This is a genomic window from Spirillospora sp. NPDC048824 (assembly GCF_043198455.1).
GTDB lineage: Bacteria > Actinomycetota > Actinomycetes > Streptosporangiales > Streptosporangiaceae > Spirillospora.
Genome location: NZ_JBICUS010000001.1, coordinates 57,672 through 114,488, shown reverse-complemented (window position 1 = coordinate 114,488; position 56,817 = coordinate 57,672). Strand labels below are relative to the sequence as shown.

The window sequence follows — 56,817 nt, the reverse complement described above, 5'->3', positions numbered from 1 at the left end:
GTGTCGTCCGGTGCGTGCAGCGACCCGACATGGACGTGGTTGAGGCCGCGCTTGCCACGGACGAACACCTCATAGAGCGGCCACTCGCGTCTGTTCTCGTTCATCTGGCACCTCCTTCTGCGGAGCCCTGCCGGTTCGCGAACGCCGACGCGGCCTCGCGTACCCAGGCGCCGTCGTCGTGGGCGGCGCGGCGGTGCGCCAGACGCTGGGTGTTGCACGGCCCGTTGCCGCCGACGACGGCGGCGAACTCCTCCCAGTCGGGTTCGCCGAAGTCGTGGTGGCCGCGTTCCTCGTTCCAGCGCAGGTTCGGATCGGGCAGCGTCACCCCGAGCGCCTCGGCCTGCGGGACGGTCATGTCGACGAACTTCTGCCGCAGTTCGTCGTTGGAGTTGCGTTTGACGCCCCACGCCATCGACCGCGCGCTGTTGGGGGACTCGGCGTCCGGCGGGCCGAACATCATGAGCGACGGCCACCAGAACCGGTCGACCGACTCCTGGACCATGGCGCGCTGGGCGTCGGTGCCGCGCATCATCGTCATCAGCAGCTCGAAGCCCTGCCGCTGGTGGAAGGACTCCTCCTTGCAGATGCGGATCATGGCGCGGCCGTACGGGCCGTAGGAGGTGCGGCAGAGCGGCACCTGGTTGACGATGGCGGCGCCGTCGACGAGCCAGCCGATCGTGCCGACGTCGGCGTACGACAGCGTCGGATAGTTGAAGATCGACGAGTACTTCTGCTTGCCGGACAGCAGCATGCCGGTCAGCTCGGCGCGGGAGACGCCGAGGGTCTCGCACGCCGAGTAGAGGTAGAGGCCGTGGCCGGCCTCGTCCTGCACCTTGGCCAGCAGGATCGCCTTGCGGCGCAGGGACGGGGCGCGGCCGATCCAGTTGCCCTCGGGCTGCATGCCGATGATCTCCGAGTGCGCGTGCTGGGCGATCTGCCGCACGAGCGTCCTGCGGTAGGCGTCCGGCATCCAGTCCCTGGGCTCGATGCGGTCGTGGCGCGCGATGGTCGCGTCGAAGGCCGCCTGGAGGCGCTCCTCCAGTTCCGGTTCCACCGGAGTCGTCGTCATCGTCCCCTCCGAGACAATTACTTATCGCTCGGTCAGTAATAAGGTCGCACGGACGCCCGATTCGCGCAACAAGTCCAGGTCAACGGGCACGTCAACTCTTCCGAGATCCCCACTCGGCACCCCGGCCGCGGGCCTCGTCGAACACCAGCCACGTGCGGGTGGCGCGGACACCGGGGATGTCCTGGATGCGCTCCAGCACCACATGCCTCAGCGCCTCGTTGTCCGGAGCCCTGACCAGGACCAGGACGTCGTAGTCACCGCCGACCATCGCGAAATGCTCGACATAGGGGATCTCCCGGAGCCTCGCCGACATCGCGCGCCAGGCGTTCTGCTCGATGGTGACCGACACATAGGCGCTGGTGCCCAGGCCCGCCCGCTGCGGCGCCAGCTCGGCCGTGAAACCGGTGATCACCCCGTCGTCCATCAGCCGGGTGAGCCGGGCGTAGGCGTTGGCGCGGGAGATGTGGACGCGCTCGGCGAGGGCCCGCACCGAGATCCGCCCGTCGCGCAGCAGCTCGCCGATGATCGCGCGGTCGACCGCGTCCAGCCGTGCGGCAGAACGTCCGAGCCAGCCGCCCTCAGCACCCTCTTCGGTCGACATTTGGTCTTCTCCAAGCCTCTCTGTGAACCACTTGTCGCCCATCATGGCCGGTGTCTTGAACAGATGGCCAGCGAGGCGGACGCTTTGCCTGTCAAGCGTCCAGAGAAAGTGGGCCTCGCCGTGAGGACACATCCCCAGGCGGTCGACGACCTGCTCCCCTCGCCCGTCCCGGTGCGCTTCGTCGCCGAGGACGGCACGGCCGTCGAACCGCCCGCCGGTTACCCGATGCCGGCGGACGAGGAGCTGGTGGAGGCGTACCGCCGGATGGTCCTCGGCCGCCGCTTCGACGGCCAGGCGACCGCGCTGACCAGGCAGGGCCGGCTCGCCGTCTACCCGTCCAGCCGCGGGCAGGAGGCCTGCCAGATCGCGGGCGTCCTCGCGCTGCGGGAGGAGGACTGGCTGTTCCCGACGTACCGGGACACGGTGGCCCTGATCTCCCGCGGCATCGACCCCGTCGAGGCGCTCACCCTGCTGCGGGGCGGATGGCACTGCGGATATGATCCGGCGGCGACACGCGTCGCACCCCAGTGCACACCGCTCGCCACCCAGACCGTCCACGCCGTGGGCATGGCGGACGCGCTCCGCCGCAAGGGCGAGGACGGCGTCGTGATGGCCTTCGTCGGCGACGGCGGCACCAGCGAGGGCGACTTCCACGAAGCGCTCAACTACGCGGCCGTCCTCCACGCACCCGTCGTGTTCTTCGTGCAGAACAACAAGTACGCGATCTCGGTGCCGCTGGCCAAGCAGACCGCCGCGCCCGCCCTCGCCTACAAGGGGATCGGCTACGGCGTCCGGTCCGAGCAGGTGGACGGCAACGACCTCGTCGCGGTGCTGTCCGTCCTGACGGCCGCCGTGGACCACGCGCGGACCGGACGCGGCCCGTTCCTGGTGGAGGCGCACACCTACCGGATGGACGCCCACACCAACGCCGACGACCCCACCCGGTACCGGGAGGCGGAGGAGGTCGAGCAGTGGGAGGCGGCCGACCCCCTCGCCCGCCTGGAGACCCATCTGCGCGACCGGGGCCTGCTCGGCGCGGAGGACATCGACTGGGCGCACAAGACCGCCGAGGAGTTCGCCGCCCGCGTCCGCGACGAGATGAACACCGATCCCGAGACGGACTCCTTCGAGCTGTTCGACCACGTCTTCGCCGAACCCACGCCCCAGCTGCGCGAGCAGCGGGCGCTGCTGGCGTCCGAGCTGACCGCCCCGGAGGACTGACATGACCGCGCAGACCGGGCAGACGGCGCTGACCATGGCGCAGGCAATGCCGACGGCCCCCGGAGAACCGACATGACCGCGCAGACCGCGCAGACCGCGCTGACCATGGCACAGGCGCTGAACACGGCGCTGCGGGACGCGTTGCGCGACGACGAGCGCGTACTCGTCTTCGGCGAGGACGTCGGCCCGCTCGGCGGCGTCTTCCGCGTCACCGACGGGCTGACCGCCGAGTTCGGCGAGGACCGGTGCTTCGACACCCCGCTGGCCGAGGCGGGCATCGTGGGCCTCGCCGTCGGCATGGCCATGGGCGGCTTCCGCCCGGTCGTCGAGATGCAGTTCGACGCGTTCGCCTACCCGGCCTTCGAGCAGATCGCCTCGCACGTGGCGAAGTTCCGCAACCGGACCCGCGGCCGGATGTCCCTGCCGATGGTGATCCGCATCCCCTACGCGGGCGGCATCGGCGGCGTCGAGCACCACTGCGACTCCAGCGAGGCCTACTACGCGCACACTCCGGGATTGAAGGTCGTCACGCCCGCGACCCCCGACGACGCGTACTGGCTGCTGCGCGACGCCGTCACCGACCCCGACCCGGTGATCTTCATGGAGCCCAAGCGGCTGTACTGGTCCAAGGACGAGGTCACGCCCGCCGGCCGGCGGGCGGCCGGGTTCGGGCAGGCCGCGATACGGCGTGAGGGCCGGGACGCCACGCTCGTCGCCTACGGGCCGGCCGTCCCGGTGGCGCTCCAGGCGGCCGAGGCCGCAGCACAGGACGGCATCGCCCTGGAGGTCGTCGACCTGCGGACGATCGTCCCGTTCGACGACGAGACCGTCGTGTCCTCGGTGCGCAAGACGGGCCGCTGCGTGGTCGTCCAGGAGGCACAGGGGTTCGCCGGGGTCGGCGCGGAGATCGCGGCGCGCGTGCAGGAACGCTGCTTCCACTCGCTGGCCGCCCCGGTGCTGCGCGTCACCGGGTTCGACATCCCCTACCCGCCCCCGAAACTGGAGCACTCACACCTTCCGGACGCCGACCGGATCCTCGACGCGGTCGACCGGCTCCAGTTCGACGACGAGCCCGACGTCCTCCACCTGGCGCGGGAGCGATCATGACGGCCGCCGTCTCGCGGCAGGTGTTCCGGCTGCCCGACCTCGGCGAGGGCCTGACCGAGGCCGAGATCGTCGAATGGAAGGTCGCCGCCGGCGACACGGTCGGGATCGACCAGATCGTGGTCGAGGTCGAGACCGCCAAAGCGGCCGTGGAGGTACCCGTCCCTTATGCCGGGACGGTGCTGACCCTGCACGCGGAGCCCGGCACCGTCCTCGCGGTCGGCGAGCCCCTCATCGACGTCGGCCCCGCGGACGAGCCCCCCGCGGACGAGCCCCCCGCGGACGAGCCCCCCGCGGACGAGCCCCCCGCGGACGAGCCCCCCGCGGACGAGCCCCCCGCGGGCGAGCCCCCAGCGGACGAGCCCGCGGCGGCCCGCTACCGCGAAGAGGAACGGGCGGGCTCCGGCAACGTCCTGATCGGCTACGGCACCGGCCACACGCCCACCCGGCGGAGGCGGCACCACGACCGCAAGCCGCGGGCACCCCGCGTGATCTCCCCGCTCGTCCGCAGGCTCGCCCGCGAGAACGGCCTGGACCTCACCGCCGTCACCCCCACCGGACCGCACGGCGTGATCCTCCGCCGCGACGTCGAACAGGCCGTCGCCGTTAAGGCGGCACCCGAGAAGACCCCACCGGCAGACGAGCATCAACCGGCCGAGAAGACCCCGCCCGCCGAAACGACCCCACCCGCCGGAACGACGGAGCGCATCCCGTTGCGCGGCCTGCGCCGGGCGGTGGCCGACAAGCTGACCCGGAGCCGCACCGAGATCCCCGACGCGACGACCTGGGTGGACGTCGACGCGACCGGCCTGCTCGCGATGAAGGACGAACTGCGGCAGGCCCGCCCGGACCTCGGCATCGGGCTCCTCGCCCTCCTGGCCCGCATCTGCGTGTCCGGCCTGCGGCGGTTCCCCGAACTGAACTCCTCGGTCGACACCGGCCGGGCCGAGATCGTCCGGTACGGGCACGTCAACCTGGGCTTCGCCGCGCAGACCGACCGCGGCCTCGTCGTCCCGGTCGTCCGGGACGCGCACCGGATGACGACCGCGCAGCTGGCGGCGGAACTGACCCGGCTCACGGGCCTCGCACGCGCGGGCAACCTGCCTCCCGAGGCGTTGACCGGCGGCACGTTCACGCTCAACAACTACGGGGTCTTCGGCGTGGACGGGTCCACCCCGATCATCAACCATCCCGAAGCGGCGCTCCTCGGCGTGGGCCGCGTCATCGACCGGCCCTGGGTCGTCGGCGGCGCCGTCACACCCCGCAAGGTCGCCCAGCTCTCCCTCGCCTTCGACCACAGGGTCTGCGACGGCGGCACCGCCGGCGGCTTCCTCCGCCACGTGGCCGACTGCGTCGAGAACCCGGCGGTCCTCCTCGCCCACGTCTGAGCCCACCCGGCCCGGAAGCTTGCTGTGCGTGAGTGCGGTTCCGGCCGGGGATCCCCTCATCGTCGCATGGCGGATCCTTCAGTGGGTGATGCGATCGGGGCGTTCGGCCTGGTCGGCGTGCTTCGCGTCGCGTGCGCGCCGGTACAGGACGCCGGGCCACCACAGGATCGGGCCCGCGTCGCGGACGAGGGCGGGCACCAGGAGCGACCGCACGAGAAGGGTGTCCAGCAGGACCCCGAACGCCACGATGAAGGCGATCTGGAGCAGGAACGCGAGCGGGATGACGACGAGGGCGGCGAAGGTGGCCGCGAGCACCACGCCGGCCGAGGTGATGACGCCGCCGGTCACGGTGAGCCCCCGCAGGACGCCGCTGCGCGCACCGTGCCGAAGCGACTCCTCGCGCACACGGGTCATCAGGAAGATGTTGTAGTCGACGCCGAGCGCGACCAGGAAGATGAACCCGTACAGGACCACCGAGGGATCGATGGCGGTGAAGCCGAGGATGTTCTGGAAGACGATCGCGGCGACGCCGAGGGTCGCCAGGTAGCTGAGCGCGACGGTCGCGACGAGGATCACCGGCATCAGCAGCGAGCGGAGCAGAACGATCAGGATCGCCAGGATGATCACGAGGACGACCGGGATGATGACGTTGCGGTCGCGCTCGGCGGACGCCTGAGTGTCGACCTGCTGAGCGGTGAAGCCGCCGACGAGCGCGCCGGCGCCGGAGACGCCGTGGACGTTCTCGCGGAGTTCCTCGACGGCCGTCCGGGCCGCGTCGCTGTCGGCGGGTGCGGACAGCGTGACCTCCGCCAGGGCCCGGCCGTCGACGACGAGGGGCCGTCCACCCTCCGCGGTGCGGGGGCGGACACTGGAGACGCCGTCGGTGTTCCGCGCGGCGGAGACCACCTGCTGCAGCGCCGACGCGTCGGTGATCACGATGGCCGGGTTTCCCGAGCCGCCCGGGAAATGCTCGTCGAGGACTTCCTGCGCCCTCACCGAGGACGTCTCGCCGACGAACGTCTCACTCAGGGGAACCCCTCCGGTGCGCAGCTGGGGCATGAACGCGGCACCAGCGACCAGCACGATCAGGCAGCTCGCCCAGACCCGGCGCGCGCGGCGGTCCAGCAGGCCCGCGACACGGTCCCAGACCCCGTGCCCGGACGAGCCCGGCCGGGCGGGCCAGTAGGCCGCGCGTCCGAGCAGGCCCAGGACGGCGGGCAGGAAGGTGAGCGCGCTCAGCAGGGAGCAGCCGATGCCGATCGCGCCGACCGGTCCCAGCGCGCGGTTGCTGGACAGCTCGCTGAGCAGCAGCGCGAGGAGGCCGAGGCCCACGGTGGAGCCGCTGGCGACGATGGCGCTGGCCGACCGCCGCCACGCGGTCCACACGGCGGGCAGCGAGTCCTGCCGCCCGGCGAGCTCCTCCCGGAACCGGGCCGACAGCAACAGGCCGTAGTCGGTGCTCGCACCGATGACCAGGATGAACAGGATGCCCTGCACCTGGCCGCTCACCGTCACGATGTCGGCCTCGGCCAGGGCGTAGGTGACCGCGGTGGCGAGCGCGAGCGCGAACACCGAGCCGAGGATGATCGCCAGAGGCAGCAGGACGCTGCGGTAGACGAGCAGCAGGATCAGCAGCACCACGCTGACGGCGACGAGCAGCAGCAAGGTGTCGATGCCGGCGAAGGTCTCGGAGAAGTCGGCCTGGATGGCGACGGGCCCGCCCACGTAGACGCCCGCCCCGGGGACCTGCCCCGCCGCCTCGCGGATGCGGTCCACGACGTCCGGGGCCCGCTCACCGACGTCGGCGCCGACCTGCACGACGCCGCTCATCGCCGCCCCGTCCTGCGACGGAATGATCGGGGACGGGGCGCCCGCGATGTACGGTGCGCCCTGGAGGGACGAGAGCGCACGCTGCGCCGCCGCGCGCTGATCAGGCGAGATGCCGCCGTCGCGGGCCTCCCACACGACGATGGCCGGGACCGTGGGCTGCCGCTGGAACGCCGCCTGCTGCTCCAGCACCCGCGTCGACTCGGCGCTGCTGGGCAGGAACGTGGACTGCTCGTTGGTGGCGACCTCGCCCAGCTTGCCCGCGTACGGGCCGAACGCGCCGCCGATGGCCAGCCAGGCCAGGACGAGGGCGACCGGAATGATCCAGCGGACGGCTCGTGGTGCGGACATCCACCGTTCCTAGCGACGTCGGGTTCAGCGGGCATGCCCTCAGGGATCTTCCCGCCGCCGGACGACCAAACATCACCGGCCCGTAAGCCTCAGATCAGTAACCTCTCACCCCCTTGATCGTGGCCAGGGCTTGATCGAGGGACAGGACGTCGGCGTACTTGGCCTCCAGGTCGAGCAGGTTGGCCTCGTGCAGGCGGCGGTCACGGTCTCCGCACGCCTCGTCCACCACCAGGGGCCGGAACCCGTGCTGGAGGGCGTCGGTCGCGGTGGCCCGGATGCATCCGCTGGTGGTCAGGCCGCAGATCAGCAGGGTGTCGATGCCGGACGCGGTCAGCGTGGCCGCGAGCGACGTGCCGTGGAACGCGCTCGCGTACTGCTTGGTGACGACCGTCTCGCCCGGCGCGGGGGCGGCCCCCTCGGCGAAATCGCCGAGGGGGCTGCCTTCTTCGAAGACGCGCAGCGCGGGGACCTTGCGGCGGAACAGCCCGCCGTCGGCGGCCCCGGGCCGGTAGCTCACCCGGGTGAACAGCACCGGCAGCCCGGCCGTCCGCGCCGCCCCGATCAGCGTGATGGACGCGGCCACCGCGTCCTCGACCGGGGCGCGCAGCGGCGACCCGTCCACCAGGTAGGCGCGGGCCAGGTCGACGACCAGCACCGCGGGTGAGGTGCCGCAGCCGAGGCTCGCGCCGAAGCCGGAGCCGCGGTAGTCCTCGGCGAGGTCGCGGTCCCCCGCCGGCCCGCCGCCGCTCATCGCCGGGCGCGCAGGGCGGCGGCGGAACGGACGTCGACCGGCGGGCTGGGCGCCGGCAGGCCGGTCTCCTCCTCGCAGCGGGCGAGGATCTCCTCCAGCGGCGGGCCCATGTCGAACACGGGGATCTCCGTCCGCGCGGCGGTCATCTCCGCGCGGAGGCGTTCGGTGGCCTGCTCGTCGAGCACGCCCTCGGCGGTGCAGACGACGCCGTAGTCGCGGGCGCCGTCGGCGGTCACCAGCCCGCGCCGCACCTCCAGCGCGACGCCGTCGGCGGGACGCGCCAGGGGGTCGCCCCATCCGCCGCCGCCCCACGTGACGAAGTGCAGGACGTCGCCGGGGCCGACCGGAACGTCATGGATCTTGCTGGGCAGCACCTCGCGGGTGCCGTCGGCCCGGTCGATCCACTTGCGGCCCCGCTCCCCCGGGCGTCCGCCGTTCACGCCCCACGGGTAGGTGAGCCAGCGGTCGTCGTGGATCGCGATCGTGCCCGGCTCCTCGAAGCAGTAGGCGACGTCGACGCCGTTGCCGCCGCGGTGCAGCCCGGCGCCGCCGGAGTCGGCGATCGTCTCCCACCGCTCGATGCGCAGCGGGTAGTACGACTCCAGGTACTCGCACGGGATGTTGACGAACGACGGCCACAGCGAATGCCCGTCGGGGCCGTCCCCGACCGGGCGCCCCGGTACGCCGCCGAACCCGATCGAGTACAGCTGGAACCACTCGCCCTCACGCGGCCCGGACGTGTAGTGCCCGGAGTACATGAAGTGCGGCGACGACGAGAACCCGGCGGCGTTGAGGATCTCCGGGTTGGTCTGGCCGAGCAGCCCGCCGAACAGGTCGAACACCCGGCCGATGCCGTGGTTGCGGGCGTTCAGCGCGGCGGGATGGCGGGGCTTCCAGAACGAGTCCTCGGGGATCGTCACGTCGATCAGCGGGTAGAAGCCGTCGTTCCACAGGATCTGCGGGTCCGCGACCGTGATCACGTAGATCCCGAAGAACATCCGGACGAGGTTCTCGTTGATGAAGTAGTTGATCGGGCCCACCGCCTGCGGGGCGGCGTGCGAGAAGTCCAGATGGATCTTCTCGCCGGTCCGGGTCAGCGAGATCTTCAGCTCGTAGGGGCCGTACCCGCAGCCGTCGTCGCAGATGTAGTCGGCGAACTCCAGCGTCTGGCCGTCGTCGAACAGCGTCGCCAGCAGCACCTTCATGGCCTGGTAGTTGCGGTCCAGCAGGTTGTCCAGCGCGGACAGGTACGTCTCGACGCCGAACCGGTCGCACAGCTCGGTCACCCGGCGCGCGGCCGTGGTGCAGGCGGCGGTCAGCCCGTTCAGGTCCGCCCGGTTCCAGTCCGGCATGCGCACCTGGTTGAGGATGATGTTCAGCGCGGCCTCGTTGAGCTTGCCGGCCTCGTACAGCTTGAAGGGCGGGACGATCACGCCCTCCTCGTAGATGGTGCGGGCGTCGGCGGGCATCGAACTGGGCGTCTTGCCGCCCACGTCCGACATGTGCCCGAACATCGACGACCAGCCCACCAGCCGGCCCTCGTGGAAGATCGGCACCACCAGCAGCCAGTCGTTGGCGTGGCTGATCGCCGCGCCGCACGCGTACGGGTCGGACGTCATCAGGATGTCGCCCTCGCCGATCGTCCCGTCGAAGTTGTCGAGGAAGTCGGGGACCGACAGCCCGAACTGGCCGACGACCATCTTGCCGTCCGGGTTCGCGATCAGCGGGAACTCGTCGTGCTGCTCGCGGATGCCCGGCGACAGCGCGGTGCGGAAGAGGACCTCGTCCATCTCGTAGCGCGCGTTGCGCAGCGCGTTCTCGATGATGTCCAGGGTGACCGGGTCGACGTCGACGCGGCCGGCCGGCTCCGTGTTGGTCTGGATGATCTCGGCCATCAGATCTCCTCGTTCAGCGGACGGATCAGGAGGCTGCCGCTGGGGTGCACGGTCGCGGCGTGCCCGGGCAGCACGAGGGTGGTGGAGTCCATCTCGACCACCACGGCCGGGCCGGTCACGACGTCCCCGGCGAGCAGTTTGGAACGGTCGAAGACGCGGGCGGACGCGGTCGCGCCGCCCATCCACACCTCGGTCTCGCGGACCAGCGCCGCGGACGGGTCGCCGGTCCCCTCCGGAAGGGTGCGCCAGGCGACCTCCGGGCGCGGGCCGCTCACCGTGACCCGCAGGTTGATCACCTCGCGCTCGTTGTCGAGCAGGAAGGAGAACAGCCGCTTGTGCTCGGCGTCGAACGCGGCGCCCAGCTCGGCCAGCAGATCGCCGTCGACGACGTCGCGTTCCAGCTCGACGGGGATCTCGAAGCCCTGCCCGTGGTAGCGCAGGTCGATCTGGTAGCTCTGGGTCTGGGTGTCGCGCGGCACGCCCTCCGCCTCCAGCCGCGCGGCGGCGGTGTCGGCCAGTTCGAGGAGCGCGGTGCGCAGTTCGGCGTCGCCGAGGGTGGAGAACCGGCGCACCATCGTGCGGGCGGCCTCGTCGCGGGCGCAGGTCGTCGCGTCCCCGTAGGCGCACAGGACGCCCGGCGACGGCGGGACGATCACCGGCCAGGAGCCGGTCAGCCGGCCGAGCGCGTTGGCGTGCAGGGGCCCGGCGCCGCCGAACGACACGAGCGCGAAGTCGCGCGGGTCGAAGCCCTGCTGGACGCTGATCAGCCGGAGCGCGCCGAGCATGTTCTCGTTGACGATGTCGACGATGCCCGCCGCCGCGGCCTCCACGCTGGGCAGCCCCATCGCGTCGGCGACGCCGCGTACGGCCTTGCGGGCGGCCTCGACGTCCAGCGAGATCTCGCCGCCCGCGAGGTCCTGCGGCAGGTGGCCGAGGACGACGTTGGCGTCGGTGACGGTGGGTTCGGTGCCGCCCGCCCCGTACGCGGCCGGGCCCGGGTCGGCGCCCGCGGACTGGGGGCCGACCCGCAGCGCCTTGGTCAGCTCGGGGACGTGCGCGATCGAGCCGCCACCGGCGCCGACCGAGCGGACGTCGACGCTGGTGGCGCGGACGGTCAGGTCGCCGACGCTGGTCTCCCGCCCGATCCGCGGCTTCCCGCCGAGAACGAGCGCCACGTCGGTGGAGGTGCCGCCCATGTCGAAGGTGAGGAAGTCGGGGTGGCCGGCCTGCTCGGCGAACCAGGCCGCCCCCGTCACACCGCCGGCGGGGCCGGACAGCAGCAGCGCCACCGGGTCCTCCGCGGCCTTCGCGGCCTTGGTCAGCCCGCCGTCGCTGCGCAGCACCGACAGCGGCGCGGTGATCCCGCTGCCGGTCAGGGAACGGTCCAGATTGCTGACGTAGCGGGACACCTCCGGCTGGACGTAGCTGTTGGCCACGGTCGTGACGGTGCGCTCGTACTCGCGCATCTCCGGCAGGACGTGGCTGGACAGCGACACCGGGACGCCCGGCAGCTCCTCGGCCGCCAGCTCCGCCACCCGCCGCTCGTGCTCGTCGCTCGCATACGAGTTGATCAGCGCGATGGTCAGCGCCTCGATCCCCGCCCCGGCGAGCCTGCGCAGCTCGGCGCGGGCGCGCTCCTCGTCCAGCGGGGTGACGACGGAGCCGTCGGCGGCGATCCGGCCGGGGATCTCCACCGTGTGCTCCAGCTTGGCCAGCGGCTCCGGCTTCGGCCAGATGATCCAGCCGGCCAGGCCGCCCGGCACGTACGACCGGGCGATTTGCAGGACCTGGCGGAACCCCTGGGTCGTGACCAGCCCGACCCGCGCCCCCTTGCCCTGCAGGATCGCGTTGGTCGCGACCGTCGTTCCGTGCAGGACGTGCGCGACCTCGGTCAGGTCGATCCCGGCGTCCCGGCACACCTTCCGGATGCCGTTGAGGACGCCCTGGGACTGGTCGGCCGGGGTGGACGCCGTCTTCGCCCGGTGGCTGACGCCGGTCCCCTCGTCCACGAGCAGCACGTCGGTGAACGTGCCTCCTACATCAACGCCTAGGCGATATCCCATCGTGGCCTCCCGGTGCCGTGGGTCAGACGATCCCGCGCTCCGACAGCGCGGCGATCTCGTCCTTGTGAAGGTCCAGGAGGCCCCCGTACACCTCCTGGTTGTGCTCGCCGAGCCCCGGGCCGGGGTGCCGGACCGACCCGGGGGACTCGCTGAGCTTGGGAAACGCGTTGTGCATCGGCAGTTCGCCGAAGTCGGGGTGCGCCAGCCGCACGATCGCGTCGCGGGCGGCGAAGTGCGGGTCCTCGAACATGTCCCGGGCGGTGTAGATCCGGCCCGCCGGGACGCCGTTCGCGTGGAGGGTCTCCAGGAGCTCGCCCGTCTCGATGCCCGCCGACCAGGCGGAGATCAGCTCGTCCAGCTCGGCCATGTTCTGACCGCGGGCGGCGTGCCCGGCGTAGCGCGGGTCGTCGCTCAGCTCCGCGCGGCCCATCGTCTTCGCGAGCCGCGCGAAGACGGTGTCCTGGTTGGCGGCGATCAGGATCATCTCGCCGGACGCGGTCGGGTAGACGTTGCTGGGCGACACGTTCGGCAGCACGGACCCGGTGCGTTCGCGCTGGTAGCCGGCGACGGCCCACTCGGGCAGCAGCGACTCCATCATCGCCAGCACCGCCTCGTAGATGGCCGAGTCGACGATCTGCCCCCGCCCGGTGCGGGTGCGGTGATGCACCGCGACGAGGGTGCCGATCGTGGCGAACACCGCGGCGAGCGAGTCGCCGAGCGAGATCCCGGCGCGGGACGGGGCCTTGTCCGCGTCGCCGGTCACGTACCTGATGCCGCCCATCGCCTCGCCGATGGACCCGTATCCGGCGCGCGGGGCGTACGGGCCGCTCTGCCCGAAGCCCGACACGCGCACCAGCACGAGCCCCGGGTTGGTCTCCCGGAGCCGGTCGAAGTCCAGGCCCCAGCGCTCCAGCGTCCCGGGACGGAAGTTCTCCACCACGATGTCGGCCCGCTCGATGATCCGCCGTGCGAGGTCCTGCCCCTCGGGGGTGCGCAGGTTGCACGTCACCGACTTCTTGTTGCGCGCGACCACCGGCCACCACAGGGACTTGCCGTGCGGCTTCTCCCGTCCCCACTGGCGCATCGGGTCACCGGCGCCCGGCGACTCCAGTTTGATCACCTCCGCGCCGAAGTCGCCGAGGAGCTGCCCGCAGAACGGGCCGGCGAGCAGCTGGCCCATCTCCACGACGCGCAGGTCGGAGAGCGGGCCTCGGGCGTCCGGTGCGGCGCCGTCTTGGATGGACATCTGGCGGGTCCTCTTTCGTGTGCCTTCGTGTGTTCGGTCGGCTCGCGGGTTGTTCAGTCGGCTCGCGTGTTGTTCGGTCGGGCCCGGGGAGCCCGGTTCGGTTCGGGGAGCCCGGTTCAGGCTTCGGCGGCGCGGAGCAGCACCGCCTTCGCGGCGAGGACGTGGGCGCGCGTCACCGACTCGGCCCAGGTGCCGTCGCCGGCGCGGAGGGCGGCGACGAGTTCGCGGTGGTGCGCGAAGCTGCGGGCGAGGTCGTCCGGCGAGTAGCGGTGGAAGGTGCGCATCACCAGCGGAAGCTGCGTGACGGCGCTGAGCATGGACGTCAGCCGGCCGCTGGCGGCGGCGGCGCGGACGATGCCGTGGAACTCGGCGTTCAGCTCGGCGACCCGGTCGAGGTCCTGCCCGTCGCCCGGTTCGGCGGCCCGCTCGATGAGGTCGCACAGCTCCGCCATCCGGCCGGTGTCCCCGGGCTCGATCCGGGTGGCGGCCCGCCGGGCGGCGGCGCCCTCCAGCAGCATCCGCAGGTCGTAGATCTCCTCCAGGTCGTCCGGCGTCCAGTCCGGGACCCGCGCGCCGCGGTGCGGCAGGATCTCGACCAGCCCCTCGGCCTCCAGCTTGCGCAGCGCCTCCCGGACCGGCGTCCGGCTGGAGCCGGTGGCCTCGGCCAGTTCGGCTTCGCCGAGGCGCGTGCCGGGCGGGTGGACGCCGTCCAGGATGTCGGCGCGCAGCCGAGTGTGGACACGGTCCACGGCTCGGACCATCCGAACCTCCTCGGAGTCGATTGCATGCAACATACGCATTCATGGAGGCTTGACACAAGCTGTGACCTGAGTAAATTCGACATACCACCCGCAGATTGCATACAAGGGGAGCTTTATGGCGGATGTCGAAGTGATCGAGGTGGGGCCCCGGGACGGGCTGCAGAACGAGGCCGCGATCCTCCCGGCCGCCGACAAGGTCCGGCTCATCGAGCGCAGCGTCGCCGCCGGGCTGCGCCGGATCGAGGCCGTCAGCTTCGTCAACCCCAAGCGGGTCCCGCAGATGGCCGACGCGGAGGCGGTGATGGAGCGGCTCCCCCGCGTGGACGGCGTCAGCTACGCCGGGCTCGTCCTCAACCGGCGCGGCCTCGACCGGGCGATCGCGGCCGGCGTCGACGAGGTCAACGTCGTGGTGGTGTCCACCGACGAGTTCAGCCGGCGCAACCAGGGCTGCTCGGTCGAGGAGGGCGTCGCCAACTGGACCGCCATCGCCGAGAAGGCCCGCGAGGCGGGCCTCTACCGCACGGTCACCCTCGCCGCCGCGTTCGGCTGCCCGTTCGAGGGAGAGGTGCCGGCCGACAAGGTCCTCGACCTCGTCCGGCGGGTCGCCGAGAGCGAACCCGACGAGATCGCCATCGCCGACACGATCGGCGTCGGCGTCCCCGCGCAGGTCCGCACGCTGCTGACGGGCGCCGCGCAGATCGCGCCGGACGTCCCGCTGCGCTGCCACTTCCACAACACCCGCAACACCGGGTACGCCAACGCCCTCACCGCGCTCGACCACGGGGTGAGCGCGCTGGACGCCAGCACCGGCGGATTCGGCGGCTGCCCGTTCGCGCCCGCCGCCACCGGCAACATCGCGACCGAGGACCTGGTGTACGCGCTGGACCGCACGGGCGTCGCCACCGGCGTCGAGATGAGCACGGTCACCGAGACGGCGGCCTGGCTCGCCGAACGTCTCGACAGCCCGGTGCAGGCGCTGCTCGGCCGCGCCGGCCCCTTCCCCGCCGCGAACTGACACGACGTCGGCGGACCGCACCGACCGGTCGTTCGGGTGGTCGCCGCCCCGGCCCGGGACACCCGCGTCCACCGCGGATACGGTGGCCCCGACCCGGAGGGAGCGATCATGACGCGGTCGTGGTGGGGATGGGGCAACACCGAGGACGCGGTGCGCGGCAAGGAGCTGGACGCACTGCTCTCCCGGGTCCGCGCGCTGACGCCCGGTGAGCTGACCGGCCACGAACCGCCGGACGTCGACTCGCTCGACCTGCCCGCCCCCCGGGTCAGCGCCCCGGACGCGCTCGCCGGCCTGTGCTCCGCCGGCCCCGCCGACCGTGCCGCGCACGCGCACGGCAAGGCGTTCCGGGACGTCGTGCGCAACCTGCACGGGGATCTGCGGCATGTGCCCGACCTCGTCGCCCGACCCCGCGACGAACGCGACCTGATCGACCTGCTCGACTGGTGCGGCCGCGACGGCATCGCCGTCATCCCCTACGGCGGCGGCAGCTCGGTGGTCGGCGGCATCGAGCCGCGGTTCGACGACCGCCCGGTGGTCACCGTCGATCTGGAGCGGCTGGACCGCGTCCTGGAGATCGACCCGGTGAGCCGGGCCGCCCGCGTCCAGGCCGGCGTGTTCGGCCCGCACCTGGAGGAGCAGCTCCGGCCGCACGGGCTGACGCTGCGGCATTTCCCGCAGTCGTTCGAGTTCTCCACGCTGGGCGGCTGGCTGGCCACACGCGCCGGCGGCCACTACGCGACCCTGTACACGCACATCGACGACATGGTCGAGTCGATGCGCGTCGTCACGCCGAGCGGAGTCTCCGAATCACGGCGGCTGCCGGGCTCCGGCGCCGGGCCGTCACCCGACCGGATGTTCCTCGGCAGCGAAGGCGCCCTGGGAATCATCACCGAGGCGTGGATGCGGGTGCAGGAACGTCCGCGCTGGCGGGCCAAGGCGTCGGTGCGCTTCGCCGACTACACCGAGGCGGTGGCGGCCACCCGCGCGATCGCGCAGAGCGGGCTGCACCCGGCGAACTGCCGCCTCCTCGACGCCGCCGAAGCGCTGGTCAACACGGGTGTCGCCGTGGACGGCGGCGTGCTGCTGATCGCGTTCGAGTCCGCCGACCATCCGGTGCAGGCGTCGCTGGAGCGGGCGCTGGAACTGTGCCGCGACCACGGTGGCGAGGCGCCGGACGAGCCCCGCGGGGAGAGCGCCGGCGACACCTGGCGGTCGTCGTTCCTGCGGATGCCCTATCAGCGGGACGCCCTGGCCAGGCATTCGCTGATCGTCGAGACGTTCGAGACCGCGTGCACCTGGGACCGGTTCGAGGACCTGCACGCCGCCGTCACCGAGGCGGCCCGGCGGGCGGTCCACGAGATCGCGGGCGGCGGCGTGGTGACCTGCCGGTTCACCCACGTCTACCCGGACGGCCCGGCACCGTACTTCGGCGTCTACGCGCCCGGCCGCTGGGGCGCCACCGTCACCCAGTGGGACGAGATCAAGGCCGCCGTCTCCGAGGCGATCGCGGCGAACGGCGGCACGATCACCCACCACCACGCGGTCGGCCGCGACCACCGCCCCTGGTACGACCGCCAGCGCCCGGACCCGTTCGCCGCCGCGCTGACCGCCGCGAAGTCCGCCCTGGACCCGGCGGGCATCCTCAACCCGGGCGTCCTCGTCCCCTCGCCCCTCCGCTGACGTTCACCCGCCGTCCCGTTCCCGGCGATCGTCAGGCCGGCTTTCCTTCGATGACGTCGAGGATGTACTCGGCTATGGCCATGGACGAGGTCGCGGCCGGTGACGGCGCGTTGCGGACGGCGGTGACCCGGCCGAGCCGGTGGACGCGGAAGTCGTCCACCAGGGCGCCGTCGCGGTCGAGGGCCTGGGCGCGCACCCCCGCCCCCGCCCGGACGACGTCGCCGGCGGCGATCTCCGGCACGTACCGCCGTGCCGCCTTCATGTAGGCGCGCTTCGACAGTGACCCGTGCACCTCCCGGACGCCGGTGCGCCAGTGCCGCCGCGCCATGCGCCAGGAGCCGCGCCAGCCGGCGATGCCGGACAGGTCCCGCAGCGACACGTCCGAGCGGCGGTACCCCTCGCGGGCGAGGGCGAGGACGGCGTTCGGGCCGACCTCGACGCCGCCCGACACGCGCCGGGTGAAGTGCACGCCGAGGAACGGGTAGCGCGGGTCGGGCACCGGGTAGATCAGGCCGCGGACCATGTGCGTCTTCGCCGGGGCGATGGCCATGTACTCGCCCCGGAACGGGACGATCCGCGGCCCGGGGTCGTCGCCCGCGAGGCCGGACACGACGTCGGTGTGGATGCCCGCGCAGATGATCAGGTTCCCGACCCGCACGGTCTCGTCACCGGACGCGACCTCCAGCCCGTCTCCGGCGGCCTTGATGCCGGTGACGGGGAAGGAGAACCGGACCTCACCGCCCGCGCCGATGATGTCGTCGGCGAACGACCGGGCGATCCGCGTGTAGTCGGTGATGGCGGTGTGCGGGGAGTGCAGCGCGGCCAGGCCCGTGGCGTACGGCTCGATCTCGCGGATGCCGGCCGCGTCCAGCCGCCGCATGCCGGGGACGGCGTTCACGCCCGCCCTGGCCTCCAGGTCGCCCAGGCGGGCCACGTCCTCCTCGTCGACGGCGACGACGAGCTTGCCGCACTCGTCGTAGGGGATCTCCCGTTCGGCGCAGTATTCGCGCAGCATGGACTTGCCGCGCGTGCACAGTTCCGCCTTGAGGCTGCCGGGCTTGTAGTAAATGCCCGCGTGCACGACGCCGGAATTGTGCCCCGTCTGGTGAACGGCGACGCGGTCTTCCTTCTCCAGCACGACGACCCGGGTCCCCGGACGCCGCCGGGTGATCTCCCGGCCGACCGCGAGCCCGATGATGCCCGCCCCGACGATGCCGGTGACCTCGTCAGCCATACGCGTTTCCGTTCGTTCGTCCTGCCCTGCGGAATGCGCCGCGAAGGGCCCGGACATTCATACCCGAAGTCCATCGCGTACGTCAGGCCCGCCTCAGCGTTCCCGGACTGGTCGCATCGCCCGGCGGAGGATGTCCTTGGCTGCGACGCGTCCGATCCCGCGGGTCGCGCCCGTCATCACGATGGTTCTCTGCATGGGTGGCTCCTTGTCACGCCCGCCGCTGAGGTTCGGCCGGCCCGCTGGACCGCGCGACACCACGATGACGATCTCCGACGACGTGGTGGAGCAGGCCGCTCAGTGCCTACGCAACATCGAAGCCGCGTTGGCCGAGGCGAACTGCACTTTCGCCGACGTCGTACGGGTGCGGTACCTGCTGCCCGACCGCGCAGACTTCGAGCCCTGCTGGCCGGTGTTGCGCGGCGCCTTCGGTGAAGTACGGCCCGCCGCCACGATGCTGACGTGTGGACTCGCCGACCCCCGCATGAAGATCGAGATCGAGGTGTACGCGCGGCGCACCACCGCGTAACGGCCCGGCGTGATCAGCCAGTCGGGGAACGAGGGCGAGATACCGCCCCGCGAGATACGTCCGGCGCCGGTGAGCACAGCGGGAGAACCCTCTACTGCCGGTCGGGGCGGATGATGTACCAGGCGCCGGACGGGGTGGTCCAGATCAGCAAGCCGGGCCAGATGTGGTGGAGTGTCCAGCCCGGGGTTTGTTTGAGCCGGTGATGTCGTCGGCAGAGTGGCGCCAGGTTGCAGCGGCAGGTGATTCCGGGTCGCCAGGGCACCGTGTGGTCGAGGTCGCAGCGGTGTGATGGCTGGTTGCAGGTGGGGTACACGCAGGTGGCGTGGCGTTCTTGGATTTCTCGCCTGAGGTTGTCGGGTGGCCGGTGGCCGGGTCTTCCGTGCCGCGCGGCGTCTGCTTGGCAGAGGGTGTCGCGTTGGGGTGCGAGCCGGTCGTTGAGCTGCTGTACCGCCCGGTTGACGGCGGCGGGCATGTCCGCCGGGCGGGTGCGGTCGCGCAGGTGGGTGAGCCGCCGGTTGACCGTTGCCGCCAGTCCCGCAATGACCGGGTCCGCCGCGCCCGCATCCGGGACGTGGCTATCGACAGTGCTGGTCAGCGGATCAGAGGAGGCGGCGAGGGTCGTCTCGTGCCCGGTTTGGTCGGGCGGTTCGCCGATGGCGGCGAGCGCTTCGAGTGCGGGGCTGAAGTCGCGAGCATGGACGAGCCGCCGGTCGATCATCGCGCCCGGTTCCGGGGCGGTTGGGACTGTGCGTGCCGATGCGCCCGCCACGCCGGTCGGTGCAGGTGTGCTCAGTGGGCTCGGTCCGGTGAACGCGGCGCATCCGGCCGCCGTCCCGGCGGTGGCCGTCCCGGCATCCTGGTGCTGGGTTGCCTGGGTGAGGAGGGTGCGGGTGGCGGCGGGGAGGTCGGTGCCGTGCAGGAGTTGGGTGGCCAGGTCGGCGCGGATGAGGTGCAGGGGCCGGGTGTCGCCGTCTTTTTTGAGGCCGTGTGCGGCGGCGGTGATCTTGTTGAAGATGCCGTGGGCGTCTTCGGGTGCCAGGTCGCAGAGCGCCAGGTCGGTGGTGCCGGTTGCGGTGTCCCACAACTCCAGGCGGCGCTGCCGGACGGCTTCTTGTTTGCGTTCCTCGGCCGCCTCGGGGGCCAGGCGGTGCACGATCCGCTTGATGCGGCGGCGGAGTTGCCCGGTGGTCTGGGTGGGCGCCTTGTCCAGCGCGGCGGTTTGGACGTGTTGGGTGATCTGGTCGGGTAGGGAGTCGGTGGTGTCGCAGATGACGCGGGCTTTGGCCATGTCGATCCGGCCGGTTTCCAGGGCCGCGCCGGTGTCGGCGAGTGGGCCGGTCAGTTGTTGGGCGAGGTGGACCAGGGTCGCGGCGGTGTTGCCGGTGACGGTCAGCGCGGCGGCGATTTCTTCGGTGACCGCTTCACGCGCGGGCAGGGTCCGGTAGTCGCCGCCGCCGTCGGGTCCGGTGGTGGTGATTTCGGTGGTGGTGCGGCGTTGGGTGAGTTCGGCGATGGCGGCGAGTTCGCGGGCTTGGGCCCAGGAGGTTTGGCGGCGGGCGGCGGCTGCGACCTGTAGTAGTTCGTCATCGGTCAGATCGGCCAGGTGTTGTTTCCCGCCGGATAGGCAGATGGCCAGTTGCGGGCCGGGCGGGAACCATTCCCGGTCTTCCCATTCACGGGCGCCGGCGACAATGTTGGGGCCTTCGATGATTTCGAGGGGCATGGACACGGGGGTTCACCTCCCAACACCAAAATCCGTTACCCGTCATTGTATGGGAAGATCGCGGTAATGCCGGTGGACAATCCGGACACGCCACATTACTGTCACCGCATTTCTTCCATCCCCCCGGGCCAGGCCCACCCGGAAAAGAAGGGAGGGCGTTTCTTGCGGCCGGTGGTCGTCCAACGGCCGGTGGTGGCTGAGCGCGGCTTTATCGGGGCAGGGTGGTTGCTGCGGGTGGGTGGTTGAGGTGGCCCCGGCGGCTCGGCCGCCCCGGTCGCCCGCTCGCCGTCGCCGATCGCTTGTGCCGCGCGGAGCGCGGCGTCCTGGCAGCCCTGCGCCAAACCCGCGGAAGAACACCCTTCCCCGACCACTACCGCAACCAACGTGACAGCAACCGGCGACAAAGACAAACGAGCGCACCCACCTTCGGAAGGCCACCCCAGCCCCCACCCACCGCAACCACACTAAACCCGGGAAAAGAAGAACCCCAGGCACGCGCACATCATGAGGGAAAGGCAACAGACCCAAGCCAGGAACCATCCGCGCACACCAGAACGTGTACACCAGAAGCACGCACACCAGAAGCGCACGGCAGGGAGATGCGCAGCGAAAAAGGCGCAGCGAAAAGGGCGCAGCGAAAGAAGCGTAGCGGAACGGCCAGGCGAGGCGGGAGTTTGGCGGACAGCATCGCCCCCTTGAGGGCAGTCATGTCCAGGAGCCACGTCCGAATTACCAGTCCCGAAAGCGATGCCTCACGAGGCGTTCTGTCCTTCCCTGGCTGTCCTGATGTTGATGATTGCGGTGACGGTGACGGTGACCGCTTGGGCCAGCAGGAAGTACGGGGCGGTGAGGAGGGCGAGGTCGACGGCGCGGCCGAGGCCGCCCACGAACGGAGAGAAGGCGAGGGCGGCGGGGACGAAGGCGGCAGCCCAGTTCACAAGGATCGCCGCCACGCCTTGGCGGATAACACGAGGCCGGACGTGCCTCACGGAGACATAGGTCGCGGCGACGATGCCGATGAAGGCGATGGCCAGGAAGAGCGCCCCCTCGGTGAGGATGACGGTGATGCCCGTATCGGCGTCCTGGCTGTACGCGGCGGTGTCGTAGACGAACACCGCGACCAGGCCGGCCATCGACGAGAACAGCGAGATGACCGCGCCTCTGCGAAGCTGAGCCGGGTTCACGGGACACCGAAATCTTGGCGATCGGAGTTGGCGAACACTGCGGCGGCGTAGATGGTGGCCCAGTTGTCGCAGCTCCAGCGGTCCACCCCGCTACGCGTGGCGCAGTGGGCAAAAAGGTCCGCTTCGAACAGCGAGTCCGCGGCCCTTCGGGCCTCCGGGTCGTGAGGGATGCCCATCCGCTCGTAGAAACGCATCATGTCGTAGGCGTAGTCGTGCGCCTGGCACGCGTAGGTGAAGTCGAAGGATCGGCCTGTGTCGCCCGGTGGGGCTTGGCCGACGCCCGGCAGCGTCGGTGTCGAACAGCTTCCCTCGGGGTTGATCATTCGGGTTCCGTAGGGTGTTTCCACGCGTTCCGGGGTGTATCCCATCTCCACCGGGAAGTCCGTCCAGACGCTGTCGTGTCCGTAGACGAACCTCAGCAGATCTTCCGGGTGCAGCATGATCGGCCACCACCGTGCGAGCTCGCCGACCGCCCGGCCCACGGTTCGAGCGGCCTCCGCTGCCTCCGCTGCCTCCTCCGCTTCCTCCTCCGCAGTCATCGACGCGGACCCGCCGGAGGGAATGGTGCCGGGAGGCGGCCCGCACCCGCTCCAGTCGGGCACATCGTTGACCTGCACATCGGAGCGGCAGGAGCGCAGCGAGTGGCGTTGGGGCGGGTCCTGACCCTGCGAAGGTGCGCCGCCCGCCGCGGTAGGCCCGTCGTCCTCTCCGGCCGGAGGCGCCGCGCGGACGGGCGAGTCGCAGTCATCGCTGCTGAACAGCCGGCATATGGCCCCTTGGACCTCGTCGCCGGCCGTCCGCACGGCCGATCCGAGCAGGGCGACCACGATGCAGCTCGCGAGCAGCAGCACGGCGGCGTACTCGGTCGCTGCGGCGCCACGGTCCCGGCGCTGCCGTTGTGGAGAAGCGTGCATGGCGCCGCCTGAGTTCGGTGGAGGGCGCCGTAACGATAAGTCCGTTATGCGAGCCGCACACGGGTCCACGGGCCCAACCAGGGGCCTATTTGCCAGCACATGCTGGCAGATGCACGCGCGACCATCCGCCTTCCCTCCCGCGGAATGGGCCGTACTGACCCGTAGCGGAGATCGTTCAGCTAGAGGACGAGGCGGATGCCGCGGAAATGAGCAGTTCGATCTCGTCGTGGATGATCCGGCGGATGATCAGGAAGATGGCCTCGTCAGGTTCCGCCGGGATCTTGTAGGACGGATCTCGGCTACCAGGCGTCGGCCAGGAGGGCTGTTACCGACTCTTCGGACGGTGTCCGGGCGCCGGGGACGGGGAGCGGCTGCGGGCCAGGCCGACTGGCGACCGCCGCGACCGAGTCGTCCCGTCCGGCACCCGCGTGACCAGGGCGGGCCGCGGTTCAGCGTTCGAGGTGGTAGTCGGAGGGATCGAGGTGGCGGGTGCGGCGGCGGTAGCCGGTCATGTAGCCGGGCCAGTTGTTGGTGTTGCGGCGGTCGGCGTCGAGGTACCAGCTGTCGCAGCCGCCCCGGTTCCAGACGGACGTGCTGAGGCGGTTCTGGGCGGTGGAGTCGAACTCGTCCAGGACGTCGGCACGAACATCCAGGGAGGTGACCCCTTCGGCGAGGAGGTGGGCCGCCTGGACGATGTAGGCGATCTGGCTTTCGAGCATGTGGACGATGGAGCCGGAGCCCACGTTGGTGTTGGGCCCGTACATGAGGAAGAAGTTGGGGAACCCGGTGACGGCGAGGCCGAGGTAGGCGCGCGCGCCGTCCTTCCAGGCGGCGTTCAGTTCCTGGCCGTGGAGGCCGATGAGCCGCATGGGCGCGACGAAGTCCTGGGAGCGGAAGCCGGTGGCCCAGATGATGGTGTCGGCCGGGTGGTGCTCGCCGTCGCCGGTGCGGAGGCCGTCGGCCGTCACCTCGGTGATCGGGCTGTCGACGACGTGCACGTCGGGACGGTTGAGGGTGGGGTAGTACTCGCTTGAGGTGAGAATGCGCTTGCAGCCGGGTTCGTATTGGGGCGTCACCCGCCGGCGCAGACCCGGGTCGCGCACCGAACGGAGAGAGAACCTGCACATGGCGCGGATGTGCGCCGACAGCACACGGCGGCCGCGCGGCGAGACCAGTGCGGGGTTGAGCAGCATCTCGAACCACAGGAAGATGCCCAGCCTGGAGATCTTCTGCACGGACGGCACGCGGCGGTTGAGGGCACGCCGCCAGCGCGGATAGACGCGATCGGGCTTGCGGCTGATCCAGTGGGATTCGAGCTGGAAGACGGTCAGCTCGGAAACGTCCGGGGCGATGAGCGGAACGAACTGGATCGCGCTGGCGCCGTTGCCGATGACGGCGACGCGTTCGCCGCGCAGATCGTGATCGTGGTCCCAGCGGGCGGAGTGGAAGACGGCGCCGGAGAAGGTGTCGATCCCTGGCAGGCGCGGGACGGCCGGGTTGCTGAGCTGCCCGCACGCCGCGACCAGGAGGTCATAGTCCTGCCACTCCCCTTCGCCGGTGTGCACGCGCCATCGTCCGGTCGCGGACTGGTACTCGGCCTGCGTGACCTCGGTGCCGAACCGGAAGTGCGGGAGGATCCCGTACTTGGTGGCGCAGTGCCGCAGGTACTCCAGGATCTCGGGCTGCTCGGCGAACCGGCGTGACCAGTCGGGCTTGGGCTCGAACGAGTAGGAGTAAAGGTGGGACGGGGCGTCGCAGGCGGCACCGGGGTAGGTGTTGTCACGCCAGACGCCGCCTAGGCCGTCGGCCTTCTCGAAGATGGTGATGTCGGTGAAGCCGGCCCTGCGCAGGCCGATGGCCAGGCCGATGCCGCTGAACCCGCTTCCGACGATGGCGATCGACGGTTCCCTGCGCCCCATGCACGGCTCCCTGCTCGGTCCGGGTGGTCGGATGACGGCGACGTCCGCACGCCCGGGTGGCCCGGTGGCACCCCTCGTCCGGTGCGTCATACTACCGACGCCTATGTCGGTTAGGGTGATGGTAACACCGGGAGGCGTCAAAGTGAGGGGGAAGATCCACCCAAAGACGCGGGAGCGGCCGGGGCGGGGTGGGTTCGGGGCGGGGTGGGGGTTGACGTGGTGCGGTGGCTTGCTCATAGTGGGGAACCACCCATAACCGACAACAGTGTCGGTTAGCGCCCACCCCCGTGAGGAGCGCGCCGTGCAGGACACGACCCCACCACAACCCCACCCCGACCACAACGAGAACGACGCCCACAACCAGGCCCAGGCCCAGGCCCAGGCCCAGGGCGGGGGCGGGGGCGGGGGCGGTGTCGGCCGCCGCCAGTTCGTCACCGGCGCGGTCGCCGCCGCCGGAGCCGTCGCCGCCGGGGCACTCGGCACCGGCACCGCCTCCGCCGCCACCGCCCCGGCCGCCGGTGCCCGCAAGGCCCCCCGCACCCGCAAGGCCGCCGGCCGCCGCGTCGCGATCTTCGGCGGCGGGATGGGCGGACTCAGCACCGCCCACGAACTCGCCGAACGCGGCTTCGAAGTCACCATCTACGAACGCAAGACCTGGGGCGGCAAGAACCGCAGCATCCCCGTCCCCGGCACCGGCACCGCAGGCCGCAAGGACCTGCCCGGCGAACACGGATTCCGGTTCTTCCCCGGCTTCTACCAGAACCTGCCCGACACCATGAGCCGCATCCCCGTCCCCGGCGGCGGCAACGCCGCCGGCAACCTGCAAGCCGGCAAAGAAGTCAGCGCCTACTACGACGGCACCAAGATCATCCTGCCCGCCGCAGGGAGCATCGAAGGCACCCTCAGCCCCGAATCACTGCTCAACTTCCTCAGCACCGGCATCAACGTCCTGGGCAAAGTCCCCCTCTGGGAAGTCGGCTACTTCCTGCAGAAGATGATCGCGTTCGTCACCAGCGGCCCCAAACGCCGCTACGGGCAATGGGAGAACCTCTCCTTCGCCCAGTTCGTCAACTCCGACAAAATGTCGCAGTCCTACAACGAACTCCTCGTCGACATGTTCACCGGCACCCTCGTCGCCGCCAAACCCGACAAGGCCGGCGCCCACACCATGGGCAAAATGGCCGAAGCATGGGTCTACAGCACCCTGGGCCTGGGCGGCTACGCCGAACCCGACCGGCTCCTCAACGCCCCCACCAACGAATCACTCATCGACCCCTGGATGAAACACCTGCGCTCCCTGGGCGTCACCTTCCAAATCGACGCCACCCTGGAACACCTCAACGTCCAGGACAAGCAGATCGCCTCCGCCCGCGTCCGCGGAACCAACGGCACCGTCGACGTCCAAGCCGACCACTACGTCCTGGCCGTCCCCGTCGAACGCGCCGTCCCCCTGCTCAACAACGACATCCTCGCCGCAGACCCCACCCTCAAATCCATCGCCAACATCACCACCGACTGGATGAACGGCATCATGTTCTACCTGCGGCAACCGATCAACCTCGGCCGAGGCCACGTCGCCTACGCCGCCCAACCCTGGGCCCTGACCTCCATCAACCAAGCCCAATTCTGGAAAGACACCAAAATCAACGAAACCTACGGCAACGGCGAGGTCAACGACGTCCTGTCCATGTGCATCTCCGCCTGGGACGTCCCCGGCATCCTCTACAACAAACCCGCCCGCGAATGCACCGACGAACAAATCGTCAACGAAGTCAAAGCACAACTACGCGCCGCGATCCCCTGGGGCCCCATCGTCCTCAACGACTTCAACATCCACTCCCACTTCCTCGACCCCGCCATCACCGGCAACGGCACCCCCCAAGCCGCCAACGCCGAACCCCTCATGATCAACAAACCCGGCTCCTGGAACCACCGCCCCGAAGCCACCACCGCCCTACCCAACCTCTTCCTCGCCTCCGACTACGTCAAAGCCGACATCAACCTCGCCACCATGGAAGGCGCCAACGAAGCCGGCCGCAAAGCCGCCAACGGCATCCTCCAAGCCTCCGGCAGCAACGAAACCCCCGCCAAACTCTTCAAAATGTACCTCCCCGACGAATTCCAAGGCTTCTACGACGAAGACGACCGCCGCTACGACCGCGGCGAAGCCAACATCTTCGACCTCTGGGACCCCGTAAAGCCCTAACCCCACACAACCCCCAACCCCCACACACCACACCCCTAACACCAAACCCCAACCCCCACACACCAAAACCCCCACACACCCCTGACCCCAACCCCCACACACACCCGCACAGGCACCTTCCCCACCCACCCCAAACCGCCGCCCGCGGCCCGGCCACAACGCGCCGACCGGCCAGACCGCGGGCGGCACGGAAGGCCACGCCATGCCCCCCCACACCCACCCACCCACCAGCCCACCCACCGACTACCTGCCGATGCAGTACCAGTTCCTCGCCTTCCTCTCCACCGGCATCTACTTCAGCGGACTGACCTACTTCAAGATGGCCACGACCGGTATGCCGCTCCTCCAGGGCAGCCGTCCATGGCACCTGACCCGGACCCTGCTCACCAGCAGGACGTGGATCACGGGCGCAGTCGTCCTCGGCGTCGGAGCCATCGTCCAACTGACGGCGCTGACCGGCCTGTCGCTGTTCGAGGCACTGCCGATGTTCCTGGCGGGGCTGGGCGTGCTGCTCGTCTTCGCCGTCCCGATCCTCGGCGAACGGCTCACCCTGCGCGAATGGGGATGCGTGGTCCTGCTGGTCGGCGCGACAGTACTGCTCGTGCGCGCCACGCCGGGGACCCTCGCTCTGGCCGGGATCAGCACACCCCCGCCGCCGCTGATCGTGGCCGTCGCCCTGCCCTCGCTGCTGGTGCCGTGCATCATGTTCCTGGCAAGCGACCGGGCCCGCAAAGGCAGCCACGCACGGCCGCTGACGGGCGTCGCGCTCGCCATCAACGTCGGCCTGCTCACCGGTACCAGCGAACTGATGCTCAGGGGAGCCGCATCCCTGGCCGAAGATCCGGGCACCCTGATCAGGACCCCATACCTGTACGTCTTCGCGGTCGCGGCGCCGCTGGCGATGGGCCAGCTCCAGATCGCCCTGCAGCGCAGCCGCCTGGTGGTCGTCGGGCTCGTCGCCACCGCGACCGCGAAGACCTATCTGCTGATCGTGGCGACGCCCGTCTACGGGGAGCCCTGGCCCGTCGAGAGCGGCCAGGCGGTACTGGCTCTGGCGCTGGCGATCCTGGCCGTCGCCGCCATCCCGCACCATGAACCCCGCACCGCCCCGCTGGAACCCCCCACCGCCCCGCACCGAGATTCGACCGAACAACCGGAAGGAAGGCATGGACCACCAGCAGCGCCTGGAGCATCCCATCTGGATGTCCAAACCTCCGTGGACTTTCGTCCTGCGTCATCTGGCCCCCGGCGACATCCGGGCGACGTCCGCCCAGCTCAAGGCGTTCCGGTCGTTCAGCGAGGCGGGTGACCCGCCGGCGGACGCGGTGGCGGAGATGATCGCGAGGCTCCCCGGCGGAACCGGCCGGCGACTGTTCGAACGCGCCCTGCACGAGGGCATCGACGCCGTCGAGGACCCACCGAGCGAGCTGGTGGACTTCTTCGCGGAGATCGACGCGGTCCCGTACTGGGTGGACGCCGATCTCCTCGACCGCGGCGCCAGGGTGATCAGCCGCACCGGGCGGATCGGGCTCACGACGGTGATGCCGTGCACGTCTCTCTACGGCGGTTACCTGGCCTCCCGCGCCAACAAGACGCTCGTGCGCACCGGCGACCTGGACACCATGGCGCCCCGCCGGCTGGCCGAGACCGCGAGCTGGTGGGTGGACGTCACCTCCCCCGGTGGGCTCGGCCGCTTCGACACCGGTTTCAAGCAGACGATCCGTGTGCGCATCATGCACGCCCAGGTGCGGGCCGTGATGCGCGGACGCGACGACTGGGACCGGGACGCCTGGGACGCGCCGATCAACCAAGTCCAGCTCACCGGAACCCTGCTGCTGTTCTCCCTGGTCATGCTGCTCGGCTCGCGCGCCATGGGGCTCCGGTTCTCCGCCGGGGACCGGGCCGCGGCGATGCATCTGTGGCGCTATGTGGGCCACCTCATGGGCGTCCACCGCGACCTGCTCCCCGCCACGGAGGCCGACGCGTGGCGGACGCTCTGGCTGGAGGCCGCGACCGAGTACCTCCCCGACCAGGACTCGCGGCAACTCGCCCGATCGCTGCAGGACGCCGCGGCCCCGCTGCTGCTCCCGCCCGCTTTGAAGAACTCCCCCGTCGCACGGCACGTACTGACCAACTATTTGTTCGCCCACAGCCGCCTCGTCCTCGGCAAGCGCAACGCCGACTTCCTGGGCACGCCCGACAGCAGGGCCTACCAGGCCGCCGTGCTCGGCACCGCCGCCGCGGTCTTCGTCGCGGAGAGCGTCCGCCGGGTGGTTCCCGGCGCGACCCGCCTCGCCGAACGCCGCGGCCTTCACCGGCGCACCGTCCTCGTCCGCCGCATGGTCCGCGAACAACGCGGCGACCGGACCCACAGCCGCCTCGACGCCCACCGCCCGACGAGGCTCAATGGCCGGCCCCTCGCCGAGGGAACCGGCTGAGCCGGCCCTGGGCAGCCTGCCGCACCGGGACCACGCCGGTCCCACGCGCCCCGGGGCACGCCGGGGCACGCGGGAACGGATGGCCCGATGTGGCCGGTGGGTGGGCCTGTGAAATATCGCGAATACCGTTCATATTCCCGATCATGGGCAAGCGCAGCGCAGTCGTCGCAGTCGTGTTCACCGTGGTCCTGGGGCTGCTGACGGCACCGGCACTCGGCCACGCCGAACGCGAGGTCAGGTTTCCGGCGGGGACCGGCAAGGTCCCGACGTACAGGAAGGCGCCGGCGTCGCCCCGGCTGGTGGTATGCAAACCGGAGTCGGCCGAGCTGATCAACGGGTACGGCGGGTGGCTGAGAACGCTCAACGAACGGCTCCTCGCCGAATGCTCGTACGAGCACATCCAGGCCGCGGTGAACGACGTCACCGAGCGCGGCACGACGATCTACGTGCTGCCCGGCACGTACCGCGAGGAGCCCAGCCGCGCGGAGCCGAGCCCGCACTGCGCAGAGCTGGCGAAACAGGACCTGCTGACCTACGCCGACCAGTTCGCCTGCCCGAACCTCCAGCAGCTCGTCGCCGTCTTCGGGGACCAGACGCCGGACGACGACGACTACTCGTGCGACAGCCCGCGCTGCGACCTCCAGCTGGAGGGCACCGGCCGCGAGATGACCGACGTCGTCGTCGAGGGCGGGTTCGAGTCCGACGGGACCTGGGCCAAGCTCAACGGCATCCGCGCGGACCGCGCGGACGGCTTCTACCTGCGCAACATCACCACGCAGCTGTTCGAGTTCAACGGCGTGTACATCCTGGAGCAGGACGGCTTCGTGATCGACCGTGCGCTGGCCCGGTGGAACGAGGAGTACGGCTTCCTCACCTTCGCCAGCGACCACGGCCTCTACACCGACTGCGTCGGCCATCACAACGGCGACGCCGGGCTCTACCCGGGCTCGGCCTCTCCGCTCAACGGACGCCGGCACTCCGTCGAGATCCAGCGCTGCGACTCCCACCACAACGCGCTCGGCTACTCCGGCACCGCGGGAGACTCCGTCTACGCGCACGACAACAAGTTCCACCACAACTCGGCGGGCGTCTCGATGGACAGCGCCTTCCCCGGCCACCCGGGCCTGCCGCAGAACCACGCCACGTTCGAGAACAACCTGATCTACAGCAACAACGTCAACTACTACGGCAACGTCTGGGACGGCACCTGCGCCAAGCTCCCCAGGGACCGGGGCCACGAGGACGGCGTGGTGTGCCCCGCCCCGCCGGTCCCGGTGGGCACCGGCCTGCTCCTCGGCGGCGGCAACGACAACAACTACGCGCACAACCGCCTGTACGACAACTGGCGCAGCGGCTTCCGGCAGATCTGGGTGCCCGCACCGCTGCGCGGCGAGGACGACTGGACGAAGTTCCGCGACACCTCGCACCGCAACCGCTACACCCGCAACGCGTTCGGCGTCGCGCCGGATGGGAGGACGCTGCCCAACGGCCTGGACGTGTGGTGGGACGAGCAGGGAGACGGCAACTGCTGGCAGGACAACACCTCGTCCTGGGGAGCGGTGAAGTCCGATCCGGCCCGCCTGCCCGACTGCGCTCACCCGTCCGGCTGGACGATCTTCTCGCCGTTCGGCAACCTCCTCAAGGTCCTGGCCGCCCTGCCATGTTCGGAGTACGGCCGCGACAAGCCGAGGCCCGAGGGCTGCGACTGGTTCGACACCCCCACGCGCCCGGCTCCCTGACGGACGCGCCACCCTGACGGACGCGCCACCGGCCCGGCTGCGCGCGCAGCCGGGCCGGTGGCCGTGGGGTGGGAGGTGGGACCGGGAGGTGGAGACCGGTAGGTGGGGACCGGTCAGTCTCCGAGCGGGCCGAACTCCTTGCGGGTGTCGATGACCTCGCCGGTCAGGTTCCAGCGCTCGCCCTTGAACTCCATCATCTGCATCGACTCGATCGGGAAGCCGTCATCGGGGCCCGTCTGCATCGTCACGCCGGGCAGCAGCATCGGCACCTCGACGTTGTTGAGGTTGCGCACCGAGTCGCGCAGGCCCTCGCGGGTCTTGCACTTGGCGGCCTCCATCGCCTTGTGGAAGCTGCTCGCCACCGCCCAGCCGTAGGCGTGGTACGGCACGGCGGGGTCGGCGCCCGGCTCGTACTGCTTCATCTTCGCCTTGTACAGCTTCATCTCCGCGTCGTCTTCCCACTGCGGGTCGTTCGGGTCCTTGTAGTACGTGGACGACACGACGCCCTGCACGTTCTTGAAGCCGACCGGCTTCAGCACCGTCACGGACGCGGCGACGTTGTTGAGGATGTGCAGCGGGTTCCAGTCGGTCATCTTGGCGTCGGCGGCCAGCGCCTGCGAGCCGAACTTCGGCGTGGTGACGTTGAGGAACACATCGGCGCCCGAGCCCGCCAGGTCCCGCATCTGCGCCTCGACGCTCGGGTCGGTGACCTCGTAGCTCTTCTCTTGGACGATCTTGATCTTGGTGCCCTCGATCGCCTTCTTGAACCCGCCCACCAGGTCCTCGCCGAAGTCGTCGTTCTGGAACAGGACCGCGACCTTGGCGTCCGGCTTCTCCTGCTTGAGGAACTGGGCGTACACCCGCCCCTCGGAGAGGTAGTTGGGCTGCCAGCCGCTCGTCCACTGGTGCTTGTCGTCGGCCCCCCACTTGGAGGCGCCGGTCGCCACGAAGACCTGCGGCACCTTCCGCTGGTTGGTGTAGTCCCACGTCGCCGTCGTCGACGGCGTGCCGAGGGTCTGGAACAGCGCGAACACCTGCTCCTGCTCGACCAGCCGGCGCGCCTCCTCGACGGCCTTCGGCGGCTGGTAGCCGTCGTCGCGGACGGTGAACTCCACCTTGCGGCCGTCGATGCCGCCCTTCTCGGCGTTGACGTAGTCGAAGTAGGCCTGGATGCCCTTCGGGATGGCGCCGTACGCGGAGGCCGGGCCGGACAGCGGATAGATGCCGCCGAGCTTGAGCGTGGAGTCGGTGATGCCGGTCGTCTGCTGCCCCTCGCACGCACCGCTCGCGGTGCCGCCGTCGTCGCCGTCGTCGCGTCCGCCGCAGGCCGCCGCGGTCGTCGCCGCCAGCAGCACGGCGGCCGACACCGCCGTACCCCGCATCAGCACCCCGCCGCCGTTGTTCGACCGGCCTCTTCCCATTGATCGACGCATGCCCTTACCCCTTCCGGAGGATCCTGTTAGAGCGGGTCTTGTTGAACCAGTGCGCGGCACGCCCGGCCAGCCCGGCGAGCCCGGTCGGGGCGACGTACATCACCGCGATGATCAGCAGCCCGAAGATGACCCCCGGTGCCGCCTTGTTGATGTCCTGGGAGAAGCTCGGCACGAACATCACGAACAGGCCGCCGAGCAGCGGCCCCCAGGTCGAGCCCAGTCCGCCGACCACGATGCCCGCCAGCAGCGTGATCGAGAGGTTGACGGTGAACGAGTCGGGTGAGACGAACCCGATCGTCCACGTGTAGAGGCAGCCCGCCGCGCCCGCGAACATGGCGCTCCACGCGAACGCGAGCCGCTTGTAGGAGGCGGGCTTCACGCCCATGACCTCCGCCGCCGTCTCGTTGTCGCGGACGGAGTGCAGCGCCCGGCCGACCCGCGAGCGCAGCAGCACGTGCACCGCCACGAACGCCACGATCGTCGCGGCCAGCGCCAGGAAGTACAGCCACTGGTCCGCGGCGAGGCCCGTCCACGCGGGCGGCGCCGGCTTCTCCATCGTCAGGCCCATGGATCCGCCGGTCACCGACTCGAACCGCTTGAGCAGCGGCACGATGAAGATCGCTATGGCGAGTGTGACCAGCGCCAGATACAGCCCGCGCAGCCGGGTCGCCGGCACCCCGAACGCCAGTCCGATCGCGAACGCCAGCGCGGCCGCGAGCGGCAGCGTCAGCGGGTACGGCAGATCCCAGTGGTACATCATGACGGCGGCCCCGTAGGCGCCGACCGCGAAGAACGCCCCGTGGCCGAGCGAGATCTGCCCGGCATGGCCGGTCAGCAGGTTCAGCCCGAGCAGCGCCACCGCGTAGACCATCACCATCGTGAACTGGAAAACCCGGAACGGGACCAGCTGGAACGGCGCCCACAGGGCCATCAGCAGCAGCACCCCGAGCGCGATCCACCGCCAGTTCCGCACGGTGAACGCCATCAGCCGCCCCCGCGGCGTCGTGGGCGCCGACCGCTCGTCCTTGGCGGACTCCGGTGTCTCCGCGTCCGCGCGGGTGGTCTCCGTGGCCTTCGCCGATGTCGCTTCCGTCGATTCGCTCATGCGCGTTCCACCGCCGCTCGTCCGAACAGGCCTTGGGGGCGCAGCAGCAGGACGCCGAGGATGACGGCCAGCGGAACGCCGATCTTCAGGTCGGAGCCGATCGCGTCCACGTACGACCCGGCGAGGGTCTCGGCCACGCCGACGATCAGGCCGCCGACCACGGCGCCCAGCGGGCTGTCGAAGCCGCCGAGGGTGGCCGCGGCGAACGCGTAGATCAGGACGCCGCCCATCATGTTGGGCTCCAGGAACAGCAGCGGTGCGACGAGGACTCCCGACACCGCTCCGACCAGGGCGGCCAGGCCCCAGCCGAGCGCCAGCGTCCAGCCGACCCGGATGCCGACCAGCCGGGCCGACTCGGGGTTGGTGGCCACCGCGCGCATTCCGAGGCCGACCTTCGTGTAGCGGAACAGCAGGTAGAGCAGTCCCATGACCCCGCCCACCACGGCGAACACGCCGAGCGTGGAGTAGCCGAGGCTGACCCCGCCGGCGCGGAACGCACCGTCCGGGAACGGGTTCGGGAAGTCCTTGATCAGGAACGACCAGATCCAGCCGGCCGCCGCGTTGACGAAGATGAACAGGCCGACGGTGACGATCACGAGGGTCAGCTCGGGGGCGCCCTCCACCGGCCGGATGATCACTCGTTCGATCAGCATGCCGCCGACGAACGAGATCGCGAGCGTGAGGATCAGTGCGAGCCAGAACGGGAGGCCGGCGTCGATGAACGTCCACGCGATGTACGTCGCGAACATGGCCAGCTCGCCCTGGGCGAAGTTCACGATCCCGGTGAACTGATAGATCAGCACGAGGGCGAGGGCCAGGCTCGCGTAGATCGCGCCGGCGCTCAGCCCCCCGATGACGGTCTGCAGGAAGTCGGCCATGGCTAGATCCGGTATCCGAGGTAGGACTGGGCGACCTGCTCGTCCGCCCGGATCTCCGCCGCCGAGCCCGACAGCACGATCCGGCCGCTCTCCAGCACGTGCGCCTGCCCGGCGATGCCCAGCGCCAGATGTGCGTTCTGTTCCACGACGACCACGGTGGTCCGCTCCTCCTGGTTGATCGATTGGACGATGCCGAACAGCTCCCTGGTCACCAGCGGGGCCAGGCCGAGCGACGGCTCGTCCAGCAGCAGCAGCCGGGGCCGCGACATCAGCGCCCGGCCGATCGCGAGCATCTGCTGCTCACCGCCGCTGAGGCTGCCCGCCGGCTGCTTGACCCGTTCCTTCAGTACGGGGAAGAAGCCGTACACGCGTTCCAGGTCGGCCTGGACGGCGCCCCGGTCCCGCCGCGCGTACGCGCCGAGCCGCAGGTTCTCCTCGACCGTCAGCGGCATGAACGTGCCGCGTCCCTCGGGGACGTGCGCCACGCCGCGGCGGGCGACGGTCTCCGGGGAACGCCCCGACAGCGCCGTCCCATCGAGCCGGACGGCGCCGCGGCCGCGGATCATCCCGCACAGCGCCCGCAGCAGGGTCGTCTTGCCGGCTCCGTTCGGCCCGAGGATCGCGCAGATCTCGCCCTTGCCGACCCGGAGGCTCACCCCGTGCAGCACCCGCACGTCGCCGTAGCCGGCATGGAGGTCGTCCACCACGAGGAAGTCCTGGTCGGTGCCCTCTGCGGCCGCCGTGGCGTTCGTCGCTTCCGTGGCTTCTGTAGCTTCTGTGGCCTCGCTCGGCTCGCTCATGCGGCTGTCCCCAGGTAGGCCTCGATGACGGCGGGATCGCGCTGGACCTCCTCGGGTGAGCCTTCGGCGATCTTCTTGCCGAAGTCCAGGCAGACCACCCGGTCGCAGGTGCCCATCACGAACCCCATGTGGTGCTCGACGACGATCACGGTGACGTCGAAGTCGTCGCGGATCGACTGGAGCCAGCCGGCGAACTCGTCGACCTCGCCGAGGCTGAGGCCGTTGACGGGCTCGTCCAGCAGCAGCAGCCGGGGGTGGGCGGCCAGGGCGCGGGCCAGCTCGACCCGTTTGAGGGTGCCGAACGGCAGCCCGGCGGCGGGATGGCCGGCGACCGCGGTCAGGTCCAGCCGTTCCAGCAGGTCGTCGGCCTCGCCGCGCAGCCTCCGCTCCTCGCTGCGGACGGACGGCAGCCGCAGGCTCGCGCTGACGAACCCGGCCCGGCCATGGTGATGTGCGCCGACCATGACGTTGTCCCGCACGGACATGCGGGGAAAGAGCCCCAGGTTCTGGAACGTGCGGGCGATCCCGAGCTCGGCGATCGCGTGGGGCGCGACGGCGAGCAGGTCCCGGTCGTCGTAGGTGACGGTGCCCCCGTCGGCGTTGTAGCGGCGGGTCAGGCAGTTGAACAGGGTCGTCTTGCCGGCGCCGTTCGGTCCGATCAAACCCACCATCTCGCCGCGCCGTACCTCGAAGCCGACACCCCCCAGGGCGGTGATGCCTCCGAAGCGAACGGTAAGATCGTGAACCTCCAGCATCCGGCCTCCTGTGCGGGGTGCGGCGGCGCCGCCTCGGGCGGTCGCCACAGAACGGTGTTCTGGAGCAGGGCCCTCACCGTAAAATCCGCCGCTCAGCGCGCACATTGGGCACGGGAACCCAAGATGTGACCTGGGTATTGTCCGTCCCGCACAGCGTGCGTCTCGGACGTGTCACGGACCGTTGACGCTGGAGAGATAGACGGCAATCATCCGGACATGTCCGCTGCACTCAGCACGGGAACGATCAGCGATACGGAGACACTCCGTACCGAACGCTCACGAATCCTCGCCGAACTGCTCCACGTCGTCGACGAGCTGGCGGACAAGGCCGTCGAGACCATGCGCGAGGAGATCCCCGCCTACAGCGCGAAGGGCGCCGACTTCTGCGCCGACGTACGCCAGCAGGTGGGCCGGCACTACCGCACCAAACTCGCCGTGCTCCTGGAGGAACGCACGGTCACCTTCGAGGACATCGCCTTCACGCGGCGCGCCTCGATGCGCCGCGCCCAGGCCGGATTCGCACTGGCCGACTACATCAACGCCTTCCGGGTCGGCCAGCAGGTCTTCTGGGAGGCGGTCGTCGAGCACGCGGGCCGGTCGTACGCCGGTCAGGAGGCGGCGCTGACGCTGGCGTCCCCGCTGATGCGGTACTGCGACTTCGCCAGCACGCACGCCGCCAACGCGTACGCGGAGTTCCAGCAGTACGCCGCGGCGGAGACCGTCCGGGAGAGCCGCGACCTGGTGGAGCTGCTGCTGGGCGGGGAGGCGCCCGCGCGCGGGCCGCAGCTCGCGACCGCGCACTCGCACGGCCTGAACCCCGACTCGCGCACCCCGCTGGTGGTGGTGGCGGCCGTCCTGGTGGGGGCGGAGGCCCAGGTGGACGCCCAGCACGCGGCGTGCGCGGCGATCGCCCGGACCGAGGTCAGCAAGCACCGCACGCTCTCGGTCGTGCGGCAGTCGGAGATCGTGGCGGTGCCGTCGCTCGGCCCCGGCGGCGACGTCGGGAAGCTGTGCGACCGGCTCCAGGCCGTCCAGGAGAACCTCCTCGCCGAGGGCATCGTCCTGGCGATGGGGATCAGCACCGTCGTCGAGGGCATGGCGCAGATCCCCCGCGCCTACCAGGAGGCGCGAAGCGTCCTGGACTACCTGCCCGAGGACGGCGGTGTGGCGGCGCTGCCGCGGATCTCGCCGTTCGACTACATGGCGCTGCGGGCCGACGACACCGCCCGGCACCTGGTCGATCCCCGGGTCGCGGAACTGCTGTCGGAGGACCGCATGCGCGGCGGGGTGCTGACCGCCACGATCCGGGCGTTCGCCGCCGCGGACCTGAACCTGCGCGCCGCGGCCGAACAGCTGCAGATCCACCACAACACCGCCCAGTACCGGCTCCGCCGCATCCAGGAGCGGACCGGCCGCAACCTCCGGCACTTCACCGATCTGGTCGATCTGCTGGTCGCCATCGCCCTCCAGGACGTGTTGCCACCCGCCACCAATTCCGGGCGGAAAAGACTGGTCTCCACGACCAATGAGACGGACGGGACCGCCGACGTACCGTCGGCGCATGAACCTCGCTGAGCGCCTCCGGACCGCCGCCGAACGGCTCGGTGCACGGACGGTTCTCACTCTGGACCGGGAGGGGCTCAGCTATCGCGCGCTGGACCTGCTGAGCGCGCGGACGGGTCTGCTGCTGCGAAGACGCGGGATCCGGCCCGGCGACCGGGTCGCCGTGATGCTCCCGAACGTCCCCGAGTTCGCCGTCGTCTACTACGGGGCCATGCGGATCGGTGCGGTGGTCGTCCCGCTCGATCCGCTGCTGAAGCGGCGGGAGATCGCCGCGTATCTCGACGACAGCGGGGCCCGGCTGGTGATCGCGTGGCACGCGTACGCGGAGACCGTCGAGGAGGGGACGGCGGACACGCGGACCGACTTCATGTTCGTGGTGCCGGGCGAGTTCCGCAGGCTGCTGCGCACGATGGCGCCCGAGCCCGACATCGTCCCGAGGGCCGCCGACGACACCGCCGTGATCCTCTACAGCGCCGGGACGACGGGGCGCGCCAAGGGGATCGAGCTCACCCACGGCAACCTCGCCGGCAACGCCGAGACGGTGGCGCGGATGCTCGCGCTCGGCGTGGACGACGTCGTCTTAGGCGCGCTCCCGCTGTATCACGCGTTCGGCCAGACGTGCGCGCTCAACGCCACGATCCACGCGGGCGGGCGGCTCACCCTGCTGCCGCGGTTCGACGCGGGCCGCGCGCTGGAGATCATCCGGCGGGACGGGGTGACGGTGTTCCACGGCGTCCCGGCCATGTACATCGCGCTGCTCGACCAGCCGGGCGTGTCCGACCTGTCGCTGCTGCGGATCTGCGTGTCCGGCGGCGCGGCGATGCCACTGGACGTGCTGCGCGTGTACGAGACGCGGTACGGCTGCCCGATCATCGAGGGCTACGGGCTGAGCGAGACCTCACCGCTGTCGGCGTCCAACCGGGGTGGCCCGGGCCGCCGGCAGGGGTCGATCGGGCAGCCGGTCCGCGAGGTGGAGATGCGGGTCGTCGGCGACGACGGCCGGGAGCTGCCGTGCGGCGAGATCGGAGAGATCATCGTGCGCGGGCCGAACGTGATGAAGGGCTACTGGAACAACCCGGAGGCCACCGCGGACGCGATCCGCGACGGCTGGTTCCACACCGGCGACCTTGGCCGGGTCGACGACGACGGGTTCTTCTTCCTGGTCGACCGGCGCCGCGACGTGATCATCCGGGCGGGCTACACGGTGTATCCGCGGGAGGTCGAGGAGGTCCTGTACGAGCATCCCGCGGTGCGCCAGGCCGCCGTCATCGGCTTCCCTCATCCCGAGGTCGGCGAGGAGATCGCGGCCGCCGTGGCACTGCGCGCCCCCGCGACCGCGGACGAGCTGCGCCTGTGGGTCAGGGAACGGGTGGCCGCGTACAAGTATCCGCGGCGCGTGTGGTTCGTGGACGAGATGCCGACCAGCCCCACCGGCAAGATCCTCAAGCGTGCCCTCGGGCCGTTCCCCGCGGCGGACACCGCGGCGGACACCGCGCCGCCGGACGACCACCCCGGCAGCCTCGCCCCGGCCAGGCGGCAGCACGACTAGTGGCCGCGCCCGCCGGTCGCTCCCGGCGGGCGGCGCACGGCCGGCCCCCGGAGCCGGTGCGGGGGCCTGGCCGGGCACGCTCACGCGGGACGCCCGGCCCGCGCCGGCCGCCGAGCACCCGGACGCCCCTGCCTGCGCAGCCGGTTCAGGACGTGGCGGGCGTCCGCCGCGACCCCGCGCAGCGTGGCGGAGGCGAACGAACGCTGCCACTCCAGCCCGACGTACCCGAGCCCGGAATGGGTGGTGGAGACACCGCCGTCGTGACGTGGCCGCCCGCCGGCGTCGAGCGCGCCGAGCCCGTCCAGGTACTCCACGCCCGGCCGGTACCCGGTCGCCAGCAGCACCACGTCCACCCGCTCCCGGGTCTGGTCGCTCCAGACGACCTGGTCGCCGTCCAGGCGTGTGAACATGGGGCGGCGGTCGGGATTCCCCTTGGCGATGGTGTCCCGGTAGGTGCCGGTGTCCATGACCGGGGTGCCCTTGCCCCCGGTCAGCAGCGGGCGCGCCCAGCCGGCGGTGTCGAGCCCGGTCCGGTGCAGCCAGAGGTGAATGTCCCGTCCCAGGACGCGTTGCGCCATGAAGCGCAGCGGGTGGCGGGTGGCCAGGGTGACCCGCGCGTGGGCGGCCAGCTCGATCGCGATCTGCACGGCCGAGTTCCCGCCGCCCACTATCACCACCCGCCGCCCGGCGAACGGTTCGGGCCGCCGGTACTCGGCCGAGTGCAGGACCGTGCCGGAGAAGGCGTCCAGCCCCGGCAGTTCCGGCCGGTGCGGGCGGCTGAACCCGCCCGTCGCCGCGATCACCAGCGACGCGGCGAAGACCTCGCCGTCCACCGTGACGGCCTCGAACCCGCCGGAGCCCGTGGCGCTCACCCGTTCGACGCGGTGACCGGTACGGATGTCGGCGTCCAGGCGGGACGCGTAGTCGGCGAGGTAGGCGACGACCTCGTCACGCGCGGGGTAGCCGTCGGGGTCGCCGGGGAAGGGCGCGCCGGGCAGGGCACTGCGCCGGGCCGGGGAGAACAGGGTGAGGCCGTCGTAGTACCGCGGCCATGACCCGGCCGGCCGGTCCGCGGCCTCCAGGACGACCGGGCGTCCCATGCCCAGCGCCTGGACGGTGTGCGCGGTGGCCAGACCGGCCTGGCCACCGCCGACGATGACGACCGGTGCGGTGCCGGTGGACGTGCCTGCGGATCCGTTGGTGGACCTGTTGGTGGACATGGCGCGAACATATCAACACTTCATGAAACAACAAAATGTTTGAGGATGCACGGGTGGCCGGTGTCGGCGCTGGAATCATCGCGTTCCTGCACCTGCTGGTCGGGGCGGGCAACGAGACGACCACCAACCTCGTCGGCAACGTCTGGTACTGGGCGTGGCGCCATCCGGCGCAGCGGGCCAAGGGGTTCCAGGGCCGCGTCGCCGACTGGGTCGAAGCCAGGACGCACAGCGGCTCGTCGAAATCGATCAGGCGGCGGGTCTCGCGGTGCGCCAGGATCCGCTCCGGGCGCCGCAGATCCTCCTCGACGACCGCGACGGTGCCGGGGTCGTCGGCCAGCAGCGCGCAGGCGTGGACGCAGACGTTCGGATCGTTGTCGACGTGGACCACGCGCGAGCCGGGCGCCTGCCGGTGAGCGATCTGGTGGACGTTGTCCATGGTGGGCAGGCCGGTGCCGACGTCGAGGAACTGGCGTATCCGGCCGCACACAGTGCGTGCGGCCGGATACGGCCTTCGGTGCTTCCGCCCGCCTCCGCGAGGCGAACCCCCGCCTCAGGGGGCCGGGACGGCGCTTGACTCGCTGTCCCGGTCCCGGGTCCGCCCGACGGTGAAGAATCCGATCAGCGCGGCGATCGCGGCGATGAGCTCACCCGCCAGGCTGATCGTCTTGTCCGCGTACCACGACGGGTCGTACATGCGCGGAATCGGACCGAGCTGCCCGAAGTCGACGAAGTAGTAGATCAGGACGGCGCCGGCGGCGCTAGCGGCGACCAGGAACGCTATCGCGTACGTCCACCTGCGCGCCCACACCAGGACGAGCACGGCCGCCACCGCGGCCGCGATCGCCTGGGCGTAGAACAGCGTGTCCCCTGGAATGGTGTCGCTCGGAGTGTTGGGTCCCGGCGCCATGCCAGGCGCGAAACGCCAGTGGATGATGGCGTCTGCCGCTAGTCCAGCGGCGACGAGTACTCGAAGAACAATGCCCATACCCATGGCACGGTCATACCCGCTCGCCGGATCAAATCCGCCGGACAAACTTCGTCCGGCCGGTTTCAGCCGTCCCGTTTTACCCCTGCCCGCCGCGCCTTGACGCGCAGGTAGCTCCAGTACAGGAGGGCGAACAGGATGATTCCGGACAGGATGAGGCCCGACCCGGTGCTCCACCCGCTGAGCGGCAGCCTCGGCTCAAGACCCCACAGCACACCCGCCCCGATCAGGGCCAGCCCCGTCAGCACCGACCCGGTGAGGCGCCACCACGAGGTGACGCTCTCCTCCGCCGCCTGGATCGCCCGCATCCGGACGGGTTCGACGAAGCGGTTCACCGACGGGAACTCGCGGGCGAGGATGAGCAGCCCGGCCAGCACCATCAGCATCCCCGGGCCGGGCAGGACGAGCAGCGAGACGCCGGCCAGCAGAACGGTCCCGCCGACGACGAGCATCACACCGCGTCTGGCGGACCTCCCGTATCCCATGCTCCCCCTCCGTCCGGCGGGACCACCGCCCGCACGGTCCCACGCTAACGGCGGCGGGGTGGGGTCCACGACCCTGGCCTGTCCGGGTCACCGGCCACGCCGGACCCGGTCGGGCCGGGCATCGGGCGGCCCTTGCCCGCAGAGAAAAAACCTTACTGATCCGTGAGTGTGTGCAGGCCACACGAGGTATCGGGTTTTTGGGCACACTTACGGTAAGCCAGATGTTCCTTGTGCAACGTGACCGCTCGATTGACGATGAGGTATGCCCTGAAATCGGACTTATCGGAAGGTGATTGATTGGTCTGCTGTTGCCAGTGAACCGGACTTCAGCATGCTCTTGATCGCCAGAGCCCGACGGCTTCCCCCTGCACTGACAGGCCGACCCCGTGAGAGCGGACACCATGACGCACGATCTACTGTCTCTGTCAACTCATGAGTTCCTCGCCGGCATCGACACGGTCGCCTCCAAGTTCGATTCAGCGACCTATCCGCAGGAGTACCTTTCCCCCGACGGCTGGGCGCTCCTTGTGAGAGCCGGGGTCCGGCTTCCGACTCTGCCCGAGGAGTACGGAGGCCGCGACGACCACGTCGAGATGTGCCGGATCGTCGAGACCACCTCCGAGTGGAACCTGGCGCTCGGCGTGTACGTGATCGTCAACACGGCACTGGCGCTCCTGCCCGTCGTGAAGTGGGCCGGGGACGAGGTCAAACAGGAGATGCTGCCGTTGTTCGCCGGCAGCGAGCCGCTGACGGCCGGGCTCGCCGCCACCGAACCGGGCGCCGGCTCGGCCCTGTCCGCCATGACGACCACTTTCGAGGAGGTCGACGGAGGCTACCGGATCCGCGGCCGCAAGCACTGGCAGGCTCTGAGTTCCTCCGCACACTGGTGGCTGGTCGTCGCGAAGCACGCACACCGCCGCGAGTACGGCTACTTCGTCGTCAGGCGCAACGAGGGATTCCGCACCGTCGAGCTGTTCGAGGCACTCGGATTGAAGCTGCTCGACTACGGAGTCAACGATATCGACGTGATCGTCCCCCGGCACCGGCGGATCGACGCCGAGGAAACCGGCCTGAACTCGGTGGACCTGTTCATGGGTTCCCGGGCGCTGCTGGCGGCGGCGGGAGCCGGATTCCTGCGCCGCATCAGCCGCGAGGCGCACGCGTACGCGGACGGCCGCCAGATAGGGCGGAAGCTGCAGTCGAAAATCGGGTTCGTGAACTACAGGCTCGCGGCCATCGACACCTCCGCCACCATCTGCGAGGCGCTCAGCCACTACGTGCAGACGGCACTGGACCTCAAGGCCGACATGACCCCCGCGTTCCCCGCCGTACAGGCCCTCAAAACCGTCGCCACCGAGAGGATGGTCAGCGCGGCACAGCACTACCAGCAGTTGACCGGCGGTGAAGGGTACCGCTGCGGATCGCCCACCAACATCGCCGGTCAGGCGTTCCTGGACTCACGGGTCTTCACCGTCTTCGACGGCAACAACGACATGCTCAGCCAGCAGCTCGCCGCGCACTGCCTGACCCGGCGGGCCGGCCGGCCGCTCAGCGGATTCCTGGCCGAATGGCCGCTCACGGCGGCCGGCGTCACGACGCTCCAGGCGGACCTGAGCTTCCTCGATCAGCGCCTGAGCCAGGAACATCAGGTCCTGGCCGGCCGCGCCATCGCCTACCTGTTCGCGATCACCCAGGTCGTCGGCTGGGCCGCTGAGACCGGCGCCGACCCCGCCAGGGTCCGGCACGCCATCGAGTTCCTCAGAAACGACATCGCCGGTGTCGCCGCGGAATTCCGCCTGCTGGCCACCGGCATCCTCGACACCAATGGCACGGCGCGGCCGGTCGGCGCCGGGTCCGGCAGCCCGTCCCCGTTCCCGATCCGACACGACCAGGGCGGCGGCGAAGCGGCGACCGCCGTCGGCTGACGACGTACCGGGCGACTAGCCCGGCAGGCCCTCGCGGCGGTGGATCCGGTCGACCAGGTCCGCCGCCCGCCGCTTCATGAGTTCCAGCCCGGCCTTGCCCCACGGGCGCGGTTCGCTGTCCACGACGCAGATCGTGCCGAGAACCGTGCCCGTGCGGTCGGTCAGCGGAGCTCCGGCGTAGCTGCGGACCATGAGCTTGTCGACGATCGGATTACCGGCGAAACGCGGATAGTCGAGAACGTCGTCGAGGATCAGCGCCTTGCGCCGGACGACGACATGCGGGCAGTAGCCCGCGTTAAGGGGAATCCTCGCCCCGAGGATTCCTCCCACGACGGCCGCGGCGGCCGGCGGTGTGTAGACACCGCCGATGAACTGATCGTCGCCGACCAGGTTCACGAAGGCCACCGGGGTGTTGTGGAGCCCAACGAGGTTCTGTGCGTCCACGGCGACTTCATGGGCGAACTCATCGAACTCGTGCTCCCGTGCCTGCCCCAGGCCGAGCTCCCGCAGCCGCGCCGCACGCTGGGACGCCTCATGGTCGGTCGGTATCAATGAACGGGCGGAGAGTTCGTATTCCTGGTCACTGGACTGATACGTCACGGGGACCTCCATGTATGGCTGGGTGTGCGATGGCGGAGCATGATCATTGCGGTTCTGCGTCAGACGGAGGCGGAGGAGGCGGCTGCGATAAGGTGCTGGATCAGGGCCCTCAGCGCCGAAATGGCCGAGAGGTGGTCCCGTGCGTCGCACAGCACGATCGGCACGCGCGGACCGAGTCCGAGGGCGGATCGCACCTCGTCGGGTCCGTAGCGGTATGCGTTGTCGAACTCGTTCACCGCGACGAGGAACTTGGTTCCCCGGTTCTCGAAGAAGTCGACGGCCTCGAAGCAGTCTTCCAGGCGGCGGGTGTCGGCGAGCACGATGGCGCCCAGCGCTCCGGCGGACAACTCGTCCCACAGGAACCAGAAACGCCGCTGCCCCGGAGTTCCGAACAGGTAGAGAACGATCCCGTGCTGTTCGAGCGTGATTCTGCCGAAGTCCAGCGCCACGGTCGTGGTCGACTTGCCCTCCACTCCTCCGAGGTTGTCGATTCCGACGCTGGCCGTGGTGATGAGTTCCTCGGTGCTCAGCGGCTCGATCTCGCTCACGGCACCGACGAACGTCGTCTTCCCGACGCCGAAACCACCCGCTATGAGAATCTTGACCTGGGTGCTGGGCACCTCAGACTCGCTGTAGGCCATCGAGCAGTTTCTCCAGAAGGGCTCGGTCGGTGGGGTCGGTCGCGGAATAAGCCGTTTGTAGCTCTATTGCCCTGCGCTCCACCAGATCGGAAAGGACGATCTTGGTGACGATCACGGGAAGCCGCAGATGCGCCGCGACCTCGGCGACCGAGGTCGGCGTGCGGCACACCTCAAGCGCCTTGCCGTGCTCCGGATCCATGGCCGGCGGAAGCGGGCCGGCCGCCACCACCAGGGACAGCAGGTCCAGGTCGACGGTCGGATGGGTGCGGCCGGCGGTCACCGTGTACGGGCGTATCAGCGGCCCGGCGTCCTCGTCGAGCCAGACCTCGTCGGAACCGGCCGTCATAGCGATCGATTTCCATTGACGGTCGATGCCGCCGACCGTGCCGCGGTGTGCAGGAAGGGTTGCACGGACTTGATCAGCCGGACCATCTCCAAACCGACGATGGCCGGGTCGGCCTCCGCCTTCGCCAGCACCGCCAGCACGGAATTGGAACCGGCCCACGAGATGAACAGCTGGCTGGATTTGAGCTCCGCCACCACCTGCCGTACCTCGTTGCTGTGGTCGAACTTCGTTCCGGCGCTGCGCGCTATGGAGAAGAGGCCCGACGCGAGCGCGGCGAACTGTTCCGCACTGGTGCGGTCGAAGCCATAGGCCGCCTTCAGCATGCCATCGGAGGACAGCAGCACGCTGCCGCGTATGAGCGGAACCTCCTCGCCCAGCCCCCGCAACAGCCAAGCAAGGTCCTGGGTCTGGTTCGGGGAGACAGCACTCAATGGACGCTCCTTATCATTCGTGATCCTCGTCAGTTCGGACCGTCGGGACCATCTGCAGCGGCGTCATTCTCCTGAGCACTGCGCAGGCCCTTCTGAAATGCCGCCATCAACCGGGGGTTCGGTTCGATCTCCTGCTCTTCCTCTTGGAGAGCGGGGGCCGTGGCCAGTTCGGGCACCAGGTGGGTCTGGGCCTGGCGTTGCGGCAACCGCGGCCGTTCACCGGGGGCGCCCGGAAGGCCCGGCCCGGTGCCGGAGTCCGGCACTCCGGCCGGGGAGCCGGACGGCTGCGCGGGCGTGGCCGGGCGCTCGTCGTGCGCGGGGACCGGTGGGTCGGGCAGCCGGGCATCGAGGACATGGGGGTCGCTGAACGTCAGACTCGGCCGGGCCTCGACGCCCTCCTCGAAGCCGGGGAGAGACGCCGGCTGCGAGGGTGAGGCCGCGGCGGGCACCGATGCGCTCAACACGGCCTGCGGCGGAGCCGGCCGGGGGGTCACCGCTTTCGTCTGGGACCGCACCTCGGCCTCCTCTGCGTCGCTGCCGTCCAGTTCCTTGGGCACGACGACGATGGCCTGTGTGCCGCCGTAGACATTGCCCTGGAGCTGCACGCGGGTCTTGTGGCGGCGAGCGAGCGCGGAGACCACGAGGAGTCCGATGCGCCCGTCCTTCAGCAGTTCGTCGGGGTCGGCCCGCTCGGGTTCGGCGAGCAGGGCGTTCAGCCGCCGCTGGTCCCCCCGCGGAATGCCGAGGCCGCGGTCCTCGACCTCGATGGCCAGGCCCGCGCTGACGTTCTCGACGCGGATGAGCACCTGCGTCTCCGGCGGGGAGAACTTGGTCGCGTTCTCGATGAGTTCGGCCAGCAGATGGACGACGTCCGCGACCGCACCGCCGTGCAGGTTCCCGTCGATGGGCGGCACCACCTTGACGCGGTGGTAGTGCTCCACCTCGGCGATGGCCGAGCGCAGCACCTCGTACACGGTCACCGGCTTGGTCCACTGGCGGCGCGACGGGGTGCCGCCGAGCACGGCGAGGCTCTCGGCCTGGCGGCGCAGGCGGGTGTTGAGGTGGTCTACCTTGAACAACCCTTTGAGGAGGTCCGGGTCCTCGACCTGGTTCTCCAGGGCGTCGAGGCCCTGGATGGCCCGGTGGGACAGCGACTGCATCCGCCGGGCGAGGTTGACGTAGACGCCGACCCGCTGGCCGACGTCGCCGGCGGGTTCGCGGCTCGCGACGTCGAGCATGGCGTTCCAGGCCGCGGCCTGGGCCCTTTGCAGCTCGTACGTGAGGAGCATGACGGCGTCGCCGGTGTCGGGGACGGGGAGGTCCTCGCTGCACGGTGCGGCCTTCTCACCGGTGCTGAGCCCCTCGGCCAGCCTCTGCAGGTCCCGCCGGCCGCGGGCTACCAGGAAACCCAGCTCGCCCAGCCGCCGCTGCAGGTGGACGGCCGATCGGGTGCGCTGCTGATGCACCCGGCGGGTCGCCGCCTCCGCCGCCGCGACGGCGGCTCCCAGGGTGATCGCGGCCCCTACGACCGCCATGGCGAGCAGCAGGCGCGTCTGGCGGCTCACGGCGTCTCCGTCGTACAGGACCGCCACGGCGGCGAGGCCGAGAAGTCCCACAATGGCGGCGGGAACCAAGGAAATGGTCAGGTGAAAGGCGCGTATGCCGCTCTGTCGACCACTGCTCTTCCGGCGTTCACCACGGGTCAGCGACCTGCCGGTTCGTCGGACGTCCTGGTGCTCGGCGCCGGCGGCAGGTTCGAAGAAGTCAGGCATCGGCGTCCTCGGTGCGTCGACAGCAAGATCACGATTCTGAGTGACGCGTACGCATACGTGTACAGCTCGTATCTAGGCTGACACAACGCCCCATCAAGGAAGTGCGGATTGCCGAAGTTCCGGCGGCCCATGGGCAGTATTTAGCAATCCGTCCGGAAATGTCCAAGTTTCGCCCTACTTGACGGCCATCGTCACCGGGCACCGCAAGCCGGTTCAACGAAAGGGACAGCTGCAAACGATGGAAAGGGCGGTCGGTGATGCGATACGGGGCGGCTGACGGGTGGTAGAACCGATCTCACGCACGGAACGGGGGATGACAGGGGGCGGCCCCGCCCCGGGGCGGGGGGCGGGGCCGCGGGCCGCGCGGGACCGGGCGACGGTCGCCCGCGCGGCAGATCTCAGTGTTTGGTCGCCTCTTCGGCACCCGCACCGGTGAGGGAGCGGACCTCGATCTCGGCGTACTTGGCCGCGTTGAACTCCTTACTGAGAACGGTGCCGATGAAGCCGGCCAGGAAGCCGAACGGAATGGAGATGATCCCCGGGTTGCTCAGCGGGAACCAGCTCCAGTCGGAGTCGGTGAACAGGGCCTTCTCGGAACCGGAGACGACCGGGGAGAAGGCGACCAGGAAGATCGCCGAGCCGAGACCGCCGTAGATCGCGGAGACGGCGCCCTGGGTGTTGAACCGCTTCCAGAACAGGCTGTAGAGGATCGCGGGCAGGTTTCCGGACGCGGCGACCGCGAAGGCCAGGGCGACGAGGAACGCCACGTTCAGGCGCTGGGCGAAGATGCCGAGGACGATCGCGACGGCGCCGATGACGAAGGCGGAGATGCGGGCGACGCGGACCTCTTCGCGCTCGGTGGCCTTGCCCTTGCGGAACACGTGGGCGTACAGGTCGTGGGCGAACGACGAGGACGACGCCAGGGTGAGACCGGACACGACCGCCAGGATCGTCGCGAACGCGACCGCCGCGATCACCGCCAGCAGGATCGTGCCGCCCGCGGAACCGAACACGAGTTCGCCGACGCGTTCGGCGAGTTGCGGTGCCGCGGTGTTGCCCGCCGCGTTCTCGGCGCGGATCTCGTCGCTGCCCACGAGGGCGGCGGCGCCGAAGCCGAGGACGAGGCTGAGCAGGTAGAAGGCGCCGATGATCCCGATGCCCCACATCACGGACTTGCGGGCGTCGCGGGCCGTCGGAACGGTGTAGAAGCGGATCAGGATGTGCGGCAGCCCGGCGGTGCCGAGGACGAGGGCCAGGCCGAGGCTGATCAGGTCGAGCTTGCCGGACAGGCCCTGCTCCTCGGTGCCGTACCGCAGGCCGGGCTCCAGGAACTTCCCGCCCTCGCCGCTCTGCGCCGCCGCGTCGTTCAGCAGGCTGGACAGGTTGAAGCCGAACTCGGCGAGGACCAGGATCGTCACGAGGGTCGCGCCCGTCATCAGCAGGCACGCCTTGACGATCTGGACCCAGGTGGTGCCCTTCATGCCGCCGAACACGACGTACACGATCATCAGGATGCCGACCATCGCGATCGTGGCGCCCTTGGCGAACTCGCTGGTGAAGCCGAACAGCAGGACGACCAGGGCGCCCGCGCCGACCATCTGCGCCAGCAGGTAGAAGATCGACACGACGATGGTGGAGACGCCGGCGGCGGTGCGGACGGGACGGGGGCTCATCCGGAACGCCAGCACGTCCGCCATCGTGAACCGGCCCGAGTTCCGCAGCAGTTCCGCGACGAGCAGCAGCGCCACGAGCCAGGCGACGAGGAACCCGATCGAGTACAGGAACCCGTCATAGCCGTAAAGCGCGATGAGCCCGGCGATGCCGAGGAAGGACGCGGCGGACATGTAGTCGCCGCCGATCGCGAGTCCGTTCTGCGCGCCGGAGAAGGAGCGGCCGCCCGCGTAGAAGTCGGTGGCGTCCTTGGTGTTCCGGCTGGCCCAGACGGTGATCGCCAGCGTGGCGGCGACGAAGGAGACGAACAGCAGGATCGACAGGGTTTCGTGGCTCATCGGGCCTCCTCCGCGGTCCCGGCGGTCTCGGCTTCGATGTCCGCGCGGATCTTGTCGGCGGCCGCGTCGAGGTTGCGCTCGGCGTGCCGCGAGTAAAGCCACGCGATGGCGAACGTCGACACGAACTGAAGCAGCCCGAAGTACAGGGCGATGTTGAACGGGCCGACTTCCTTGCCCATGAAGCCGCGCGCCCACCCGGACATCACGACGTAGAGCAGGTACCAGCTGAGGAATGCCGCGGTCATGGGAAATGCGAATCTACGGAATCTGCGCCGGAGATCCTGGAACTCCGTGGTGCTCTGGAACCGTTCATATACGGTGCCGGAGGCGTTCTTATCGACGGACACGACCGCCCCTCCTCTTTTGTGACGCCGGTCACGCGCCACGGTATGGACGAGGCCGGGAACGATCGAGGGGGCGGGCGCGGGGCTGCGTTCAGCTGCCGTTCATCGTCGCTGGTCTGCGAGCCCTGTCGGTGAACGGTTCGTTTGACGCGATGAACGGTCACACCCGTTTCGCCACGTCCCACGGTCGACAGCGAGCGACTCCGGCGTGTGCAGGCGCACGGTCACACCCGTTTCGGTCGCCACGTCCCGCGGTCCACGGCCAGCGACTCCGGCGCGTGCAGGCGCACGGTCACACCCGTTTCGGTCGCCACGTCCCGCGGTCGACAGCGAGCGACTCCGGTGTATGCAGGCGCACCATCATGCGCGCGACGCCGGGCGGTACCCGTCCCGGCGTGCACCACGACACGACGATCATGGTGGCGAACGCGACCGGGACCGTCCAGGCCGCGGGTTCGGCGAGCAGCGCGCCGATGAACCCGCCCGGCGGCCCCGCCGCGATCGTCACGATCACCGCGGTGCCGGCGAGGACGCCGCCGGCGGTGAGGCCGGCGAGCGCGCCCGGCACGGTCAGTTTCCGCCACCAGACGCCGAGGACCAGCAGCGGGCAGAACGTGGACGCGGCGACGGCGAACGCCAGCCCGACGACGTCGGCGACGGGGAGCGAACGGGCCGTGATCGCCAGCGTGAGGGGGACGACGAGTGCGAGCAGCGTGCCGGCGCGGAACGAGCGCACCCCGCCGCGCAGGATGTCCTGCGCGATCACCCCGGCGACGGACACGGTGATCCCGGACGAGGTGGACAGGAACGCCGCGACCGCGCCGCCGGTCACCAGCGCGCCGAGGAGGTCTCCGCCGGTGCCGCCGATGAGCCGCCCGGGGAGGGTGAGGACGACGGCGTCGGCGCGTCCCGTCATCAGCAGTTCGGGGGTGTAGAGGCGTCCGAGCGCCCCGTACAGGGCGGGCAGCAGGTAGAAGGCGCCGAGCAGGGACAGCACCATCACGGTCGTGCGGCGCGCGGCCCGCCCGTCGGGGTTGGTGTAGAAGCGCACGAGGACGTGCGGGAGCCCCATCGTCCCGAGGAACGTGGCGAGGATCAGCGAGTACGTGGCGTAGAGGGAGTGGGGGCGGCCGTCCAGCGGCATCGCCCACTCGTGGTCGGTGGTGACGGGCCGGTCGCTCACGTGGGGCACGTCGGCGCCGGCGGGGAACGTGACGGACGTGTTCTGCGCGATGTGATGCGGGCCGGGGTTCAGGGTGAGCGGGGCCGCGTCGTAGGGCCGCCCGTCCACCCGCCCGTCCACGACGACCTGGATGGGGGTCGTGACGTCGACGGTGACGGCGAGGCCGACGGAGACGGTGGTGCGGTCGGCGAACTGCGGCGGCGTGTCCCCCGACAGGCCGGGCGCGCCGTCGTACCGCCAGGCCAGCAGCAGGAAGATCAGCGGGACGGCGAGCGCCGTGAGCTTCATCCAGTACTGGAACGCCTGGACGAGGGTGACGCTGCGCATGCCGCCGACGAGGACGTTGACGGCGACGACGACGGCGACGAGGACGCCGCCCGTCCACACCGGCCAGCCCGTCACCGTCCGCAGCACCAGCCCGGCGCTCTGGAACTGGGGCAGCAGGTACAGCCAGCTGATCAGCACGACGAGGATGCTGGCGACGCGGCGCACCGACATGGACTCCAGCCGCGCCTCGGCGAAGTCCGGCAGCGTGTACGCGCCGGAGCGGCGCAGCGGCGCCGACACCAGGACGAGCAGGACGAGGTAGCCGCCCGTCCAGCCGACGGGCAGCCACAGCATGTCGGCGCCGTAGGCGAGGATGAGCCCGGCGATGCCGAGGAACGACGCGGCGGACAGGTATTCGCCGCCGATCGCGGACGCGTTGCGCAGCGGCGTGACCGTGCGGGACGCCACATAGAAGTCGGAGGTGGTGCGGGAGATGCGCCCGAGCACGCCGATGAGGATGGTGGCGACGACGACCAGCAGGACCCCGGCGAGTCCGTAGGCGGCGTTCATGGCCGGCCGGCGGACGCGTCACGGGAGTCCGGCACGTCACCCGCGGCCGGCACGTCACCGGCGGCGGGCGTGTCACCGGCGGCGGGCACGTCAGCGGCGGCGGGCGTGTCGTTGAGGGCCGGGGTCCGGTCGACCAGTTCGGCGAAGTCGTCCTCGTTGCGTTCGGCCTGCCGGACGTACCACCAGCCGCAGGCCACGAACCACGGGTAGATCAGCCCGCCGAGCACCACCCACGGCAGCGGCAGGCCGAGCAGTTCCTGTTCGCGCACTTCGGGGGCCAGGACGAACAGCAGCGGCAGCCCGATCACCACGGCGGCCAGCACCAGGCACAGCCTGAGCGCGAGCCGGAGCTGGGTGCGCAGCAGCGAGCGCATGTACGCCTCGCCGAGACCGGTCTGCTCGTCGATCTCCAGGGTGACGGGGTAGCGGGGCCGGCGGACGGCGCGGGTCCGCGGCCCGGTCACCAGGACCCGGCCGGGCGCCATCGCGGTCGGCCGCTCGCCCGGACCCGGCCCATTCGGAGCGGGCCCGGCGGGAGGCGGCTCGCCTGGGGCGGGCTCGCCGGGGCTCAGGGGGATCGCCTCGCCCTGCGCACGAGCAGGTCGCGCAGCTCACGCACGTGCCTGCGGCTCACCGGCAGCTCCGCGTCGCCGACCAGGACGGTGCAGCGCCCCGAGTCCAGCCGCAGCTCCTTGATCGCCGACAGCGCGACCAGGTGGCTGCGGTGCACCCGGACGAACCCGGCGCCGGTCCAGCGTTCGCTCAGCGCGGCCAGCGGGATGCGCACCAGATGGCTTCCGGTGGACGTGTGCAGCCGCGCGTAGTCGCCCTGCGCCTCGACGTAGAGAACCTCGGCGGGGGTGACGAACCGGGTGACCCCGCCCAGCTCGACGGGCATCGGCTCCGGCTCGGCCGGGTCCGCGGCCTCGTCGTCGTCCTCGTCGGTGGCCTCGGTCACGCGCCTGATGGCCTCGTTCAGCCGCTCGGGCCGGACCGGCTTGAGGATGTAGTCCGTCGCCTTGATCTCGAACGCGTCGACGGCGTGGCCCTCGTAGGCGGTGACGAAGACGATCTTCGGCGCGCGGGCGAACTGCGCCAGCAACCGGCCGAGGACGGTGCCGTCCAGGCCGGGCATCCGGATGTCGAGGAAGACCGCGGCGATGGGACGTCCCTCGGCGAGGGCCCGGTCGAGTTTGCGGAGCGCGGCGGCGCCGTCCCGGGCGGTGTGGATCTCGCCGATCCGCGGGTGGGCGCTCAGCAGGTGCACGAGGTCGTCCAGCGCGGGCGCCTCGTCGTCCACGGCCAGGACACGTAGGCCCACGACACCGTCCCTTCCCACGTAGCACGGACATTCCAGTCAATGCACGCCCGAGAGTCAAGAGCTCAGGACGCGGTCACGCCGGGCCGGTACTTGGGCACACGCACGGTCACGCCTCAGGACGCGGTCACGCCGGGCCGGTACTTGGGGACGCGGACGATGACCTTCGTGCCGGCGCCCGGCCCGGTCTCGACGGCGAGCCCGTACTCGTCGCCGTACACCTGCCGCAGCCGGTCGTCGACGTTGGCGAGCCCGATCCCGGCCGCGTCGCCGTCGTCGGTCGGCGGGCGCACCTCGCCCGCCAGCAGGCGCCGGACGTCGTCGGGGTCCATGCCGATCCCGTCGTCCTCCACGCTGATCACGCAGTCGGACCCGGCGTCCTCGGCGACGATCGTGATGAGCCCGGGCTCCGACCTGTCCTGCAGGCCGTGCCGGACGGCGTTCTCCACGAGCGGCTGCAGGGACAGGAACGGCACGGCGACCGGCAGCACCTCGGGCGCGATCCGCAGCGTCACCCGGAGCTGCTCCCCGAACCGGGCGCGCTGCAGCAGCAGGTACCGGTCGATGGAGCGCAGTTCCTCGGCGAGCGTGGTGAAGTCGCCGTGCCGCCGGAACGAGTAGCGGGTGAACCCGGCGAACTCCAGCAGCAGCTCCCGGGCCCGCTCGGGGTCGGACCGGACGAACGAGGCGATGGTGGTCAGCGAGTTGTAGATGAAGTGCGGTGAGATCTGGGCCCGCAGCGCCCGCATCTCCGCCTCCATCAGCAGCGTCCGCGAGTGGTCGAGTTCGGCCAGCTCGAGCTGCGCGTCCACCCACTGGGCGACCTCCTCGGCGGCGCGGATAAGGCCGGCGGGGGTGTCCTCCCCGTAGGCGGCGAGCGTCCCGATGACGCGGTCGTCGGTGGCCAGGGGCACCACCACGACCCGCCGGATCGGGCAGTCCAGCCGGTCGCAGGTCACGTCGTGGACCTGGGTGCGCCCGTTGTTCAGGGTGACCTCGGCGTGCTTGGGGCCTTCCTCCGCGTGGTGGTCGTGTTCCCCGTCCCAGGCCAGCAGCCGCTCCCCGTCGGTGATCGCCAGCGCGGCGCAGTCGAGCAGGGCCCGCAGTTGCCGGGCGGCCTTCTGCGCGCCCTGCTCGGTCAGCCCGGCCCGGAACGCGGGCGCGGCCCGGGACGCGGTGTGCAGCGTCTCGAACGTCGCGCGCCGCGCCGGCCCGCCCAGGTCACCGCCGCGTCCCTGCCGCCGCCACCACACCAGCGCCGGAATCCACGTCACCAGCAGCGTCGCGATGACGGCTATGACCACGTTCATCCCGCAAACCTACGCCGCGTCGCCACCGCCTGTGACCTTGATCACCTGGCCTCCTCGGCGCGTTCCGGGGAACCGTCCGCCGGGCGGCGGCCCCCGGCCGTGACGACCGCGCGACCCGGCGTCCTCCCCCGTGGGAGCCAATGAAGGGGGAACGTCCTCATCACCGCCCATTTTGGCTAGAATCCGTGCGTCGGGCGAGTCTTCCCCAGTTTGTACGCGCGCAGTCGTGCGCCGTTTCCCGCCAGGCAAGGAAGCCATGTGGCCGACACGTCCCCAGTGGTAAGGAGCCTGTGCATGCCCGTGGAGTCGGAAGGGCCCATCCCCGCGGCGAGTCCGGTGATCGGGGAAGCCGAGATCGAGGCCGCGGTGCGCGTGCTGCGCAGCGGACGCGTCGTCCAGGGACCGGAGGTCGCCGCGTTCGAGGAGGAGTTCTCCGCGCTCGTGGCGGGACGGCACTGCGTCGCCGTCAACTCCGGGACGTCGGCGCTGCACCTGAGCCTGTGGGCGCTGGGCGTCGGCCCCGGCGACGAGGTCATCGTCCCCTCGTTCACGTTCGCGGCCACGGCCAACGCCGTCCGCCTCGCCGGCGCCGAACCCGTCTTCGCCGACATCGACCCGGACTCGTTCTGCCTCGATCCGGACGCCGTCGCCGCGGCGATCGGACCGCGCACGGCCGCCATCATGCCGGTGCACCTCTACGGCCACCCGGCCGCCATGGACCGCATCGGCCCCCTTGCGGAGCAGCACGGGCTCGCCGTCGTCGAGGACGCCTGCCAGGCGCACGCCGCCGCCCTGAACGGCACCCCGGCGGGAGCGATGGGGACGGTGGGCTGCTTCAGCTTCTACCCGACCAAGAACATGCACGCCCTCGAAGGCGGCATGATCACCACCGCCGACGCGGAGACGGCCCGGACGATGCGGCTGCTGCGCAACCAGGGCATGGAGCAGCGCTACGCCAACGAGGTCGTCGGCGCCAACCTGCGGCTCACCGACGTCGCCGCGGCCATCGGGCGCGAGCAGCTCAAGCGGCTGCCCGGCTGGACCGACCGGCGCCGCGCGAACGCCGGGTTCCTGGACGCGAAGATCACCGCGGCGGTCACGCCGCCGGTCGCGGCCGGCGCCCGGCACGTCTACCACCAGTACACCGTCCGGGTGCGGGGCGACCGCGACGCCGCCCAGCGGCACCTGGAGGAGCGGCGGGTCGGCAACGCCGTCTACTACCCGACGCCCGTCCACCGGCTGAAGCCCTACCTGAAGGACGGGCGGCCCGATCCGCGATGGGACCTGCCGGAGACGGAGCGGGCGGCGGCGCAGGTGCTGTCCCTGCCGGTGCATCCCTCGCTCACCGAGGACGACCTGGCGCGCGTCGCCGACGCCGTGAACGAGACCGCCGGTGGAACCGGCGCCGCGACCGGGGACGCGAAGTGAGCGCGCCGCTGCGCGCGGGCCTGGTCGGGCTCGGCGTGATGGGACGCAACCACGCACGGGTCCTGTCCGGGCTCGACGGCGTCGACCTCGTCGGGGTCGTCGACCCGGCGGGGCAGCCGGGCAGCGCGCCGCACGGCGTCCGGCTGCTGGAGACGCTTCCGGACCTGCTGGCGCTCGGCATCGACTACGCGGTGGTGGCGTGCCCGACGGCGCTGCACGAGGAGGTCGGGCTGGCGCTGGCCGAGGCCGGGGTCGGCGCGCTGATCGAGAAGCCCCTGGCGGACTCGGTGGAGGCGGCCGAGCGGCTGGTGACGGCGTTCGAGTCGCGCGGGCTGGTCGCCGGCGTCGGCCACATCGAACGCTACAACCCGGCGCTGCAGAGCATGCGAACCCGGCTGGAGGCGGGTGAGCTGGGCGAGGTGTTCCAGGTCGTCACCCGCCGGCAGGGGCCGTTCCCGCACCGGATCTCGGACGTCGGCGTCGTCAAGGACCTCGCCACGCACGACATCGACCTGACCGCGTGGGTCACCGGCCAGCACTACGTGTCGGTCTGCGCGCACACGGTGGCGCGCAGCGGACGCCCGCACGAGGACATGGTCGCGGCCGTCGGGCGGCTGTCCGACGGCTCCATGGTCAACCACCTGGTGAACTGGCTGAGCCCGCTCAAGGAGCGCACCACCGTCGTCACCGGGCTGCGCGGCTGCTTCGTCGCCGACACGCTCACGGCGGACCTCACGTTCTACGCCAACGGCGAGGTGAGCACCGAATGGGAGGTACTGCGGACGTTCCGCGGCGTCTCCGAGGGCGACATGATCCGGTACGCGATCCCGAAGCGGGAACCGCTGCTGGTCGAGCACGAGCGGTTCCGGGACGCGTTCCTCGCGGGCGGCGGCGACATCGTGACGCTGCGGCAGGGCCTGCGGACGGTCGAGGTGTCCGCCGCCGTCCTGGAGTCGGCGAGGCTCGGGGAGAGCGTCACGCTCAAGGCCCCGGAGGCTCTCGGTGCCGTCTGAGACCCCGGAGACCGCCGGGCCGACCGGCACGC

The 56,817-nt window shown here is 70.7% G+C and carries 49 protein-coding genes and 1 pseudogene (2 of these 50 running past the window's edge); 16 read left to right on the top strand and 34 right to left on the bottom strand.

Translation table 11 applies throughout. From position 1 onward, the window contains the following. The 3 genes from paaB to ACGFIS_RS00485 all read right to left on the bottom strand — a co-directional run. Positions 1-104, bottom strand: the 5' end (the start) of a protein-coding gene (gene paaB, locus ACGFIS_RS00495) for a 1,2-phenylacetyl-CoA epoxidase subunit PaaB (protein ID WP_392907543.1). The gene continues 190 nt to the left of window position 1, outside the view; only the first 104 of its 294 coding nucleotides appear in the window; its start codon is at positions 102-104; its stop codon lies beyond the left edge, outside the window. After that, the gene (paaA, locus tag ACGFIS_RS00490) at positions 101-1,069 is read right to left on the bottom strand and encodes a 1,2-phenylacetyl-CoA epoxidase subunit PaaA (protein WP_392907546.1); all 969 of its coding nucleotides are present in this window, start codon (positions 1,067-1,069) and stop codon (positions 101-103) included. Before paaA ends, paaB begins: the two co-directional genes overlap by 4 nt. 91 nt (positions 1,070-1,160) lie before the next feature. Further along, a complete protein-coding gene (locus tag ACGFIS_RS00485) occupies positions 1,161-1,670 on the bottom strand; it encodes an Lrp/AsnC family transcriptional regulator (RefSeq protein WP_392907548.1) in 510 nt (169 codons plus the stop codon). 120 nt (positions 1,671-1,790) lie between these two features. Here ACGFIS_RS00485 and pdhA point away from each other — a divergent pair, with 120 nt between their 5' ends. The 3 genes from pdhA to ACGFIS_RS00470 all read left to right on the top strand — a co-directional run bounded on the left by pdhA (position 1,791) and on the right by ACGFIS_RS00470 (position 5,383). Further along, positions 1,791-2,891, top strand: coding sequence for a pyruvate dehydrogenase (acetyl-transferring) E1 component subunit alpha (gene pdhA, locus ACGFIS_RS00480; RefSeq protein ID WP_392968777.1), 1,101 nt, complete (start codon positions 1,791-1,793; stop codon positions 2,889-2,891). A gap of 72 nt (positions 2,892-2,963) precedes the next feature. Continuing rightward, positions 2,964-3,998, top strand: a complete 1,035-nt coding sequence (locus ACGFIS_RS00475) for an alpha-ketoacid dehydrogenase subunit beta (protein ID WP_392968774.1) — start codon at positions 2,964-2,966, stop codon at positions 3,996-3,998. Continuing rightward, positions 3,995-5,383 (top strand): dihydrolipoamide acetyltransferase family protein, encoded by a 1,389-nt coding sequence (locus tag ACGFIS_RS00470; RefSeq protein ID WP_392968771.1) that lies wholly within the window; start codon positions 3,995-3,997, stop codon positions 5,381-5,383. The genes ACGFIS_RS00475 and ACGFIS_RS00470 overlap by 4 nt, the downstream gene beginning before the upstream one ends. 78 nt (positions 5,384-5,461) lie before the next feature. Here the strand turns inward: ACGFIS_RS00470 and ACGFIS_RS00465 are convergent, their stop codons facing one another. The 6 genes from ACGFIS_RS00465 to ACGFIS_RS00440 all read right to left on the bottom strand — a co-directional run bounded on the left by ACGFIS_RS00465 (position 5,462) and on the right by ACGFIS_RS00440 (position 14,277). After that, on the bottom strand, positions 5,462-7,561 hold the full coding sequence (locus ACGFIS_RS00465; protein ID WP_392968768.1) for an MMPL family transporter: 2,100 nt from the start codon (positions 7,559-7,561) through the stop codon (positions 5,462-5,464). A gap of 94 nt (positions 7,562-7,655) precedes the next feature. After that, a complete protein-coding gene (locus tag ACGFIS_RS00460) occupies positions 7,656-8,312 on the bottom strand; it encodes an isochorismatase family protein (RefSeq protein ID WP_392907563.1) in 657 nt (218 codons plus the stop codon). Next, positions 8,309-10,207 (bottom strand): hydantoinase B/oxoprolinase family protein, encoded by a 1,899-nt coding sequence (locus ACGFIS_RS00455; protein WP_392907565.1) that lies wholly within the window; start codon positions 10,205-10,207, stop codon positions 8,309-8,311. Before ACGFIS_RS00455 ends, ACGFIS_RS00460 begins: the two co-directional genes overlap by 4 nt. Then, complete coding sequence (locus tag ACGFIS_RS00450) at positions 10,207-12,270, bottom strand: hydantoinase/oxoprolinase family protein (RefSeq protein WP_392907568.1); 2,064 nt, start codon at positions 12,268-12,270, stop codon at positions 10,207-10,209. Before ACGFIS_RS00450 ends, ACGFIS_RS00455 begins: the two co-directional genes overlap by 1 nt. Before the next feature lie 22 nt (positions 12,271-12,292). Continuing rightward, a complete protein-coding gene (locus ACGFIS_RS00445) occupies positions 12,293-13,516 on the bottom strand; it encodes a CaiB/BaiF CoA transferase family protein (protein WP_392968765.1) in 1,224 nt (407 codons plus the stop codon). 116 nt (positions 13,517-13,632) lie between these two features. Continuing rightward, positions 13,633-14,277 carry a GntR family transcriptional regulator gene (locus ACGFIS_RS00440; protein WP_392968762.1) on the bottom strand — a complete coding sequence of 215 codons (645 nt, stop codon included), beginning with the start codon at positions 14,275-14,277 and terminating at the stop codon, positions 13,633-13,635. A 115-nt stretch (positions 14,278-14,392) separates the two neighbouring features. Here ACGFIS_RS00440 and ACGFIS_RS00435 point away from each other — a divergent pair, with 115 nt between their 5' ends. Both ACGFIS_RS00435 and ACGFIS_RS00430 read left to right on the top strand, forming a co-directional pair. Then, positions 14,393-15,292: a hydroxymethylglutaryl-CoA lyase gene (locus ACGFIS_RS00435; protein WP_392907575.1), complete on the top strand. Its 900-nt coding sequence runs from the start codon at positions 14,393-14,395 to the stop codon at positions 15,290-15,292. Between the two features lie 108 nt (positions 15,293-15,400). Further along, positions 15,401-16,972, top strand: a complete 1,572-nt coding sequence (locus ACGFIS_RS00430) for an FAD-binding oxidoreductase (RefSeq protein WP_392968759.1) — start codon at positions 15,401-15,403, stop codon at positions 16,970-16,972. A gap of 31 nt (positions 16,973-17,003) precedes the next feature. Here ACGFIS_RS00430 and lhgO read toward each other — a convergent pair whose 3' ends face one another. Continuing rightward, complete coding sequence (gene lhgO, locus ACGFIS_RS00425) at positions 17,004-18,206, bottom strand: L-2-hydroxyglutarate oxidase (protein WP_392907580.1); 1,203 nt, start codon at positions 18,204-18,206, stop codon at positions 17,004-17,006. A 193-nt stretch (positions 18,207-18,399) separates the two neighbouring features. Here lhgO and ACGFIS_RS00420 point away from each other — a divergent pair, with 193 nt between their 5' ends. Beyond that, complete coding sequence (locus tag ACGFIS_RS00420; RefSeq protein WP_392907584.1) at positions 18,400-18,732, top strand: Rid family hydrolase; 333 nt, start codon at positions 18,400-18,402, stop codon at positions 18,730-18,732. Between the two features lie 91 nt (positions 18,733-18,823). On the opposite strand, the gene ACGFIS_RS00415 is transcribed toward ACGFIS_RS00420, so the two are convergent. The 4 genes from ACGFIS_RS00415 to ACGFIS_RS00400 form a co-directional block, all read right to left on the bottom strand. Continuing rightward, positions 18,824-20,455: a DUF222 domain-containing protein gene (locus ACGFIS_RS00415; RefSeq protein WP_392968756.1), complete on the bottom strand. Its 1,632-nt coding sequence runs from the start codon at positions 20,453-20,455 to the stop codon at positions 18,824-18,826. A 752-nt stretch (positions 20,456-21,207) separates the two neighbouring features. Next, complete coding sequence (locus ACGFIS_RS00410; RefSeq protein WP_392907586.1) at positions 21,208-21,639, bottom strand: hypothetical protein; 432 nt, start codon at positions 21,637-21,639, stop codon at positions 21,208-21,210. Further along, complete coding sequence (locus ACGFIS_RS00405; RefSeq protein ID WP_392968753.1) at positions 21,636-22,490, bottom strand: phospholipase A2; 855 nt, start codon at positions 22,488-22,490, stop codon at positions 21,636-21,638. The genes ACGFIS_RS00410 and ACGFIS_RS00405 overlap by 4 nt, the downstream gene beginning before the upstream one ends. 512 nt (positions 22,491-23,002) lie before the next feature. Beyond that, the gene (locus ACGFIS_RS00400; protein ID WP_392968750.1) at positions 23,003-24,472 is read right to left on the bottom strand and encodes a flavin-containing monooxygenase; all 1,470 of its coding nucleotides are present in this window, start codon (positions 24,470-24,472) and stop codon (positions 23,003-23,005) included. 301 nt (positions 24,473-24,773) lie between these two features. On the opposite strand from ACGFIS_RS00400, the gene ACGFIS_RS00395 reads away from it, so the two are divergent. The 4 genes from ACGFIS_RS00395 (at position 24,774) to ACGFIS_RS00380 (ending at position 30,855) form a co-directional block, all read left to right on the top strand. After that, complete coding sequence (locus ACGFIS_RS00395) at positions 24,774-26,678, top strand: FAD-dependent oxidoreductase (RefSeq protein WP_392968747.1); 1,905 nt, start codon at positions 24,774-24,776, stop codon at positions 26,676-26,678. A 202-nt stretch (positions 26,679-26,880) separates the two neighbouring features. Continuing rightward, positions 26,881-27,987, top strand: a complete 1,107-nt coding sequence (locus ACGFIS_RS00390; protein ID WP_392968744.1) for a hypothetical protein — start codon at positions 26,881-26,883, stop codon at positions 27,985-27,987. After that, entirely contained in the window at positions 27,881-29,116 is a 1,236-nt protein-coding gene (locus tag ACGFIS_RS00385; RefSeq protein WP_392969294.1) for an oxygenase MpaB family protein, read from the top strand. The genes ACGFIS_RS00390 and ACGFIS_RS00385 overlap by 107 nt, the downstream gene beginning before the upstream one ends. A 143-nt stretch (positions 29,117-29,259) precedes the next feature. Next, positions 29,260-30,855, top strand: a complete 1,596-nt coding sequence (locus ACGFIS_RS00380) for a right-handed parallel beta-helix repeat-containing protein (protein ID WP_392910211.1) — start codon at positions 29,260-29,262, stop codon at positions 30,853-30,855. A gap of 113 nt (positions 30,856-30,968) precedes the next feature. Here ACGFIS_RS00380 and ACGFIS_RS00375 read toward each other — a convergent pair whose 3' ends face one another. Genes ACGFIS_RS00375 through ACGFIS_RS00355 form a run of 5 tightly spaced genes read right to left on the bottom strand, consistent with a single transcriptional unit; the run spans position 30,969 to position 35,826 of the window. Continuing rightward, positions 30,969-32,288: an ABC transporter substrate-binding protein gene (locus tag ACGFIS_RS00375; protein WP_392910209.1), complete on the bottom strand. Its 1,320-nt coding sequence runs from the start codon at positions 32,286-32,288 to the stop codon at positions 30,969-30,971. A 4-nt stretch (positions 32,289-32,292) separates the two neighbouring features. Continuing rightward, positions 32,293-33,393, bottom strand: coding sequence for a branched-chain amino acid ABC transporter permease (locus tag ACGFIS_RS00370; RefSeq protein WP_392968741.1), 1,101 nt, complete (start codon positions 33,391-33,393; stop codon positions 32,293-32,295). After that, a complete protein-coding gene (locus ACGFIS_RS00365; RefSeq protein WP_392910205.1) occupies positions 33,390-34,271 on the bottom strand; it encodes a branched-chain amino acid ABC transporter permease in 882 nt (293 codons plus the stop codon). The genes ACGFIS_RS00370 and ACGFIS_RS00365 overlap by 4 nt, the downstream gene beginning before the upstream one ends. A 2-nt stretch (positions 34,272-34,273) precedes the next feature. Next, on the bottom strand, positions 34,274-35,071 hold the full coding sequence (locus ACGFIS_RS00360) for an ABC transporter ATP-binding protein (RefSeq protein ID WP_392910202.1): 798 nt from the start codon (positions 35,069-35,071) through the stop codon (positions 34,274-34,276). Next, positions 35,068-35,826, bottom strand: coding sequence for an ABC transporter ATP-binding protein (locus tag ACGFIS_RS00355; RefSeq protein ID WP_392910200.1), 759 nt, complete (start codon positions 35,824-35,826; stop codon positions 35,068-35,070). The genes ACGFIS_RS00360 and ACGFIS_RS00355 overlap by 4 nt, the downstream gene beginning before the upstream one ends. A gap of 216 nt (positions 35,827-36,042) precedes the next feature. Here ACGFIS_RS00355 and ACGFIS_RS00350 point away from each other — a divergent pair, with 216 nt between their 5' ends. Both ACGFIS_RS00350 and ACGFIS_RS00345 read left to right on the top strand, forming a co-directional pair. Continuing rightward, entirely contained in the window at positions 36,043-37,401 is a 1,359-nt protein-coding gene (locus ACGFIS_RS00350; RefSeq protein ID WP_392968738.1) for a PucR family transcriptional regulator, read from the top strand. Continuing rightward, a complete protein-coding gene (locus tag ACGFIS_RS00345) occupies positions 37,388-38,938 on the top strand; it encodes a long-chain fatty acid--CoA ligase (protein ID WP_392968735.1) in 1,551 nt (516 codons plus the stop codon). Before ACGFIS_RS00350 ends, ACGFIS_RS00345 begins: the two co-directional genes overlap by 14 nt. Before the next feature lie 80 nt (positions 38,939-39,018). Here ACGFIS_RS00345 and ACGFIS_RS00340 read toward each other — a convergent pair whose 3' ends face one another. The 4 genes and pseudogenes from ACGFIS_RS00340 to ACGFIS_RS00325 all read right to left on the bottom strand — a co-directional run bounded on the left by ACGFIS_RS00340 (position 39,019) and on the right by ACGFIS_RS00325 (position 41,628). After that, complete coding sequence (locus ACGFIS_RS00340) at positions 39,019-40,158, bottom strand: flavin-containing monooxygenase (protein WP_392968732.1); 1,140 nt, start codon at positions 40,156-40,158, stop codon at positions 39,019-39,021. A gap of 274 nt (positions 40,159-40,432) precedes the next feature. After that, positions 40,433-40,594 (bottom strand): annotated as a pseudogene (locus ACGFIS_RS00335) (SAM-dependent methyltransferase); the annotation flags it as partial. 114 nt (positions 40,595-40,708) lie between these two features. Next, the gene (locus ACGFIS_RS00330; RefSeq protein WP_392910193.1) at positions 40,709-41,065 is read right to left on the bottom strand and encodes a hypothetical protein; all 357 of its coding nucleotides are present in this window, start codon (positions 41,063-41,065) and stop codon (positions 40,709-40,711) included. A 143-nt stretch (positions 41,066-41,208) separates the two neighbouring features. Continuing rightward, the gene (locus ACGFIS_RS00325; protein ID WP_392968729.1) at positions 41,209-41,628 is read right to left on the bottom strand and encodes a PGPGW domain-containing protein; all 420 of its coding nucleotides are present in this window, start codon (positions 41,626-41,628) and stop codon (positions 41,209-41,211) included. A 401-nt stretch (positions 41,629-42,029) separates the two neighbouring features. Here ACGFIS_RS00325 and ACGFIS_RS00320 point away from each other — a divergent pair, with 401 nt between their 5' ends. Further along, entirely contained in the window at positions 42,030-43,553 is a 1,524-nt protein-coding gene (locus tag ACGFIS_RS00320; protein WP_392968726.1) for an acyl-CoA dehydrogenase family protein, read from the top strand. Positions 43,554-43,568: 15 nt separating this feature from the next. Here the strand turns inward: ACGFIS_RS00320 and ACGFIS_RS00315 are convergent, their stop codons facing one another. The 11 genes from ACGFIS_RS00315 to ACGFIS_RS00265 all read right to left on the bottom strand — a co-directional run bounded on the left by ACGFIS_RS00315 (position 43,569) and on the right by ACGFIS_RS00265 (position 54,344). Beyond that, the gene (locus ACGFIS_RS00315; protein WP_392910188.1) at positions 43,569-44,153 is read right to left on the bottom strand and encodes a GAF domain-containing protein; all 585 of its coding nucleotides are present in this window, start codon (positions 44,151-44,153) and stop codon (positions 43,569-43,571) included. A 59-nt stretch (positions 44,154-44,212) separates the two neighbouring features. Next, a complete protein-coding gene (locus tag ACGFIS_RS00310; RefSeq protein ID WP_392910186.1) occupies positions 44,213-44,794 on the bottom strand; it encodes an ATP/GTP-binding protein in 582 nt (193 codons plus the stop codon). Beyond that, positions 44,775-45,140 (bottom strand): DUF742 domain-containing protein, encoded by a 366-nt coding sequence (locus tag ACGFIS_RS00305; RefSeq protein WP_392910184.1) that lies wholly within the window; start codon positions 45,138-45,140, stop codon positions 44,775-44,777. Before ACGFIS_RS00305 ends, ACGFIS_RS00310 begins: the two co-directional genes overlap by 20 nt. After that, the gene (locus ACGFIS_RS00300) at positions 45,137-45,571 is read right to left on the bottom strand and encodes a roadblock/LC7 domain-containing protein (protein ID WP_392910181.1); all 435 of its coding nucleotides are present in this window, start codon (positions 45,569-45,571) and stop codon (positions 45,137-45,139) included. The genes ACGFIS_RS00305 and ACGFIS_RS00300 overlap by 4 nt, the downstream gene beginning before the upstream one ends. A gap of 29 nt (positions 45,572-45,600) precedes the next feature. Beyond that, positions 45,601-47,136, bottom strand: a complete 1,536-nt coding sequence (locus ACGFIS_RS00295) for an ATP-binding protein (protein ID WP_392910179.1) — start codon at positions 47,134-47,136, stop codon at positions 45,601-45,603. 605 nt (positions 47,137-47,741) lie between these two features. Beyond that, positions 47,742-49,352: a cation acetate symporter gene (locus tag ACGFIS_RS00290; protein WP_392910176.1), complete on the bottom strand. Its 1,611-nt coding sequence runs from the start codon at positions 49,350-49,352 to the stop codon at positions 47,742-47,744. Next, a complete protein-coding gene (locus tag ACGFIS_RS00285; RefSeq protein WP_392910174.1) occupies positions 49,349-49,699 on the bottom strand; it encodes a DUF485 domain-containing protein in 351 nt (116 codons plus the stop codon). Before ACGFIS_RS00285 ends, ACGFIS_RS00290 begins: the two co-directional genes overlap by 4 nt. Before the next feature lie 289 nt (positions 49,700-49,988). Beyond that, positions 49,989-51,716 carry a cation acetate symporter gene (locus ACGFIS_RS00280; RefSeq protein WP_392968724.1) on the bottom strand — a complete coding sequence of 576 codons (1,728 nt, stop codon included), beginning with the start codon at positions 51,714-51,716 and terminating at the stop codon, positions 49,989-49,991. Then, positions 51,713-52,201 carry a hypothetical protein gene (locus ACGFIS_RS00275; RefSeq protein WP_392968721.1) on the bottom strand — a complete coding sequence of 163 codons (489 nt, stop codon included), beginning with the start codon at positions 52,199-52,201 and terminating at the stop codon, positions 51,713-51,715. Before ACGFIS_RS00275 ends, ACGFIS_RS00280 begins: the two co-directional genes overlap by 4 nt. A gap of 83 nt (positions 52,202-52,284) precedes the next feature. Next, on the bottom strand, positions 52,285-53,037 hold the full coding sequence (locus tag ACGFIS_RS00270) for a LytR/AlgR family response regulator transcription factor (RefSeq protein ID WP_392968718.1): 753 nt from the start codon (positions 53,035-53,037) through the stop codon (positions 52,285-52,287). Between the two features lie 113 nt (positions 53,038-53,150). Beyond that, a complete protein-coding gene (locus ACGFIS_RS00265) occupies positions 53,151-54,344 on the bottom strand; it encodes a sensor histidine kinase (protein ID WP_392968715.1) in 1,194 nt (397 codons plus the stop codon). A 294-nt stretch (positions 54,345-54,638) separates the two neighbouring features. Between ACGFIS_RS00265 and ACGFIS_RS00260 the strand changes: the two genes are divergently transcribed. The 3 genes in view from ACGFIS_RS00260 to ACGFIS_RS00250 are tightly spaced (each overlapping or abutting the next) and all read left to right on the top strand, a layout consistent with a single transcriptional unit that may run on beyond the window. Further along, a complete protein-coding gene (locus ACGFIS_RS00260; RefSeq protein ID WP_392968712.1) occupies positions 54,639-55,772 on the top strand; it encodes a DegT/DnrJ/EryC1/StrS family aminotransferase in 1,134 nt (377 codons plus the stop codon). Then, on the top strand, positions 55,769-56,785 hold the full coding sequence (locus ACGFIS_RS00255; RefSeq protein WP_392968709.1) for a Gfo/Idh/MocA family protein: 1,017 nt from the start codon (positions 55,769-55,771) through the stop codon (positions 56,783-56,785). The genes ACGFIS_RS00260 and ACGFIS_RS00255 overlap by 4 nt, the downstream gene beginning before the upstream one ends. After that, positions 56,775-56,817, top strand: partial view of a glycosyltransferase family 2 protein gene (locus ACGFIS_RS00250; RefSeq protein ID WP_392968706.1) — the 5' end (the start) only. 1,568 nt of this gene lie beyond the right edge of the window; only the first 43 of its 1,611 coding nucleotides appear in the window; it begins with the start codon at positions 56,775-56,777; its stop codon lies off the right edge, out of view. The genes ACGFIS_RS00255 and ACGFIS_RS00250 overlap by 11 nt, the downstream gene beginning before the upstream one ends.

Coding starts and splice junctions, on each gene's coding strand:
- ACGFIS_RS00340 (WP_392968732.1), bottom strand. CDS start 40,158: ATGTCCACCAACAGGTCCACCAACGGATCCGCAGGCACGTCCACCGGC.
- ACGFIS_RS00460 (WP_392907563.1), bottom strand. CDS start 8,312: ATGAGCGGCGGCGGGCCGGCGGGGGACCGCGACCTCGCCGAGGACTAC.
- lhgO (WP_392907580.1), bottom strand. CDS start 18,206: ATGGCTGACGAGGTCACCGGCATCGTCGGGGCGGGCATCATCGGGCTC.
- ACGFIS_RS00330 (WP_392910193.1), bottom strand. CDS start 41,065: ATGGCGCCGGGACCCAACACTCCGAGCGACACCATTCCAGGGGACACG.
- ACGFIS_RS00435 (WP_392907575.1), top strand. CDS start 14,393: ATGGCGGATGTCGAAGTGATCGAGGTGGGGCCCCGGGACGGGCTGCAG.
- ACGFIS_RS00390 (WP_392968744.1), top strand. CDS start 26,881: ATGCCCCCCCACACCCACCCACCCACCAGCCCACCCACCGACTACCTG.
- ACGFIS_RS00260 (WP_392968712.1), top strand. CDS start 54,639: ATGCCCGTGGAGTCGGAAGGGCCCATCCCCGCGGCGAGTCCGGTGATC.
- ACGFIS_RS00475 (WP_392968774.1), top strand. CDS start 2,964: ATGACCGCGCAGACCGCGCAGACCGCGCTGACCATGGCACAGGCGCTG.
- ACGFIS_RS00280 (WP_392968724.1), bottom strand. CDS start 51,716: ATGAACGCCGCCTACGGACTCGCCGGGGTCCTGCTGGTCGTCGTCGCC.
- ACGFIS_RS00375 (WP_392910209.1), bottom strand. CDS start 32,288: ATGCGTCGATCAATGGGAAGAGGCCGGTCGAACAACGGCGGCGGGGTG.
- ACGFIS_RS00360 (WP_392910202.1), bottom strand. CDS start 35,071: ATGAGCGAGCCGAGCGAGGCCACAGAAGCTACAGAAGCCACGGAAGCG.
- ACGFIS_RS00470 (WP_392968771.1), top strand. CDS start 3,995: ATGACGGCCGCCGTCTCGCGGCAGGTGTTCCGGCTGCCCGACCTCGGC.
- ACGFIS_RS00370 (WP_392968741.1), bottom strand. CDS start 33,393: ATGAGCGAATCGACGGAAGCGACATCGGCGAAGGCCACGGAGACCACC.
- ACGFIS_RS00265 (WP_392968715.1), bottom strand. CDS start 54,344: ATGAACGTGGTCATAGCCGTCATCGCGACGCTGCTGGTGACGTGGATT.
- ACGFIS_RS00455 (WP_392907565.1), bottom strand. CDS start 10,207: ATGGCCGAGATCATCCAGACCAACACGGAGCCGGCCGGCCGCGTCGAC.
- ACGFIS_RS00450 (WP_392907568.1), bottom strand. CDS start 12,270: ATGGGATATCGCCTAGGCGTTGATGTAGGAGGCACGTTCACCGACGTG.
- ACGFIS_RS00400 (WP_392968750.1), bottom strand. CDS start 24,472: ATGGGGCGCAGGGAACCGTCGATCGCCATCGTCGGAAGCGGGTTCAGC.
- ACGFIS_RS00320 (WP_392968726.1), top strand. CDS start 42,030: ATGACGCACGATCTACTGTCTCTGTCAACTCATGAGTTCCTCGCCGGC.
- ACGFIS_RS00355 (WP_392910200.1), bottom strand. CDS start 35,826: ATGCTGGAGGTTCACGATCTTACCGTTCGCTTCGGAGGCATCACCGCC.
- ACGFIS_RS00345 (WP_392968735.1), top strand. CDS start 37,388: ATGAACCTCGCTGAGCGCCTCCGGACCGCCGCCGAACGGCTCGGTGCA.
- ACGFIS_RS00325 (WP_392968729.1), bottom strand. CDS start 41,628: ATGGGATACGGGAGGTCCGCCAGACGCGGTGTGATGCTCGTCGTCGGC.
- ACGFIS_RS00445 (WP_392968765.1), bottom strand. CDS start 13,516: ATGTCCATCCAAGACGGCGCCGCACCGGACGCCCGAGGCCCGCTCTCC.
- ACGFIS_RS00380 (WP_392910211.1), top strand. CDS start 29,260: ATGGGCAAGCGCAGCGCAGTCGTCGCAGTCGTGTTCACCGTGGTCCTG.
- ACGFIS_RS00440 (WP_392968762.1), bottom strand. CDS start 14,277: ATGGTCCGAGCCGTGGACCGTGTCCACACTCGGCTGCGCGCCGACATC.
- ACGFIS_RS00385 (WP_392969294.1), top strand. CDS start 27,881: ATGTCCAAACCTCCGTGGACTTTCGTCCTGCGTCATCTGGCCCCCGGC.
- ACGFIS_RS00305 (WP_392910184.1), bottom strand. CDS start 45,140: ATGACGGCCGGTTCCGACGAGGTCTGGCTCGACGAGGACGCCGGGCCG.
- ACGFIS_RS00290 (WP_392910176.1), bottom strand. CDS start 49,352: ATGAGCCACGAAACCCTGTCGATCCTGCTGTTCGTCTCCTTCGTCGCC.
- ACGFIS_RS00275 (WP_392968721.1), bottom strand. CDS start 52,201: ATGGCGCCCGGCCGGGTCCTGGTGACCGGGCCGCGGACCCGCGCCGTC.
- paaA (WP_392907546.1), bottom strand. CDS start 1,069: ATGACGACGACTCCGGTGGAACCGGAACTGGAGGAGCGCCTCCAGGCG.
- ACGFIS_RS00310 (WP_392910186.1), bottom strand. CDS start 44,794: ATGGCCTACAGCGAGTCTGAGGTGCCCAGCACCCAGGTCAAGATTCTC.
- ACGFIS_RS00415 (WP_392968756.1), bottom strand. CDS start 20,455: ATGCCCCTCGAAATCATCGAAGGCCCCAACATTGTCGCCGGCGCCCGT.
- ACGFIS_RS00350 (WP_392968738.1), top strand. CDS start 36,043: ATGTCCGCTGCACTCAGCACGGGAACGATCAGCGATACGGAGACACTC.
- ACGFIS_RS00485 (WP_392907548.1), bottom strand. CDS start 1,670: ATGTCGACCGAAGAGGGTGCTGAGGGCGGCTGGCTCGGACGTTCTGCC.
- ACGFIS_RS00430 (WP_392968759.1), top strand. CDS start 15,401: ATGACGCGGTCGTGGTGGGGATGGGGCAACACCGAGGACGCGGTGCGC.
- ACGFIS_RS00465 (WP_392968768.1), bottom strand. CDS start 7,561: ATGTCCGCACCACGAGCCGTCCGCTGGATCATTCCGGTCGCCCTCGTC.
- ACGFIS_RS00365 (WP_392910205.1), bottom strand. CDS start 34,271: ATGGCCGACTTCCTGCAGACCGTCATCGGGGGGCTGAGCGCCGGCGCG.
- ACGFIS_RS00420 (WP_392907584.1), top strand. CDS start 18,400: ATGGGTGGCTCCTTGTCACGCCCGCCGCTGAGGTTCGGCCGGCCCGCT.